Raw genomic sequence first — 48519 nt, forward strand, 5'->3', positions numbered from 1 at the left:
CGAACGCACCGGCCGCTCCCGCCGCCGCGTCCGACGGCATGCCCGCGGCACCACCGGGGCCGCCGAGTCCGCCACCGGCCGAGGTCGTCGCCGCCGCGCTGAGCGTCGGAGCGACGAGGTTCACGACGAGGATGCCGACGAGGCCCACCGCGACACCGACGGCACCGCCGATGAGCGACTGTACGACGGACTCGCCCGCGACCTGGCCGACGATGCGCCGGTTGCTCCACCCGATCGCCTTGAGCGTGCCGAACTCGCGGGTGCGGCGCGTGACACCGGAGATCGTGAACAGGATCGCGATGAGGAACGCGGCGGCGAGCACGATGAGCGACAGCCAGGTGCCGAGGTTGGACACGAGCGTCGACGCCGAGGCGAGCGAGCCGGACACGGTGGACGCGAGGTCCTCCTGGGTGCTCACGGTCGCGTCGGGCAGTGCCGACTCGATGTCCGTCTGCACCTGTGTGATGTCGGTCGACGAGGCGGCCTGCACGTACACGTCGCTGATCTGGCCGTCGAGTCCGGCGAGCGTCTGCGCGACGTCGAGGGGGATGTAGACGTTCGACGCGGTCGTGGCGTCGGCTCCGGAAGCGGTCACCGTGCCGACCACGCTGAACGTGGTGCCCGCGATGTCGATCGTGTCGCCGGTGGCGATCCCCGCCTCGGTCGCGTAGGAGGCGTCGAGGACGGCGACGTCCGTGCCCGCGTCGTCGGCTGCGAGCGAGCGACCGTCGCTGAGGGTGACGGCCGAGAGCGGACCGACGGCGTCGCCCGAGGGGTCGAGACCGAGGACCGTGAAGGAGTCGACACCGAAGGAGCTCCCGCCTGCGCCGTCCGGACCGCCCTGCGGCGGGGTCGCGCCGGTCGTGTCACCGCCGGGCACGCCTGCCGCCCCGTCGGACCCCTGCGCCTGGGAGAAGTCGGGCAGCTCACCGGTGAAGGTCGTGTTCGTGAGCGACAGGGTGGCTGCCGCGGCCTCGACGTTGGCGACGTCGGTGATCGTGCCGAGCGCCGTCGCGTCGAAGGTCGACGTGCCGCGCGCCGCCTCGAGCCGCGACTGGTTGACGGTCGTCGTGCCGTCACTGGTCGACCCGTCGCCCGAGCCGAAGTCGAAGTTCTGGCCGGGGCCGCCGCCCTCCTTCGGCGCCTCGGCGGCCTGACTCACCGTGATGTCCGTTCCGACCCCGTAGACGGATTCCAGCACCGACGCCTGCGCCGTCTTCACGCCGGCTGCGACCGAGTTGACGATGATCACGAGGGCGATGGCGAGCGCCATCCCGATGGCGATGATGATGGTCTGTTTGCGACGACCGACGAGTTCCCGCCGGAGATAGGTTCCGAACATGTCTGCGTTTCCTTCTGTTCTGGTGCACGTGCCGGCGTCCCCGTTGCGCGACGCCGACGATCCGCACGTCGCGGATGACTTGGACCGGACGCTACGGAGGCCCGCTTGGCCCGCGCCTCGGCGACGCTATGAATCGGCCCAGGCCGCTGCGGGCGCTTCGCCGACTCGGGAAGGGCACAGCATCCGTCTGGTCGGTTCATAGACAGCTCATAGGGCGGCGGCGAATACTGAACCCGTGAACATCCCGACCCAGGCGCCCGGTGCCGCGCGAAGCGCACTCAAACGGGCCGACGGCACCGCCGTCCGCGTGCTCGTCGTCGACGACGAGGCCACGCTCACGGACCTCCTGCAGATGGCCCTGCGTTACGAGGGCTGGGAGATCCGGACCGCCGCCGACGGCCGCGAGGCCCTCACGATCGCCCGCGACTTCCGCCCGGACGCCATCGTGCTCGACATCATGCTGCCCGACCTGGACGGCCTGCAGGTGCTGAACCGCCTGCGGACCTCGGGGAGCGACGTCCCCGTGCTGTTCCTCACCGCCAAGGACTCGCTCGACGACCGCATCGCCGGCCTCACCGCCGGCGGCGACGACTACGTGACGAAGCCGTTCAGCCTCGAGGAGGTCGTCGCCCGGCTGCGCGGGCTCATCCGCCGCTCGACCCTCCTGGCCGCCGACGAGTCCGGCCCGGACATCGTGGTCGGCGACCTCGTGCTCAACGAGGACAGCCACGAGGTGACACGCGACGGCGAGCCCATCGAACTCACCGCGACCGAGTTCGAGCTGCTGCGGTTCCTCATGCGGAACCCGCGCCGGGTGCTGAGCAAGGCCCAGATCCTCGACCGGGTGTGGAGCTACGACTTCGGTGGTCGTGCGAGCGTCGTCGAGATCTACATCTCCTACCTGCGGAAGAAGATCGACGCCGGGCGCGAGCCCATGATCCACACCGTGCGCGGTGCCGGGTACATGTTGAAGATCCCGACGGTCGGTTCGTGACCACGAGCGCCCCCGTCACCGACCCGGCAGCGACGACCACCGGCTCCACCCGCCCCAAGCGCGCTCCGTGGACGCTCCGTCGACGCCTCATGGTCGTCGTCGTCGGGCTCCTCGCCCTCGGCAGCGCCATCGTCGGTGTCGCGAGCGCGGTGGCGGTGAGCGGCCTCCTCACCGAGGGCGTCGACAACCAGCTCACGAAGGCCGCCGAGCGGATCGTCGACTACGGCCGGAACGGTCAACTCCCCGCGCCGGACTCCATCCCCGACGCCGCGATCCCGGACGGCTACGGTGGCGGTTCGGGGACGCGCGAGCCACCTGCCTTCATCGGCGCTCCAGGCCTCGGGCCCGGCGCGCTCGGGGCGATCGTCGTCGACGGCACCATCGTCAACGCCGGATACCTCAACGCCGACGGCAGCACGGTCCCGTGCACCGAGAGCCAGGACGCCATGATCCTCACGGTGTCGGCCGGCGACCGACCGTCGACCATCAACCTCGGTGAGCACCTCGGCGACTACCGCGTCGTCGCCGTCACCGACGCGAGCGGCGCGACGAGGATCATCGGGCTCCCGCTCGCCGAGGTCGCGTCGACGGTCATGCAGCTCGTCACCCTCATCGCGATCATGAGCGTCGTGGTCCTGCTGCTCGCCGGGCTGGCCGCGTTCGCGATCGTGCGGTACTCGCTCCGCCCGCTCGACCGGGTCGTCGCGACGGCCGCGGTCGTCGCCGAGCTGCCCCTCGACCGCGGTGAGGTGGCGCTCGCCGTCCGGGTACCGGAGTCGGACACCGACCCGCGCACCGAGGTCGGGCGCGTCGGATCGGCGATCAACCGCATGCTCGGGCACGTCTCGTCCGCGCTGAACGCCCGGCAGGCGAGCGAGAACAAGGTGCGCCGGTTCGTCTCGGACGCGAGCCACGAGCTCCGGACCCCGCTGGCGTCCATCGCCGGATACTCGGAACTCGCCGCCCGGAAGTCGGACGCGCTGCCGGAGGACGTCACGCACTCCCTCGGCCGGATCCGCTCCGAGGCCGGTCGCATGACCACGATCGTCGAGGACCTGCTGCTGCTGGCGCGGTTGGACGAGGGACGCGAACTCGCGAAGCGCCCCGTCGACCTCACCGAACTCGTCATCCACACCGTCGGCGACGCCCATGTCGCCGGGCCGGACCACGTGTTCGAACTGGACTTCCCCGAGGAGCCCGTCCTCGTCACGGGTGATGCGTCCCGACTGCAACAGGTGATCGTCAACCTACTCGCCAACGCGCGGACCCACACGCCCGCCGGGACGACCGTGCGGACGGGGCTGGCGGTCGAGAGCGGTCCTGCGGGCGAGATCGCCGTGCTGACCGTTTCGGACGACGGCCCCGGCATCGACCCCGCGCTGCAGCCCAACCTCTTCGAGCGCTTCGTCCGTGGCGACGACTCCCGCTCACGGGCCACCGGGAGCACCGGCCTCGGGCTCGCGATCGTGCACGCCGTCGTGGCCGCGCACCACGGCACGGTCAGGTGCGAGAGCACACCAGGACGGACGGTGTTCCGCGTCGAGCTACCGGCCGTCGCCACCCCGGACGTCCTCGTCCCGACGGCGGAGTGATCCGTGCGGCCGGGTAGCGTGGTCCCCATGTGGGTCAAGGTGTGCGGTCTGTCCGAGGCGTCCGACGTCGCTGCGGCGGTGGACGCCGGAGTCGACGCGATCGGATTCGTCTTCGCGCCGGGGTCGCCCCGGACCATCGAGCCCGAACGCGTCGCCTCGCTGCGCGCCGACGTCCCCGAGTCGGTGCTGACGGTCGGTGTCTTCCGGCGCCAGTCGGTCGAGGAGGTCTCGCGGATCGCCGGTGCTGCCGGGGTGCAGGCTGTCCAGCTCCACGGTGACGAACCACCCGAGGCGTTCCAGGAGCTGCAGGCGATGGGATGGCGGACGCTCCGGGCGACCTCGGCGGTGCACTACGCCTCCGAGAACGCCGCCGAGCGCGCCGCCTACGCCGAGGAGCTGTTGCTCCTCGATGCACCGGACCCGGGAGCCGGGAAGACCTTCGACACGATCGCTCTGGTGGCGAACCCACCCACCCGCACGTGGATCCTCGCCGGCGGTCTCACGCCGGAGAACGTCCAGGGCCTCATCGCGGAACTCCGGCCCTGGGGGGTCGACGTGTCCAGCGGGGTCGAGTCCTCGCGCGGGGTGAAGTCGCCGGAGCTCATCCGTTCGTTCGTGCACGCCGCCCGCACCGCCCGGGCCGTCTGAGCGTCCGCGGGACACCCGCTGGTCCGGGGTGTGACCCGCACGCTACATTCGTCGGATGAGGCGGTCGGTCGACCGCGATGACGACAAGGAGCGCCACCACCGTGATCGACACCATCCTGCTCGCCGCTGACGACAACGGTCGTGCCGCCATCGAGTTCATGAACGCCCCCGCCAACGTCTTCGGCGGCATCATCGGCTACGCCCTGTTCGTCGCATCCGTCTGGGGCATGTTCGAGAAGTCGGGCCGCTCCGGCTGGACCGCGATCATCCCGATCTACAACTGGTACGTCGTCGTCAAGCTCGCCGGCTTCTCCGGCGCGGCGACCATCCTCTACTTCATCCCGCTCGTGAACATCGTGTTCGGATGGATCGTCGGTTGGCACATCGGCAAGCAGTTCGACAAGAGCACGGTGTTCCGGATCTTCGGACTCGTCCTGTTCCAGCTGATCGGGTTCTTCATCCTCAGCTACGGCTCGGACCGCTACCTGGGCAAGCAGGCCGACCGCGCCTAGACGGCGGTCACCGGAGCCGGACGCTCACCGCGACGGCCAGGCCCACGGCGGCGTCGACAGCAGACCCTGATCCTCGATGGTCGTCTCGCCGAGTCGCTTCACCAGCCGGTGCTCATGCACCTCGCCGGCCTCGAGCATGGCCTCGATGAGCGGACGGGCGTGGGAGACGACCACGAGCTGTGTGTCGGCGCTCGCCGCGGTGATGAGCCGAGCGAGCTGGGGGAGGAGGTCCCCGTGGAGGCTCGTCTCGGGCTCGTTCAGCACCATGAGCTCGGGCGGGCGTGGCGTGAGGAGCGCCGCGACGAGCAGGAGGTAACGGAGCGTGCCGTCGGACAGCTCGCCGGCCGAGAGTGGACGGAGCATCCCCGGCTGTTCGAGCTCCAGCCGGAACACCCCGTCGTCGGCGCGCACGCGCAGCACGCTGCCGGGGAACGCATCGTCGACGGCGGCGTCGAGGCGATTCCGGCCGCCGGACTCGATGATCGTCTGCACCGCGGCGGCGAGGTCCGCGCCGTCGTGCCCGAGCACAGGCGTCCTCGTCCCGACCTGCGGCGCACGCGCCGGGGCCTCGCGGTCGGTCCGGAACTGGTCGTAGAACCGCCAGCCGCGCACCTGGCCGCGCACGCGGAGGACCTCGGGCGTCGCGTCGGCGTCCGAGAACTCGGTGAGGATGCTCTCCGAGGTGCCGAGCGTTCGACCGATCGGACGCCACGACCCGTCGCGGACCCGGACCGCCGGACCATGTCGGTCGACGAGCAGGCTGCTCGGTTTGGCCAGTGCGCCGGCGAAGATCTGCTCCCGCTTGATCTCGGGGTCGCGGCCGAACAGCGTCGTGGACGGTTGCGGGATCCCGAGGTCGACGAGATACCCCAGCGTGTCCGTCGCGAATCCGAGTCGCAGGCTGATCGGACCCGAGCGGCGCGTGCCCTGGACCGGGACGGAGCCGTCGACCATGGCCCGACTCACGTGCTCGGGGCCGGCCCAGAGCGTCGAGGAGAGCCCGCCGTCGCGGGCGAGGGATCCGACGACATCGCCGTCGCCCGCACTCGCGAGGAGTCGGAGTGCCCGGTAGAGGTTGGACTTGCCGGTGCCGTTCGCGCCGGTCACGACGTCGAGGCCGTGCAGCGGCAGCACGGTGTCTCGGATGGACCGGTAGCCGGAGATGGCGAGCGTCTGGATCATGGCTCCATGGTGCCGGGCGCCTCGGACATCCGGACGGGTGGTGGATGCCCGGTGCACGCCTGTCGGGACGGGGCCGGGGGTGTGTTATGGTTGTCGAAACCAAAGACCGCCGGTCACTGTCGCGTGCAAACGAGACAGTCGAAGGTTCTCATGACGAGACGTCCAGCGCAGGTGTATGAAGATCTGATCGAGGCTTGCCTTTCCCCAGCTCCGTGCGCTTGCGCCGGAGCTTTTTTCATGCCCGAACCCTTCACCGGCCCGGCGGTTGGTGTGTGCGGCCTCCGCTGCATGCATTCAAGATTCGAAAAGGAGTGGCCATGGCGAACAAGGAAGCCTCGGTTGCCGAACTCACGGAGAAGTTCCAGAGCTCGACCGCCGTTCTGCTGACCGAGTACCGCGGCCTCACTGTTGCTCAGCTCAAGAACCTGCGCAAGAGCATCAGTGCGGACGCAACCTACGCCGTGGTGAAGAACACGCTGACCAAGATCGCGGCGAACAACGCCGGCATCTCGTCGTTCGACGACGAGCTCGCCGGTCCGTCCGCGATCGCATTCGTGCACGGTGACCCAGTCGCCGTCGCGAAGGCTCTTCGTGACTTCGCCAAGGCAAACCCTCTCCTCGTGGTCAAGGGCGGTTACTTCGACGGTAACCCGCTGACCGCTGACGAGGTGCGCAAGCTCGCCGACCTCGAGTCCCGTGAAGTGCTGCTGGCAAAGCTTGCCGGCGCCGTCAAGGCCTCGCTGTTCGGAGCTGCCTATCTCTTCAACGCACCGCTCTCGAAGGCCGTTCGCACGGTCGAGGCGCTGCGCGAGAAGCAGGAGTCCGCGGCCGAGTAATTCGGTTCCGCGAACAATCAACCCCGTACCTGTCCGCCGCGTGATGCGGTTGCAGGGCATGAAACAAGGAGAACAATCATGGCAAAGCTGTCAAACGAAGAACTGATCAACGCGTTCAAGGAGCTCACGCTCATCGAGCTCAGCGAGTTCGTCAAGCTGTTCGAGGAGACCTTCGAGGTCACCGCTGCTGCTCCCGTCGCCGTCGCCGGCCCGGCTGCTGCTGGCGCTGCTGTTGAAGAGGTCGAAGAGAAGACCGACTTCGACGTCATCCTCGAGGCTGCTGGCGACAAGAAGATCCAGGTCATCAAGACGGTCCGCGAGCTCACCTCGCTCGGCCTCGGCGAGGCCAAGGCTCTCGTCGACGGCGCTCCGGCTGCCGTCCTCGAAGGCGCCAACAAGGAAGCCGCTGACAAGGCGAAGGAAGCCCTCGAGGCTGCCGGCGCCACCGTCACGCTCAAGTAGTCGGTCCCCTGCGGGGGACAACCACTGGGCTGGCGACCGACTCCGGTCGGTCGCCGCTGACGATCGCGGATCTTCCTGACACGAGTGCTGCACGCACTCGGCAGAGACATCCGTGATCGGAGGGCATCGCCCCCGATTCGTTCGGGAGCGGTGCCCTCCGTCAGTTAATCGGAGGGCCTGCGATTCGTCGCGTCGCTCCACACGGACGCGGATGCTCTGCACCCGTCGACGACGTTCGTCGACGGTTCACGCAGGTATCCGCGTCGTCGCCCCGCTCCGTGTGAGCGTGGGCTGTCGGTGCGGTGCCCGAATCGGGAGAACCCACCACCATGAACACCCACGCACGCTGGCGTGCAACCATCACCTGGATCCGAGCCCAGCTCGCATCCGCTTTCACCGAGTCGGAACGGGCGAGCGACGCCCACCCGCCCGATCCGCGGGTCAGCCAGTCCTTCACCACCTGGATGCGCTGACCGGTTCACAATGCAGGTCCGCCTGGGCGAGTCCCGCCCTGCGGGAGGCTCCCGGTGCCGACGCGCCGGGAGCCTCCTGAATGGTGATCACCGGACTGAATGTGCAAGTGCATAGCTTGGCTATGTATACTGGATGGATCATGACCGAGAACCGTACGCATTCACCCCTGCACACCATCCTCGGCGACCTCATCACGGCATCGCACCGGCTCACCCGCCTTGCCGCCCAGGCCACCGGATCCTCCGAATCGCCCGCCGTCTGGCGCACACTCTCCGTGCTCACCACGGTCGGCCCCGTCCGGGTCGGCGAACTGGCCCGCCAGAGCCGGGTGTCCCAACCCACGATGACGAAGCTCGTACAGAGCCTCGACGAGCGCGACTGGATCAAGCGGATCGCCGACGTCGACGACCACCGCGCGTGGCTCATCGCCATCGCCCCCAAGGGGACGGCCGCTCTCCTCGCCTGGCGCGACGAGCTCACCGACGCCCTAGAGCCGGCCTTCACCGACCTCGAGGACGACGACCTCGCCGCGATCGCCAGGACCGTCGAGATCATCCAGGCCCGCGTTGCCGTCGAGGTCGCCTCGGAGCTGACGGCATGAGCGCCGACACCAGCGCACGCACGTCCTCCGTGCCCACGTCCGCAGCGTGGAGCCACGGCCACGGCGCCAGCCACAGTGCCGGCCTCGGCGGCATTCTGCATCAGCCGAAGGCCGTCTGGGCGGTCGCCTTCGCGAGTGTCATCGCCTTCATGGGCATCGGCCTCGTCGACCCGATCCTCCCCGCGATCGCCGAAGACCTCCAGGCGACGCCGACGCAGGCCGAGATGCTCTTCACGAGCTACCTACTCGTCACCGGCGTGGCCATGCTGTTCACGAGCTGGCTGTCGAGCCGGATCGGTGCCAAGCGCACGCTCCTCATCGGACTCGCGCTCGTCGTCCTGTTCGCGCTCCTCGCGGGCCTGTCCGACTCCGTCGGAGCCGTCATCGGCTTCCGGGCCGGCTGGGGCCTCGGCAACGCGCTCTTCATCTCGACGGCACTCGCCACCATCGTCGGAGCCGCAGCGGGCGGCCGCGCCAACGCGATCATCCTGTACGAGGCGGCACTCGGGCTCGGCATCGCGATCGGTCCGCTCCTGGGTGGTCTCCTCGGCGGCATCGGCTGGAAGTGGCCGTTCTTCGGCACGGCGACGCTCATGGCCGTCGGGTTCATCGCGATCGTCACCCTCCTGAAGACCGAGGGGCCGAAGCCCGCGCCGCTCAAGCTGTCCGCGCCGTTCAAGGCGCTGGCGATCCCGTCGCTCGGCATCCTCGCGGCAGCCGCCCTGTTCTACAACATCGGCTTCTTCACCCTGCTCGCCTACTCGCCGTTCCCGCTCGGCCTCGATGCGATGGGTCTCGGGTTCACCTTCTTCGGGTGGGGTGTCGCGCTGGCGATCACGAGCGTGTTCGTCGCACCGCTGCTCACGGCTCGGATGCGTCGCACCTCCGTGATCAAGCTGGTCCTGCCGTTGCTGGCGCTGGACCTCGTCGCGGCCGGACTCCTCGTGCAGTCCACCACCGGCCTCATCGTCTGCATCGTCGTCGGCGGACTCCTGCTCGGCGTCATGAACACGGTGCTGACCGAGTCGGTCATGGAGGCGACGGACCTGCCGAGCAACGTCGCATCCTCGGCCTACTCGTCCGTACGGTTCCTCGGTGGGGCCATCGCGCCGCCGGCCGCCGCGGAGATCGCGAAGCTCCTCTCGCCCGCCGCGCCCTACTACGTGGCCGCAGGCTCGCTCATCGTCGCGGTCCTCATCGTCGTCCTCGGTCGCAAACACCTCGCCCGCGTCGACGGCCCGGTGGAGAGCGAGCTCGACGAGGCCATCGCGATCACCGCAGCCGACGCGAGCTGATCCGACCCGTCACCGCGCCCCACTGACGCGAGCGCTCCCCTCCGGGGGCCTGCGCTCACGTCAGTGGGGCGCGCTCGCGTCAGCGCGCCGCGCTGGGAGTGCAGCCGGGGTGTCTACTCGGCGGACTCGGGGCGCGTCGTGGTCTGTCGGATCACCAGACGGGTCGGCCAGCGCACCTCGGAGACGGTACTGCCCGGCTCCCCGGAGTCCGGGGCCTGCGCGCGTTGCTCGTCCTCCAGGTCTTGGAGGAGGATCTCGACGGCATGCCGCCCCTGCGCGCGTGGCTCCTGCTCGAAGGTGGTGAGCGCGAACATCTCCGCGTAGGAGTGCCCGTCGATCCCGATGACCGACAGCTCCGCCGGAACGGTGATCCCGAGGCGTCGTGCGGCGATGATGATGCCGATCGCCACCTCGTCCGTCGAGGCGAACACCGCCGTCGGGCGGATCCTCGCGTCCCGCAGCAACTGCGCAGCGGCCTCGTACCCGCCCGGCAACGAGTGGACCGCGGGCAGGACGTGCACGGCCGAGGTGAGCCCTGCATCCTCCATCGCCGCGAGGTAGCCGGCCAGGCGCCTGCCGTGCACGGTGTCGGTCTGCAGTTCGGCGTCGTGACCGGTGATGTGGGCGATGCGCGTGTGCCCGAGCGTCATGAGGTGCTCCGTCGCCTCGCGGCCGAGCGCCTGGTCGTCGATGTTGATGGAGTGGGCCCCGCGGATGTTGCCGCCGATCGACACGAGTGGACGGGGGTTGGCGAGCAGGCGCGCGATCTCGTCCTGCGAGGCCTCGATCCCGATCGAGATCATGCCGTCGAAGCGCTTGTTCGTGAGGTAGGCGTCGAAGATCCGATCGCGTTCCGGGGAGTCGGGCGGCAGATGGTGGAGTGTCAGGTCGTATCCCCGCGCACGGAGGGCTCCCTCGGCGCCTTCCAGGACCTCGCCGAAGTACCAGCGGTTGAGAAATGAGGTGAGGACGCCGATGGCCAGCGTGCGTCCGGTGGACAGGCTCGCGGCGATGGGCGAGGCGACATACCCGATCGTGGCCGCGGCCTGCACGACCCGTTCCCGGGTCTCGGCCGACACGTATCCGCGCCCGGTGAGCGCTCGCGAGGCCGTCGCTTTTGAAACGCCGGCGAGGGCCGCGACATCACTGATGGCACCACTCATGCCGACTCCCTCCGTTGGGTAGCACCACCATAGCGAATCTGGAACAGACCTGGAACTGCAGACTGGAACTGATCCATAACATCTGGAACACGAACGGTCCGGCCGACCGCGTGATTTCGGTGGGAGCGCTCTCACTGTCTATTTCGTTATGTTCTCGTGCTTGCATCCTGTCGCCGGGTGAAGTACTTTGACGCATGGAAACGGTTCCGCATCCGGGCCGATTCCGCACCAGTGCATCATCGGAACGGCTCGACCCTGGAGACGTTCGAACCTGCAGCACTCAATGAGGAGGACACAGATGAGTTTCATTCGGACCCGCCGGACGGCCCTGCCGCTGGCCGTCCTGGCCGTCGCGGGCGTCGCGCTCACCGCTTGTTCAGGCGGATCGGGCAGCAGCGGCGGTGGCGACGACGACAAGACCGTCACCATCTACGGGACGATCGCCGACACCGAGGCGAAGCTGCTCGAGGAGAGCTGGGCCGACTTCGAGAAGGACAGCGGCATCACGATCAAGTACGAGTCCTCCAAGGAGTTCGAGTCGCAGATCGGTATCCGCGCCCAGGGCGGTAACCCGCCCGACCTCGCGATCTTCCCGCAGCCCGGCCTCCTGGCCGACCTCGCCAAGCGCGACTACCTGAAGCCCGCGCCCGACAGCGTCAAGGCGAACATCGAGAAGTACTGGTCGAAGGACTGGGCCGCCTACGGCACCGTCAACGACACCGTCTACGGCGCGCCGCTCATGGCGAGCGTCAAGGGCCTCGTCTGGTACCAGCCGGCCAAGTTCAAGGAATGGGGCGTCGAGGTCCCGAAGACCTGGGACGAGCTGCTCACGCTGACCAAGACGATCCAGGAGAAGACGGGTTCCGCACCCTGGTGCGCCGGCTTCGGCTCCGGCGACGCCTCGGGCTGGCCCGGCACCGACTGGATCGAAGACCTCGTCCTGCGCCAGCAGGGCCCGGACGTCTACGACGACTGGGTGGCCAACAAGGTCAAGTTCACCGACCCGAAGATCAAGGAAGCGTTCGACTCGGTCGGCGAGATCCTCAAGAACCCGGAGTACGTGAACGCGAGCTTCGGCGACGTGTCCTCGATCAACTCGACCGAGTTCGGTGACGTCGCTCCGGCGCTCGCCTCCGGCGCCTGCGCACTGCACCACCAGGCATCCTTCTTCTCCGGCTTCCTCGAGGACGCCGGCGCGACCGTCGCCCCCGACGGTGACGTGTGGGCCTTCGTGACCCCCGGCATCAAGGAGGGCGAGACCGCTGTCACCGGTGGTGGCGAGATCGTCGGCGCGTTCAGCGACGACGAGAGCACCGTCAAGGTCCAGGAGTACCTCTCGAGCCCTGAGTGGGCGAACAAGCGGGTCAAGCTCGGCGGCGTCATCTCGGCCAACAACGGCCTCGACCCGGCGAACGCCTCGACCCCGATCCTCAGCCAGGCGATCGAGATCCTGCAGGACGAGAAGACCACGTTCCGCTTCGACGCCTCCGACCTGATGCCCGGTGCCGTCGGCGCCGGAACCTTCTGGAAGGGCCTCGTGAACTGGATCAACGGCGACGAGACCGACCAGGTCCTCAAGGACATCGAAGCCGGCTGGCCCTCCAGCGAGTAATCGATATCCGGAACTGCTGCTCATGAGCGGAAGCGCCGGAGGGTGATCACCCTCCGGCGCTTCCGCCTCGGCAGTGGAACCCCCTAGGGTTCACTCAGGGTCCAACGCCGTACTCGAAAGGCCAGCTATGTCAGGTTTCCTCAACTGGTTGGGCGGACTGCCACCGCTCGCCCAGATCCCGATCGTCGTCATCGCCTTCGGCGCGGTGGTGGCCCTCCTCCTCTTCTTCGTGGACATCGCGCCACGCAAGGGCACCCTCTACACGGTCATCCGTCTGGCGTTCTGCGTCCTGGTGCCCGTCATCGTCGTCCTCTTCTTCGGCTCGTTCCTGTGGGCCGCGGCTGTCGCAGCCGTCCTGGGTGGCGTGCTCTTCCTCCTCGACTACCGCTCCAAGAAGGGCGTCGGGTACCTCGTCCAGCTCGTCGGCTTCCTCGCACCGGCGTTCCTGCTGCTGCTGATCGGCCTGATCCTGCCGTCGATCAACACGACGATCGCCGCATTCATGTCGGCGTCCGGCAAGAACTTCGTCGGGCTGAACAACTTCATCTGGTTGTTCACGCAGCCGAGCGCGATCCGCACCGTGATCAACACGATCATCTGGGTGCTCATCGTCCCGGCGCTGTCGACGGCCTTCGGCCTCGCCTATGCGGTGTTCATCGACAAGTCCCGCGGTGAGAAGTACTTCAAGATCCTCGTCTTCATGCCGATGGCGATCTCCTTCGTCGGCGCATCCATCATCTGGCGCTTCATCTACGCCTACCGTGAGGCCGGCGCGACCCAGATCGGTCTGCTCAACCAGATCGTCGTGTGGTTCGGCGGCACCCCGGTGCAGTGGTTGCAGAACGAGCCGTGGAACACGCTGTTCCTCATCGTCGTGCTCATCTGGGTGCAGACCGGGTTCGCGATGGTCGTGCTGTCCGCCGCGATCAAGGGTGTCCCCACCGAGCAGATCGAGGCCGCCGAGCTCGACGGCACGAACGGCTGGCAGCGCTTCACCAACGTCATCGTCCCCGGCATCCGCTCCTCGCTGGTCGTCGTCGTCACGACGATCTCCATCGCGTCGCTGAAGGTCTTCGACATCGTCCGCACCATGACCGCCGGTAACAACGGCACCTCGGTCATCGCGAACGAGATGTACACCCAGTTCAAGAACTTCGAGAACGGCCGGAGTGCGGCGTTCGCCGTGATCCTGTTCATCCTCGTGCTGCCGATCGTCATCTACAACGCACGGCAGATCAAGAAGCAGAGGGAGATCCGATGAGTGCTGTGCAGCCGATCGAACTACCGATCGACGAGTCCACGAAGGACCAGCTCGCGAAGGGTGAGCGCGGCATCGAGGCTGCGAGCCGACGGACGAAGAAGCGGCTCACGAGCCGTGGCGCGACCATCGCGGCCGTCGTCATCGCTGTGCTGTGGACGATCCCGACCTTCGGTCTCTTCGTCTCCTCGTTCCGGCCTGAGCAGCAGGTGAAGACCACCGGTTGGTGGACGATCTTCTCCGACTTCCAAGTCACCATCGACAACTACGTGCAGGTGCTGCAGGCCGGCAACTCGACGCTGAACCTGGCGGGCTCGTGGGTCAACTCCATCGCCATCGCGGTCCCGGCGACCCTGATCCCGCTGGTGGTGGCGAGCCTCGCGGCGTACGCGTTCGCGTGGATCGACTTCCGGGGCAAGAACTTCCTGTTCATCCTCGTGTTCGCGCTGCAGGTGGTGCCGATCCAGATGGCGCTCGTCCCGCTGCTGTCGACCTTCTCCCGTGGCCTGAACATCTTCGGTCTGCAGGTCGGCGAGGGACTGGACGCGAGCGGCACGTTCGCCCAGGTGTGGATCGCGCACACCATGTTCGCGCTGCCGCTGGCGATCTTCCTGCTGCACAACTTCGTCGCGGAGATCCCCGGCGAGGTCATCGAAGCGGCGCGCGTGGACGGCGCGGGTCACGGTCAGATCTTCTTCCGGATCGTGCTGCCCCTGACCATGCCCGCCATCGCGTCGTTCGCGATCTTCCAGTTCCTGTGGGTGTGGAACGACCTGCTGGTCGCGCTCATCTTCGCGGACGGCGAGGTCGCACCGATCACGAAGCTACTGGCGGAGATCACCGGCACGCGTGGCAACGAGTGGCACCTGCTCACGGCCGGCGCGTTCATCTCGATCCTCGTCCCGCTCGTCGTGTTCTTCGCGCTGCAGCGGTACTTCGTCCGCGGGCTCCTGGCCGGTTCGACGAAGGGCTGACCTGACACGCGGTTCGATCCTCCGATCGACAGCGTCGTCGGTGCGCGAACGCCCCGGGAGCTCACGCTCCCGGGGCGTCCGTGCGTCTGCCGGCCGTCTGGTCTGGCGGTCCACCTGGTCCTTTCTCAGGGGAGCTACGGTGCGTCGTGTCGGCGTGCGCCCGGCGCGCCGGGGGAGTCCTGAGAACGGGACGAAGCTGAATTCTGGCCGATGAGTGACCGGGATGGTCCTTTCTCAGGAGAGTTGCGGTGCGTCGTGTCTGAGCACGCCCGGCGCGCCGGGGGAGTCCTGAGAAAGGGACGGAGTGCAGGCTGGCAGGTGCGAGGGTGATCGGATCCGCTCAGCGGCGCCTTGGACGGCCCTGCGCGAGCGCTGCGTGGACCGCTCCGATGACTGCGTACCAGTCGTCCATCACCATGCGATACGTGAAGCGGAGAGAGCGATAGCCGAGGATCGCCAACTGAGCGTCGCGCCAGCGATCCTGTTCATGGGCGTCCGGGGTGTCGTGGAACGCACGTCCATCCCACTCCACCACTAACCAATCGTCGATCAGCTCGTCGACGCGTCCGACGCCCGGGATCTCGACCTGATGTCGACCGACGATCCCAGCGCGTTCGAGCCGGATGCGACCGATGCTCTCGAGGAAACTCTCGCATCCGGCCTCGAGACGGGGAAGCCTGCGCCTGCGGGCACAAGGCAGCTTGTCGAGCCAAGCCCGGAGATCGCGACGGCGGTGGGGTTCTCGGTGCAGGACGGAGTCCAAGATCGCGCCGGCGACGTCAGGGTTCTGGCAGGTGACGATCTGACGAACGGCCGACTCACGGCTCACCACGAGGAGCGGCGCGATCGAATCGCCCCGAGGGACCACCGGTTGATCGTCGTCCCAGTGCAGGACCGCGTCGTCCCGGTCCTGCGCGGGCGGATGGCACCGGCGGTCGCCCGCATCGCGGAGGCGCCCCGCGTTCGACGGGACAGCGACGTGTACGCGCTGGTCTTCCGGTGTGGCCCAGCCGAACCAAGCGGCCGCCGAGATGCACGCGAGTCTCCCGCCGACCCGAACGGCTTGGACGATCTCCGGGGGTGCACCGGGGTCCGCGTACCAGCCTCGTTTCACCCTGATCAGCTCGGCCATCTCGACCGCGAGTCGGAGCGACCGCTTGGAATGGCCGCGAGCCCGAAGCTGATGGACCGTGGCGATACCGTACGCCGGGCGGTAGGCGTAGGTTCCTCCTGTCATCGGTCGATCGTCCACCCGGTGTCGCCTGACCGCCGAGCCACGCTGCTCATCTGGGGATGATCCGCCCCGTCGTGGATCTGTGGAGCGGACTCGCGGCGGTGGCCCTATCTCAGGACAGTTGCGGCGGGTCGGAGAGCGGGCGAGGCGACGCGCCGGCGGACTCCTGAGAAAGGACACGGAGCGGGAAGCCTACGCGGGACGGGGAGAGGGGCGGGGAGGACGGTGGGCGGGGATAGGGTGGCGGGATGAGCATGCACGGCGGACGGGGTGGGCCACGCGGCGGTGCACCCGGGGGCGGCGGGCCTCGAGCGGGCAGCCGTGTCAGCGGTGGCGACATGGCGGCGCAGAAGGCGCTCAACGCCGAGGCACCGAGGATCCCGAACCTCGGCAAGCGCATCGTCGCGCTGTTCGTACCCTTCCGCGCCAAGATCATCCTCACGATGGTGCTCGTCGTCATCGGTGCCGCCCTCGCGGTGCTCCCTCCGCTGCTGGTCAAGCAGGCGTTCGACGTCGGCCTGTTCCCGACCGACGGCGGCACCCCGAACCTCGTCGCCCTCGCGGAGATCGTCGGCGTGATGGTGGCGCTGTTCATCATCGCCGCCCTGCTCGGCGTCTGGCAGACCTACCTCACGGCGACCGTCGGCAACAGTGTCATGGGTGCCCTGCGCATCAAGCTGTTCTCGCAACTGCAGGCGATGGAACTGAGCTTCTTCACCCGCACGAAGACGGGCATCATCCAGTCGCGCCTCCAGAACGACGTCGGCGGCGTCGCGAACGTCCTCACCAACACCGTGTCGAGTGTGCTCGGCAACACCGTGACGGTCATCTCTGCGCTCGTCGCGATGCTCATCCTCAACTGGCAACTGACGATCGTCGCCCTCATCCTCATGCCGATCCTCGTGATCGCGCAGCGCCGCGTCGGTCAGGTCCGGGCACGGATCGCGACGAAGACGCAGGAGTCGCTGTCGGAGATGACCGCGATCACCCAGGAGGCCCTGAGCGTCTCCGGCGTGCTCCTCGCGAAGAGCTTCAACCGCCAGGACACCGAGGTCGAGCGCTACAGCGCCGAGAACCGCACCCAGATCCGCCTCCAGGTCAGCCAGGCGATGAGTGGTCAGTGGTTCTTCGCGATGGTCAACATCTTCCTCTCGTCCATCCCCGCGATCGTGTACCTGGTGGCCGGCTGGCTCATCACCGGTGGGGCGGTGGACGTCACCGCCGGCTCGATCGTGGCATTCACCACCATCCAGGCCCGCCTGCTGTTCCCGCTCATGGGCGTCATGCGCGTCGCTCTCGACCTGCAGACCTCCGGCGCCCTCTTCGCGCGGATCTTCGAGTACCTCGACCTCAAGCCCGCGATCGCCGACCGCCCCGGCGCCGCACCGCTCCCGAGCGTCGCACCGCAGATCCGCTTCGACGACGTCACCTTCCGCTACGCCGACGCCCAGGACGACTCGACCCCCACGCTCGACGGCGTCTCCTTCACGATCGAACCCGGACAGTTCGCCGCGTTCGTCGGACCGTCGGGAGCAGGCAAGACGACCATCTCCTACCTCATCCCGCGCTTCCAGGAGGTCTCGGGCGGACGGGTCATGGTGGCGGGCGCAGACGTCCGCGATGTCACGCAGGAGTCCTTGGTCTCCCGCATCGGCATCGTCAGTCAAGAGACCTACCTCTTCCACGCGACGATCGCCGAGAACCTCCGCTACGCGAAGCCCGACGCGACCCTCGAGGAGCTCGAGACCGCCTGCCGCGCGGCGAACATCCACGAGACGATCGCTCGCTTCGAGGACGGCTACGACACGCTCGTCGGGGAGCGCGGCTACCGCTTGTCCGGCGGCGAGAAGCAGCGCATCGCCATCGCGCGCGTGCTCTTGAAGGATCCGGAGGTGCTCATCCTCGACGAGGCGACGAGCGCCCTCGACACGATCTCCGAACGGGTCGTCCAGGTCGCCCTCGATGACGCGACCCGCGGACGCACCACGGTGTCGATCGCGCACCGCCTGTCGACCATCGTGCACGCCGACGTCATCTTCGTGCTCGATCGCGGGCGCATCGTGGAGCGCGGCACCCACCAGGAACTGCTCGCCGCCGGCGGCGTGTACGCGACCCTCTACGCCCAGCAGGCCGTCACCGTCTGAGCAGGACGTCGCGTCGCGTCGGGCACGTCGACGACGCGCTGACGTGAGTAGGCCTGGCGGCGCAGTCCGGCCGGCGAAGAATCGCGGCCCAGCCATTGTGGGCGCGCGGCACGGGTGGCTAGAGTGAGCGCCATCGTGACCCCCGAAGGAGGGGGCGCCCGCGCACCGCCGGATCGAGTAGGGGACTCGTCGATGACCGCAGCTGTGGACGCACCATCCGGATCCTCGCCAGACGGCACCGCGCCGACAGGCCGGTCAGACCCGCCGATCCCAGCTGCCCCCTCCTCGGCCGCCAGGTCCCGCGGGTTCGGTCGCGGACGGTTCGGTCGCCCCGGCTTCAGCATCCAGTCGAAGCTGCTCGTCATGCTGCTGCTCGTCAGCGTGGGAGCGTCGATCGTGACCGGGATCGTCGGGTACCTGTCCGGCAGTGACTCGCTGCGCCAGGCTTCGTTCGAGCGGCTGACCGAGGTCCGGGAGTCCCGCGCCCGTGAGATCACGAACTACTACGACCAGACGCGCGACTCGCTCGTCGTCTACACTCGCGGCACCACCGTGGTCGACGCGATGAACGGCTTCCACGACGCCTTCCACGAGTTGGAGGAGCAGCCGGTGGACCCGGCGCGCGCGTCGACGGTGACGTCGTTCTACGAGGACACGTTCGCTCCGGAGCTCGCCGAACGCACCGGAGACGAGGCGGACCCGGCTGCGTTCATCCCGACGAACCCGGCCGAGACCTACCTGCAGTCGGTGTACACGCCGGGCGACCTCGACTACGACACCGCCATCACCGTCGACGACGCCGGTGACGGGAGCGCCTGGTCGTCAGTGCACGCGCAGTACCACGACTACTTCCGCGAGATCATCGACCGTTTCGGGTACGAGGACGCCCTGCTCATCGATGACGAGGGCGACGTCGTCTACAGCGCCTACAAGGGTCCGGACCTCGGTACGAACGTCCTGACCGGCCCCTACAAGGGCGGGGTGCTCGAGGACGGCTTCACCGCGGCGCTCCGGTCGAACGCGATCGACTACGTGGGCATCACCGACTTCGAGCGCTACCAGCCGTCGCTCAACGTCCCGACGCAGTGGATCTTCTCACCGGTCGGCGAGAACGGTCGGGTCGACGGGGTGATGGCGCTGCAGGTCCCGATCGAGGCGATCAACGACATCATGACCGGCTCCGGCCAGTGGGAGCAGGACGGCCTGGGGGAGACCGGTGAGACGTACCTCGCCGGGCCCGATCAACTCATGCGCTCGACCTCCCGTCTGCTGATCGAGGATCCGAAGGCGTACGAGCGGGCCGCGGTCGCCGCCGGCACACCGCCGGAGACCGCCGCGCGTGCCGTTGCCGTCGCGGGGACGATCCAGATCCAACCGACCCGCACCGTCTCGGTCGAGCGTGCGCTCGCGGGCGAGACCGGCACCACCATCGGGCGCGGCTACCTCGGTGAGGAGAACCTCACGGCGTACACCCCGGTCGACATCGACGGGCTCCAGTGGGTGCTCGTCGCCCGGGTCGACGCCGCCGAGGCCTTCGCGCCGGTGACCGACTTCACCCGCAACCTCGTCATCTCGGTGCTCGCCATCGTGGTCGTGGTGTCGTTGCTCTCCCTGCTCCTGGCGCAGGTGTTCGCCCGGCCGGTGCGGGCACTCGTCGGCGCGGTGCGGCGGGTGGCCGGTGGCGACTACAGCGTCGAGGTGCCGAACACCCGACGCGACGAGTTCGGTGACCTGGGCACGGCCTTCAACGACATGAGCCGCAGCCTGAGACTCAAGCAGGAGCTCATCGAGGAGCAGCGAGCGGAGAACGAGAAGCTGCTGCTCACCCTCATGCCGGCGTCGGTCGCCAAGCGCTACAAGGACGGTGAGGAGACGATCTCCGAGGTCCACCAGGACGTGTCCGTCATCTTCGCCGACCTCGTGGGGTTCGATGACCTGACCCGCGGCCTCGATCCGGAGCGGGAGCTGTCGATGCTCAACGCGCTGGTCCGCAGCTTCGACGAGGCGGCCGAACGGCTCGGGATCGAGCAGGTGCGGACGCTGCGGGAGGGGTATCTCGCGAGCTGCGGGCTGATCGTCCCACGTGTCGACAACGTGCGTCGGACCCTCGACTTCGCGCTCGAGATGCGCACGATCGTCGAACGCTTCAATGCGCAGCACCAGGCGAACCTCACCCTGCGGGTCGGCGTGGACGCCGGTGTCGTGACGAGCGGCCTCGTCGGCCGGACGAGCCTCGCCTACGACATGTGGGGTGACGCGGTGAGCCTCGCCAACCAGGTGCAGTCGGTCTCCGGGACGGCCGGCATCTTCGTCAGTCAGCGGGTCCGCGACCGCATGCAGGACACCGTCGCCTTCGAGGCCGCCGGCACCGTGGAGACGCGCGGCGGTCCGCAGGCCGTCTGGCAGGTCGTCTCGGGGCCGAAGTCATGACGCAGGTGTGGCAGGAGGCTTGGTTCCCCTGGGCCGTGGCGCTGGCCGTCGGCGTACCCGTGCTGCTCATCGTCCTGACCGAGGTGCTCGGTGCGCTCAACCGCCGGAAGCACGCTGCGGCGAAACCGATCCGTCTGCTGCGCAACTACGTGGTGCCGGTCGGCGCGGTGTTCGCGCTCCTGGTGTTCGCCACGGCGCGGGCGGACGACAGCACCTGGGTGCGGATCGTCGGCACCCTCCTCGGGTTCCTCGTGATCCTCCTCATCCTCTCCGCCTTCAACGTCGCCCTGTTCGCGAACGCCGAGGAGGGGTCGTGGCGTGACCGGATCCCGTCGATCTTCGTCGATCTCGCGCGGCTGGCCCTCATCCTCATCAGCCTCGCGATCCTGTTCTCCTGGGTGTGGGACGCCGACATCGGCGGGCTGGTCACCGCGCTCGGCGTGACGTCGATCGTGATCGGCCTCGCCCTGCAGAACGCGGTCGGCGGGGTCATCTCGGGACTGCTCCTGCTGTTCGAGCAGCCGTTCCGGCTCGGCGACTGGCTCGACACCGGAAGCGTCCGCGGTCGCGTGGTCGAGGTGAACTGGCGTGCGGTCCACCTCGACACCGGCAACGGCATCCAGATCGTGCCGAACTCCTCGCTCGCGGGGGCGTCGTTCACGAACCTCAGCCAACCGGTCGGTGCGTACACCGCGAGCGTCGAGGTGACCTTCTCGACCGACGATCCGCCGGACGACGTGCTCCGGCTGCTCCGCGAGGTCGGATCGGGCCTGCCGATGCTCGAGCCGGGGGACGTGGTGTCCGCGTCCTACCTCGGCGCAGCGCGGTTCTCCGTCACCCTGCCCGTGTCCGGGCCCTCCACCGCCGACGCCGCCGTCGCCCTGTTCCGCGCCTGGCTCTGGTACGCCTCGCGGCGCCGCGGTCTCGCGCTCGACGGCGACGGCTCCGACCCGGTCGCGACGCCGGAGCGCTTGCGGAGTGCCATCGCCGAATTGGCGCCGACCCTCCACGCGCGGGAGGAGGACTACGACGAGCTCGCCCGGACGTGCACACTCGAGCGGTACGGGCCGGGGGAGACCATCCAGCAGGCGGGCACGATCCCCGGCGCGATGCGGTTCCTCGTCGAGGGTGGCGTCCATCTCGCCGTGCCGACGACGGACGGGCTCATCACCTTCCAACGACTCGGCGTCGGCGACTTCATCGGCCAGACGGCGCTGACGAGGGAGGTCGCCATGGCCGCCGCGATCGCCGACGGCACGACCCTGGTCCTGCGGATGCCGCTGTCCACCATCGACCAGCTCGTTCGCAGTAAGCCCCGCCTGGCCCAGGAGATCGGTGCCTCGATCGACAACAAGCACCGGCAGGCACAGGCGGCGCTCGCCGAGGCGGGGATCGTCCGCGGTACGATCGGCCGGTAGCCAGCAGCCGTCCCCAGCCGAGCGAGGAACCGATGCCGAACCCCGATGGACCGTCCGGGTCGCGGCCGTCGCCTGTCGGCGATTCCGTGACCGAGCGGATCCGCAACGCGATCTACGACGGGACGCTCCCCTCGGGCGAGCTGCTCATCGAGGAGGAGCTCCGGGAGTGGCTCGACGCTCCGAGTGAGGAAGTCGCCGCGGCACTCCGGGAACTCGAACGTGTAGGACTGGTCGAGACGGCACCGCAGCGGCACACCCGGGTCGCGCAGCCACGGGCCGAGGACCGGACAGCCGTGCTGCAGACCCTCGGAGCGCTCGTCAGCGGCGTCGTCCGCGTCACCGTCCCGACCTTGACCGCGGGGCAACGGGCCGAGCTCCTCGCCTTCGTCGAGCACACGATGACCACGGTGACGGCGGAGGACGCGGATGCGCACGGCCGCTGCGTCTGGGGGCTCGTGGACCGGTTCCTGAAGCACTGCGAGAACCCGGTCCTCGTCTCCGCGACGAAGGACGTGATCGGCGCCCTGATCTACCGTGTCGCGGCGACGCGGTCGGCTGAGACGGTGGACTGGTCGGATCTGCGCGTCGGGTACCCGCACCTCCGCTCCGCGATCGCATCAGGTGACGCCGTCGGGGCGGAACTCGCGATCGAGCACGTCTTCCGGCTCCAGGTCCCGCTCCACGACCTGGAGGTGCACTGAGCGACGGCGACATGCTGACCTCGGGGCTGTCGCCCGTGGGACCCGGGGCAATAGTCTGCTGATGGCGCGGTGCTCGCCAGAGCTCAGCGTCCACGTCGTCACCTCGAGCGAGAAGAGTCCAGATGTCCTCTCCGGAAGTCCCACCCTCCGTCGAACCGACGACCGCGTCGCAGCTGCTCGCCGAGGTCGCGGGTACCTTCCTGCTGGTCTTCGGTCTCGTCGGGACGGCGACCTTCTCCGCGTTCTTCGGCGAGGAGACGTCGAACCCCCTCGGCGTCGGTTTCCTCGGGGTGGCGATCGCCCTCGGCCTCTCGGTGACCATCGCCGCCTACGCGTTCGGTCCCATCTCCGGCGGGCACTTCAACCCGGCGGTGACGCTCGGGCTCGCCGCCGCCGGTCGGTTCCCCTGGCGTGCGACGTGGACGTTCATCCTCGCGCAGCTCGTCGGAGCGTTCCTCGGCGCACTCGCGGTGTTCGGCCTCGCGGCCGGCGGCCCGGCAGGCTTCCTCGACAAGGCGGTCGCGGGCGGCTTCGTCTCGAACGGCTTCGGCGAGCTCTCGCCCGGCGGATTCGGACTCGTCTCGGCGATCGTGATCGAGGTCGTCATCACCGCACTCTTCCTCTACGTCATCCTCGGCGTCACGCACACGCGGGCCGCCGCGGGCTTCGCGCCGATCGCCATCGGCGGCACGCTCACGCTGTTCCTGTTGATCGCGATCCCGATCGACAACGGCTCGCTCAACCCGGCGCGCTCCATCGCGACCGCCATCTTCGGCGGGGCCGACTGGCTCGCGCAGGTCTGGGTGTTCATCGTGTTCCCGATCATCGGCGCGCTGATCGCAGGATTCAGCTACCGGATCCTGTTCGAGGGGACCCGCCCGGCGGGGTCCCGACCGGTCGCGAACCGCAGCTGAGTCGTCCGAGCGTCGCCCGCACCCCGTCCGCCCTGGTGGACGGGGTGCGTCGTTTCGGGCCGGCACCCCGCGAACGCGGGCAACCCGCATTGGGGGACGCGCTTTCCACGGGCACCGAGCATGCTTGAGGTTCGAGCGCCGGAACCTTGGAGGGGCGATGACGATGACCGAACGCGACGCCCCCACGACCGCGTGGGTGGGTCCGCTGCAGGACGGCGGCAGCATGCCCGATGCGCCGCTCCCGCCGGACGTCGCCTGGGAGCTCCTCCGGGAGGCGCTCGTCGAGGACTTCATCGACGACCTCCCGCGTCCGGTCCGGACGGCGGAACTCGCCGCGCGGCTCCATGTGAGCCGAGCGTCCCTCATGACCAACATCCGTCGTGGCAATGTCGTCGCGAACCGTCGCGCCGGCCGCTGGGAGATCGACACCGTCGCGAGCCGCACCTATCTGCGGTCGGCCATCCTCAGCCTGGGTGAACGTCGTCGTGCGCTGAGCGGTGTCGATGAAGACCGCTCCGCGACCGTGCAACTGACGCTCAGCGGACGCGCGTCAGAAGTCCTCTCGGACCTCATGCAGGACACGCACCTGTCCGCTCCCGAACTCGTGGCCATCGCGCTCGACCGGTTCCGGAGCAACCCCGTCGACGCCGGCGTCGACGGGCACTGATCGACCCGGAATGACGATCGAGCGCTGACCGGCGCAGACGTGAACGGCCGGGCGCCCATCGGGACCCGGCCGTCTCGCGTTTCGAGCCGGGGACTACTCGTTGCCGACGGCCTTGTCCGCCGCGTCGCGGGCGCCGTCGATCTGCTCGTCGAACTTGCCGCCGGTGACCTTCTTGGCCGCGTCGGCCACGCTGCCGAGGAGCTTGTCGCTGATGTCCTCGGCCTGTTCGCTCTTCAGCGCGTCCTTGACCTTGTTGTCCTTCAGGAATTCCTGAGCCTTCTTGGTGATGTCGTCGAGTGCCATTCGTCGCTCCTGTTCATCGGGCCCGTTCGGGCGTCGGGATCATTCTTCGCCGTCAGCCGGTGTTCTGGCTAGCCCCTTGTCGGAGCCCGCAGCTCGCCCGGGCGGTCGACGGGAGGCGTCAGCCGGCGAGGTCGACCGGTCCGCCCCGGTCGTCGAGCATGCTGGTCATGAGCTCGATCTCCGCCTGCTGGCTCGCGATGACCGCGCGCGTGAAGGCCAGCGCGGTCGCGTTCGTGGTCCGCGGCTGCAGCGCCTCGGCCATCTCGACCGCGCCCTGGTGGTGGGCGATCATCAGGGTGAGGAAGACCCGCTCGGCTTGGAGACCGGACGCTGCCGTCAGCTGGTCGATCTGGGCGGGGGTGGCGAGGCCCGGCATCGGGTCGCCCGGGGTGTGGGTGGACCCCGGGGTCGCCGTGTCACCGCCGTGCGCATGGCCGCTCGCGCCCGTGAGCGTGGGGAGCGTCATCCACGTCATGTCCGGCTGCCGTGAACCCTGCGGCAGGTTCCACTGGACGAGCCAGTCGTACAGCTGGCCCGACTGCTGCGCCTGGGTGGTCGCGATGTCGTACGCGAGGGTGCGAACGTCGACCGCGTCCGTCCGGTCGCGGATGATCATGGCGAGCTCCACGCCCTGGTTGTGGTGCACCTGCATGTCGCGCGAGAAGCCCGCCTCGGCGCTCGTCGTGGTGGGTGTCGGGTCGGCGAGCGTGCTGAGTCGACCGACCGAGAAGCCGATCGCCGCGGCGACCATGATCGCGATGACGGCCATCGCGGCGATGACGATGCGCGTCCGGCTGGAGCCGTCGGGGGAGCCTTGCGCCTCCCAGGCGGCCAGTTCCTCGTCGGTCACGCCGCCGTCGGCCGGTTCACCGGTCGCCGGTGCGTCGGGTGTGCTCGCCGGGGTCAACGGATCAGACCTTGCCGGGACCGTCGATCGCGCCGGTGCAGGCCGCGCCGGGTTCCGGGACGTTGTTGCTCTTCCAGAACTCCTCGAAGAAGTCGGCGATGCGCGCGTCACTCGCGTTGTTGACCTGCAGCTGGGAGTTCCAGCCGCTCAGCACGATCGGCGAGGGGAGGTCGGACTTCGGCGACAGGACGACGTACGTGGTGGGGAGCAGCTCCTTGAGCTTCGTGAGCTCCGCGTCGCTGAGGGACGGGTCGTAGGTGACCCAGATCGCGCCGTGCTCGAGGGAGTGGACCGCGTTCTCGTTGGTCTGCTCCTCGGTGTAGATGCCGCAGTTCAGCCAGTACTGGTTGTGCGGGCCACCGGCCGGCGGGTTCTGCGGGTAGTCGACCGTGCCCTCGACGTGTTCCGAGGTGTTCTGGAACAGCTCCACGCCCGCGATGTCCTGGCCGGTGCCGGTGCCACCGCCGGGGTAGCTGGCGTTCTTCGGCAGGGTGAGGACGACGCTCGTGATGAGGACCGCAATGACGGCCACACCGCCCACGACACCGGCCCAGATCCCGATGCGGCGGTTGCGGTTCTTCCGCTTCTGCGCCTGCTTGAACGCGGCTACCTTGGCCTGACGCTGGGCTTCGCGCTCCTGCTTCACGCTCTGCTGCTTGACGGCGGGCGGGACGGGGGTGTTCTTGGGGCGATCTGCTGCAGGGGTCACGGGGGCCTCTCGAAAAAGTTGTATGCGTAACTATCGAACCAGATCGGCTTCCGCGGGCCGTTCCGGTGCCTGACGATGCGCAGTCGATTCTCAGGCTCATCCAAGCAGACAGCCGGTGAATCCAAGAGTTAGCCTGGTCTAACAAATGTAGCTTGGTCTTGCTAACATGGCCGACGTGACCAGTGACCTCGCCGCTCCGACGACCCGCGCGCCCCGCGGACCCCGACTCCTGTTCCTCCTCGGGCCCGCCTTCGTGGCGGCGATCGCCTACGTCGATCCCGGGAACGTCGCGGCCAACCTCACGGCGGGAGCCCAGTACGGCTACCTGCTCGTCTGGGTGCTCGTCGCCGCGAACGCGATGGCCGTGCTCGTCCAGTACCTCTCCGCCAAGCTCGGCCTCGTCACCGGGCAGAGCCTGCCCGAGCTGCTCGGCTCGCGACTGCGCACCGGGCCGCGTCGGCTCTACTGGGTGCAGGCGGAGCTCGTCGCCGCCGCGACCGACCTCGCCGAAGTGATCGGCGGCGCCGTGGCGCTGTACCTGCTGTTCGGGATCCCGCTCGTGCTCGGCGGCGTCATCGTCGGGGTCTTCTCGATCGTGCTCCTCGCCGTGCAGAACTGGTACGGCCAGCGGCATTTCGAGTTCGCGATCCTGACGCTCCTCGCCGTCATCGCCGTCGGCTTCCTCGCCGGTCTGTTCGTCAGTCCCGTCGACTGGGGTGCCGCGGCCGGTGGCCTGGTGCCGCGGTTCGAGGGCACGGCGACGGTCCTGCTCGCCGCGAGCATGCTCGGCGCGACGGTCATGCCGCACGCGATCTACCTCCACTCCTCGCTGAGTCGGGACCGGCACGGCGTCCAGACGAGCGACGGTGCCATCCGTCGGCTCATCGTGGCGACCCGCTGGGACGTCGCGGCGGCACTCGTCCTCGCCGGAGCGGTGAACATCGCGATGCTGCTGCTCGCGGCCGCGTCGCTCGGCGGCGTTGAGGGGACGGACTCGATCGAGGGCGCGCACGCGGCGATCACCGCTGCGCTCGGGCCGGTCATCGGCGTGATCTTCGCCATCGGCCTGCTCGCATCGGGGCTCGCCTCGACCTCGGTGGGCGCCTACGCGGGAGCGGCGATCATGGGCGGGCTCCTCAAGGTGCGCATCCCGTTGCTCGCCCGACGCGTGATCACCCTGATCCCGGCGCTCGTCATTTTGGCTGCGGGCATCGACCCGACCACCGCGCTCGTGCTCAGCCAGGTGTTCCTCAGCCTCGGCATCCCCTTCGCGCTCATCCCGCTCGTGCGCTACACGGGCGACCGGCGGATCATGGGTGTCCACGTCGACCAGCTCGCCACCCGCGTGTTCGCCTGGATCGTGGTCGCGCTCATCGTCACGCTGAACGTCGCGCTCATCGTGCTGACGTTCTTCGGGTGATCAGCCCGGCGGTTCGCTCGCCGGAACATCGGCGAACGGAGATGCCGGCGATCAGGCGACGACCGTCACCCAGACGGCGTCGGCGGCGAGGCGACCGAGCGTGAGGCGGGTGCCGGTGGCGGTGAGCCGGAGTTCCAGTTCGCCCGCGAACGCCCGGTGGTCGTCCACGCTGAGTTCGGTGTCGAGGACGATGCCGAGGGTGCTCAGATGGCGGAGGGTCTCCGGGTCGGCGTCCGAGATGCGGCACACCGTCAGCGGGCTGTCCGACGGCGCCTCGTTCAACCGGACCGCGTCCGGGCGGTGCGGGGTGCCGTCGGCAGAGGGGATCGGGTCGCCGTGCGGATCGCGGATCGGGTGGCCGAGGGCGGCGTCGATGCGCTCGATCATCGTGTCGCTCGCCGCGTGCTCGAGGATCTCCGCCTCGTCGTGGACCTCGTCCCAGCCGTAGCCGAGCATCTCGACGAGGAAGGTCTCGATGAGCCGGTGTCGCCGGACCATCGCGACCGCGTGCGCCTGCCCGGCGGGGGTGAGCTCGATGCTGCCGTAGGGCTCGTGCACGACGAGTCCCTGGGCCGCGAGTCGCTTCACGGCGTCGGAGGCGGTCGCGGGACGGACACCCATGCGATCCGCGAGCAGCTTGACGGTGGCCGACTCGTCGGCCCACTCGGAGGTCGTCCAGATCGTCTTGAGGTAGTCCTGGGAGACGGCGGAGAGGCCGGAGACGGTCATGCCTCCAGTCTAGGGAGCGCGGTGCGCGTCCATCATGCGTCCGTCGGCAGGCCACCGGGTGTTCACGCCCGCCTGGCAGAATGGGCACCGGCACCCCCGAACAGGGCACCCGACTGCTACGGTCGAGTCCTCGCACCCGCGAACACCGATCCATCCGACGAGAAGGGCCACGCGATGTCCCAGGCGCTGCGCACCTCGACCGCACGGCTCGGATCCGGCGCGAGTGCCACGCTCGAACTCGTCGCCGCGGCCATGGCGGGCGAAGGCCACCTGGACGCACCCGGGGCGGACGGGACACCCCGTCGTCGCCCGGTCGAGCTCGCGTTGCGCCGGCTCCCGGCGCTCGTCGCGGTGCTGCTGCTCGCCGCGGTCGTGCTCGCGGTCATCGGTGTCCTCATGGTGCTGACCCTCGCCGTCCGGCTGGTGTCCTCGGCTGTCTCGGCACTCGGTCCGCGGCAGCGACTCGTCGCGATCCACTGACGTCGGATCGGCCCCGTCATCCGGCTGCGTTCTCTGCACTCGCCGGGTAGGGTGGTCAGCATGCGTCTCCGCCTGTCGTGTTCCTGCTGTCCCCGCTGAGCCGTCCCTGCCCGGGATGCCGCCTCAGCCGCCCCAGCCATCCGGTGACGCACGCGAGAGTCGTGCGGTGACGCACCACAGGAACAGATTGCAGACATGAACTACGCAGACTCCGTCCTCGATCTCATCGGGAACACGCCCCTCGTCAAGCTCAACCGGGTCACCGAGGGCATCGCGGCCACCGTGCTCGTCAAGGTCGAGTACCTCAACCCGGGCGGCTCCTCGAAGGACCGCATCGCGACGCGCATCATCGACGCCGCCGAGGCGTCGGGCGACCTCAAGCCGGGCGGCACGATCGTCGAGCCCACCTCCGGCAACACCGGCGTCGGCCTCGCCCTCGTCGCCCAGCAGCGCGGGTACCGCTGCGTGTTCGTCCTGCCCGACAAGGTCGGCGAGGACAAGCGGAACGTGCTCACCGCCTACGGTGCGGAGATCGTCGTCACGCCCACCTCTGTCGCTCCCGACAGCCCCGACTCGTACTACAGCGTGTCCGACCGCCTCACCGCCGAGATCCCGGGCGCGTTCAAGCCCAACCAGTACGCGAACCCGAACGGGCCGCGCAGCCACTACGAGTCGACCGGTCCCGAGATCTGGCGCGACACCGAGGGCGAGATCACCCACTTCGTCGCGGGCGTCGGCACCGGAGGCACCATCTCCGGGACGGGCAAGTACCTCAAGGAGGTCTCCGAGGGCGGCGTGCGCATCATCGGCGCAGACCCGGAGGGCTCGGTCTACTCGGGCGGCACCGGTCGCCCGTACCTCGTCGAGGGTGTCGGCGAGGACTTCTGGCCGACCGCGTACGACCCCTCCATCCCCGACGAGATCATCGCCGTCACCGACGCCGAGTCGTTCGCGATGACGCGTCGCCTCGCCCGTGAGGAGGGACTGCTCGTGGGCGGCTCCAGCGGCATGGCGGTCCAGGCCGCTCTCGTCGCGGCGCGCGACCTCCCGGCGTCGGCCGTGGTCGTCGTCCTCCTGCCCGACGGCGGGCGCGGCTACCTCGGCAAGATCTTCAACGACTCCTGGCTGCAGTCCTACGGCTTCAGCGAGGTCGCCGACGACCGCACGGTGGGCGACATCCTCCGTGGCAAGGGCTCGGAGATGCCGGACCTCGTGCACGTGCACCCGAGCGACACCGTCCGCGACGTCGTCGACATCATGACCGAGTACGGCGTCTCGCAGCTCCCGGTGCTGAGCGCCGAGCCGCCCGTGGTGATGGGCGAGGTCGTCGGTGCGATCGACGAGGCCAGCCTCATGGACGCCGTCTTCAGCGGCGCGGCCAAGATGAACGACGCCGCGAGCGCGTTCGTCGGCGACCCGCTGCCGCTCATCGGTCTCGGTGAGTCCATCCCGGCGGCGCGCGCGGCACTCGGTTCCGCCCCGGCGTTCCTCGTCACCGACGGTGGCAAGCCGATCGGCGTCATCACGCGGCACGACCTCCTCACCTACCTGGCGGGTTGAGCGTGGGCGGCATGCAGGTCGTGTGGGCGGAGTCCGGGCGATGTCCCGACCACGCCCGACCCCGGTGACCGGGCCAGTCCGACCGGTCGCCCACCCCGACACCTCCCCGAATCCTGAACCGAAAGAGTCACCCATGAGCAAGCACGACCACGGCTTCGCCACCCGCAGCATCCACGCCGGACAGGAGTTCGACCCCACCACCGGGGCGATCATCCCGCCGATCTACCAGACCTCGACCTTCGTCCAGGACGGCGTCGGCGGGCTCCGCGGCGGCTACGAGTACAGCCGCTCCGCCAACCCGACCCGCACGGCGCTCGAGACGCAGCTCGCCGCGCTCGAGGGTGCGAAGCACGGCTTCTCCTTCGCCTCCGGCCTCGCCGCCGAGGACGCGCTCATCCGCACGGCCCTCCGCCCCGGCGACCACATCGTCATCGGCAACGACGTCTACGGCGGTACTTACCGGCTGATCAACCGGGTGCACGGCGCCTGGGGCATCGAGCACACGGTCGTGGACCTCGGCGACCTCGCGGCCGTCGAAGCGGCGATCATCCCGGGCCGCACGAAGCTGCTGTGGGTCGAGACGCCGAGCAACCCGCTCATGAAGATCAGCGACATCGCGGCACTCGCGGCCCTCGCGCACCGCCACGAGGTGCTCTCCGTCGTGGACAACACCTTCGCCTCGCCGGCGCTGCAGCAGCCGCTCTCGCTCGGGGCCGACATCGTCGTGCACTCGACGACCAAGTACCTCGGCGGTCACTCCGACGTCCTCGGTGGCGCCATCATCATGAACGACGACGAGCTCGCCGAGCAGCTCGGCTTCGTGCAGTTCGCCGCCGGCGCGGTCTCGGCCCCGCTCGACGCGTGGCTCACGACCCGCGGCATCAAGACCCTCGCGGTGCGCATGCGCCAGCACAGCGCGAACGCGCAGGCGATCGCGGAGTTCCTCGACGGCCACGCCGCCGTCGAGCGCGTCTACTACCCGGGCCTCGAGAGCCACCCCGGTCACGAGCTCGCCGCCCGCCAGATGTCCGGGTTCGGCGGCATGCTGTCGCTCGCGCTCGTCGGTGGCCCGGCTGCAGCCACGCGCCTCGTCGAGAAGACGAAACTCTTCGCGCTCGCCGAGTCGCTCGGCGGCGTCGAGTCGCTCATCGGCCTGCCGGCGCAGATGACGCACGCCTCGGTGAAGGGCACGGAGCTGGCGGTCCCCGAGAACGTCGTCCGGCTGTCGGTCGGCATCGAGGACGTCGCCGACCTCATCGCCGACCTCGACCGCGCGCTCGCGAAGGTCCTGAAGGCGAGCGCCAAGCACTAGCGGGCGGTCCCGGCTCGTTCGCAATTCAGGAAGGCTGCGGCGCGCCCTGCGCCCGAACCCGTCGATCGGCGACGGCGCGCCGGGCACGTCCTGAATGGTGAACGGGTCGGGGTTCGTCAGCGCTTGACCTCAAGTCACGTTGAGGTTCTAGGCTCGGAATCGTGACCACAGCGACGACCCCCGAGCCCGCGACCGGAGCCGACCCGACGCCCCGCGACCGCGGGATCTTCAGCCGCCGGTTCGTCCTCGTCACCATCGGTGCGTGCGCGCTCGTGTTCCTCGGCGCCTTCGAGTCCCTCGCCGTCACGACGATCATGCCGCTCGTGAGTGGCGAGCTCGGCGGAGAGCAGCTCTACGCGCTCGCCTTCGCCGGCCCGCTCGCCGTCAGTGTCATCGGCATGGTCGCCGCGGGCTCGGTCGCCGACCGGATCGGTCCAGTCCAGCCGCTGCTCGCCTCCGTCGTCCTGTTCCTCGTCGGTCTCCTCCTGGCCGGAACCGCGACCACGATGTGGGCCGTCGTCGCCGGACGCCTCGTCCAGAGCCTCGGTTCGGGAGCGATGACCGTCGCCCTGTACGTCCTCGTCGCCCGCATCTACCCACCGGCCCTGCACCCGCGGATCTTCGCCGGGTTCGCGGCCGCCTGGGTCGTCCCCTCCCTGATCGGGCCGTTCCTCGCCGGGGTGGTCGCCGAGCGGTTCAGCTGGCACTGGGTCTTCCTCGGGGTCGTCGGCCTCGTGGTCGTCGCGACGCTCCTCCTCCTGCCGGCCCTCCGGATGCTGCGGGCCTCCGCAACCGAGCGCGCCGAGCGGCAGGCCGCCGAGCAGGAGTCGGCGAAGGATGGCGGCGAGGCAGCCCCCGTCGCGCGGACGGGCGCGGAGCTGCGTCGACTCGGCTGGGCGGTGCTCGTCGCGGCGGCGGTCCTCGCGGTCAACCTCTCGACGGAGTTCTCGGGATGGACCGCCTGGGCGCTCCCGGTCGTCGGTGCCGTGGTCGCGATCCTCGCCCTCCGACCACTCATCCCGCTCGGCACGCTCACCGCACGCCGCGGGCTCCCGACGGTCATCCTGGTGCGCGGACTGACCTCCGCCGCGTTCTTCGGCGCCGAGGTGTACGTGCCGTACCTGCTGACCCGCGAGCACGGGCTCACGCCGGCGCTCGCCGGACTCGCGCTCACCGGTGGTGCGATCGCGTGGTCGCTGTCGTCCTGGTTGCAGGGGCGCCTCGGGGACCGACTGTCGAATGCGAACGCCGTGCAGATCGGGTCGTCGCTCGTCACGGTCGCCGTCGCGATCGCCCTGTCCGCAGCCCTCGTCGGCCTGCCACCGGCGGTGCCGATCGTCGCCTGGGTGGTGAGCGGTGGCGGCATGGGCCTCATGTTCCCGCGACTCAGCGTCATGACGCTCGCCTACTCCGACGAGCGCTCGCAGGGGTTCAACAGTGCGGCGATGTCCATCGGCGACGCGATCGGCGGTGCCCTCGCGCTCGCGGCGACCGGGCTGGCGTTCACGGCGCTCGACGGCTCCGGGGCATTCGCCGGAGTGGGCTGGATCGCTCCCGGCGGAATCGCGTTCGCCGGGTGCTTCGCGATCGCGCTGGTCGCCGGTGTCGCGGCGGTCGTCGTCGCGCGTCGGGTGAGCCGACCAGCGGAGCCAGGCTCGACCGGGTGAGCCGAGACGCCGTCGCCTGGGTAGTGCTGCGGTGCGTGGGGGGTAGCGTCGCCCACGCATCGCTGCAGTGCCCAGGCGGCGTCGCGGATCTGGAGGACGGGTGCAGCGGGTACCGTTGATGCAGATATTCCGTGTGCCCACGACGAGCGTCGTCCGTTGCGCTCGCGCTGATGAGGAGAGCGATGCAGGACCCGACGACCGCTCGCGCGGAGCACCCCGCTCGCCGTCCTCCGGTGTGGCCGCATCTCGTCGCCCTCGTCATCGTCGCGGCGACGCTGGTCGTCGGCCTGGTGGTGTATCCGTCTGCTCCTGATCCGATGCCGGTGCACTTCGACGCCGCACTCCAGCCGGACGCCTGGGCGGACAAGAGTCTCGGCGGGTTCCTGCTCCCGGTCATCATCGGCGCCGCGGTCATGGCGATCTTCTGGATCGTCGCCGCCTGCCTGCCGCTCGCCGGAACGACCCGATCGGATGGTGACACCCACCCACCGGCCGCTGCATCGACGTGGTCAACGCAACTGTCGCCCCGTCCGGAGGTGACGGCTGCCACGCTGGACGCCACCGGGCGACTGCTGGGGAATCTGACGATCGCGACCGCCGCCCTCATCGCCGTCGTCGCACTCACCACCTGGCTCGGTGTGCCCGCGTGGATGGCACCCTGGCTGCTCCCGGTGCTGATGGCGGCGTTCTTCGGCTCGCTCGCCGTCTCGTGCGTCCGGGTGTTCCGGGCGCAACGCGGGCTCGTGTGATGGCGCCCGCGTCCACGAGGGGTGCCGAAGCCGCGTACCCTTGATGCGTACGTCTCGGCTCGTCCCCCCAGTGACCCGCTCCTCGTGTCTCGGAGCCGGACTGCAGAAGGACTCTCTTGAGCGACGAATGCAAACACGGTTTCGACAACGGCCTCTGCGCGACCTGCTTCCCGCCGCCGCCCCGCGAGGTGCCGGTCGCTGAACCGCCCGCTCCCAAGGTCCGTCGGTCGACGGTCGCTCCCTCGCTCCGCGAGCCGGCGCCGACCCGCGTGCGGACCGCGGCCACCACGAAGACGGTGACGAAGGCGGCGGCCGCCCTGCCCGTCGTGCGCGTCGGCGAGCAGCGGCTGTACCACGTCACCCACATCCGCAACCTCGAGCGCATCCTCGAGACCGGCAGCATCCTGCCGGTGGCGTCACCGGCGCTCCCTGACGGGCCGGTCGTCGACATCGCCGCCGCGAGCCACCGCGAAGCGCGTCGCACGATGGTCCTCGCCGGCACCGACGACCTCACGCCCGCCGACTTCGTCCCGTTCTTCCTGACCCCGGACGCCGACCTCTGGGCGGGCATCCGCGCGGGTGAGCACGACGTCCGTCTGTCCGCCGAGGCGTTCGCGTCGTCGGTCAACGACTACGTCGTGCTCGTCACCACGATCGACGGCGCAGCCGTGCACCCGGGCGAGTTCGACGCCGACACCGGCCGGCCCTCCCGCGCGCGGGTCGTGGTCGCCGACGGTGACGCCTCCCATGTGCTCACGAGCATCGGCGCGAACGCGATGACCGCCGACCGCATGGTGCAGCGCTTCGCGACCGACGAAGATCCCGCGGCCCTCCGACGCGCCGAGGTGCTCGTCGCCGACGCCGTGCCGTTCGACCGCGTCACCGTGATCGGTGTCGCGACGGTCAACGTCCGCGAGCACGTCAAGCGACTCGTCGCCGGCGCCGGCCACCGCACCAAGGTCGCCGCCTACACCCCCTGGTTCCAGGAGCACGTCGCCGAGTAGGCGAAGCGTCACCGCGTTCACAATTCAGGACGCCTCCGGCGAGCCGACCTCACCTCCACACCGGTTGCGGGCGGCTCGCCGTGGCGTTCCTGAATTGCGAACAGGACAGGACAGGCCGGGACCGGACGGGTCAGGCGCGCGGCGGCGTGCTCTCGCGGAGGAGGACCGTCGCGCCGACGGGCTCGGTCGTCGTGCTGTCCGTCGCCGGGTCGAGGGCAAGTCGCACCGCGTGCTCACCGACCGCCTCGAGCGGCACGGCGACCGTGGTGAGCGCCGGGGTGACGTCGCGGGAGGTCGCGATGTCGTCGTAGCCGGCGACCGCGAGGTCCTCGGGAAGGCGGAGTCCGGCCGCGCGGAACGCCGACATCGCCCCGATCGCCATCACGTCGTTGACGGCGAAGACCAGGTCGACGTCGTCGAGTCCCAGCTGCAGGAGCTCGGCGGCACCCTGGCGCCCGCCGTCGCGGGTGAACTCGGCCCGGACGATCCTCGACGGATGGATCGCGATGCCGTGCTCGGCCAAACCCTCCGCGAACCCGCTCACGCGCTCGCGGGAGGTGAGCAGGCGGTCGTCGCCGGCGATGACGGCGAAGCGACGGTACCCGGCACCGACGAGTTCCCGGGCCAGCTCGCGGGCACCGGTCGCGTTGCCGAGCTGCACCGTGGCGAACGGGAGCGTCCGCTGCGAGACGAGGACCACGCGCCCGCCTGTCGACTCGTAGGCCGCGAGCTCATCCGACAGCCGGTGCTCCGACGCGACCCCGTCCCAGCGACTGCCCGTCAGGATGATGGCACGTGGCCGCTGCCCGCGGAGCACCCGCACGAGTTCGAGTTCACGCTCGTGGTCGCGGTGCGTGACGGCCATGGTCGTGGCGATGCGCTGCTCGTCGGCCGCGCGGATGGCCCCGGCTGCGATGGACGAGAAGTAGGGGTCGGCGATGTCGCTGACGAGGAGCGAGATGGTCGACGACAGGCCCTTCGCGACCGCCTGGGCCGACAGGTTCGGCGTGTAGTTCAGCCGGAGCGCGGCGTCGAGGACCCGCCGACGGAACGTCTCGTTGACCGTCCGGGTGCTCCCGTTGAGCGCGCGCGACGCGGTGGCGAGGGAGACCCCCGCCTCACGGGCGACGTCGTGCAGCGTCGGTGGGACCGGCGTCGCCCGGTGCTCGTCGACCGACATGGCGCTCCTTCGTACTGGCGGCTGCTGAGACACACTCTGCCACAGGGCGGCCGCGGCGATCAGGGGTGGTGGATCGCGTCGTCGTCGTGGTCGAGGTGCGGGACGACCGTCGCCTGGAACGCGTCGACGGTGCGATCGACCACCTGCTGGAACGGGCTGTCCCAGATGTCCTGGTTGAAGAGCTCGACCTCGATGTCGCCCGTGTATCCCGCAGCCTCGACGGCACGGGTGAGCGAGCCGAAGTCGACGACGCCGTCGCCCGGATAGTGCCGGGAGAGGAGGACGTCAGCGGCGAGCGGCGTCGCCCAGTCGCACGCCTGGTAGCTGGAGATCCGACCGGTCGCACCCGCGCGGGCGATCTGCTCGAGCACCTGCGGGTCCCACCAGATGTGGAAGGTGTCGACGACCACCCCGACGGCCTCCGGAGCGAACTGCTCCGCGATGTCGAGGGCCTGACCGAGCGTCGAGACGACCGCGCGGTCCGAGGCGTACATCGGATGCAGCGGCTCGATGGCGAGCTGCACGCCGGACTCGAGCGCGTGGTCGGTGAGCTCACCGATCGCGTCGCGGACGAGTTCGCGAGCGCCGAGGAGGTCACGGGACTCGGCCGGGAGGCCGCCGACCACGAGGACGAGGGCCGGGGCGCCCAGGGCGGCGGCCTCGTCGATCGCGGTCCGGTTGTCGTCGATCGACGTCCGGCGAGTCGGACCCTCGGGCATGGTGAAGAAGCCACCACGGCACAGGCTCGAGACGCGCAGACCGCTGTCCGTGAGGAGGCTCGCCGAGGCGGCGATGCCGTACTCCTGCACGGGCTCGCGCCAGGCGCCGAAGCTCGTGACGCCGGCCGCGGTGACGGCCGCGACCGCCTCCGGGAGGGTGGCGTACTTGATCGTGGCCTGGTTGACCGAGAGTCGCGGATGCGGCGTGGTGCTACCGCTCGCCGGTCCCTGGCCTTGTCCCGCCGGTCCCTGAGCCTGTCCCGCCAGTCCCTGAGCCTGTCGAAGGGCGGTGGCGCTCATCGGGCTCCTCCCGCAGTGGTCAGCGCGCCGACGACGCCGGCCGTGCGCAGCAGGCCCGTCCAGCGCTCGGCGGCGAGCTCCGGATGTTCGAGCGCGCCGGCCGCGTCGGCCAGGCGCACGATCTCCGACAGGTGCGGCAGGCTCCGGGCCGCGTGCAAGCCGCCGACCATCGAGAACGCCGGCTGGTGGCCGTTCAACCAACTGAGGAAGGCGATGCCCGTCTTGTAGTAGTAGGTCGGTGCGGCGAAGATCTGCCGCGACAGGGCCTCGGTCGGTCGGAGGATCCGCTCGTAGGCGGCCGGGTCGCCGGCGTCGAGCGCTTGGATCGCGGCGGACGCGGCCGGAGCGATCGCGGTGAACGCTCCGAGCAGGGCGTCGGAGTGTCCGACCGCGTCGCCGGCGATGAGGTCGACGTAGTTGAAGTCGTCCCCGGTGAACATCGTCGTGCCGGCCGGGAGGCGACGTCGGACGGCGATCTCCGCGTCGGCGTCGAGGAGGCTCATCTTGACCCCGGCGACCTGGTCGACGTGGTCGGTCATGATGCGCAGCAGGGTGTCCGAGGCCTCGGCGACGTCGCTGGAGCCGAAGTACCCCTCGAGGCTCGGGTCGAACGCCGTGCCGAGCCAGTGCAGGACCACCGGCGACTGCGCGGCCGACAGGACCCGGTCGTAGACGCGACGGTAGTCGTCGGCGGACTGCGCCGCCCTCGCCAGGTGTCGGCTGGCCATGAGCACGGTCCCGGCGCCCGCGTCCTCGGCGAACGCGAGTTGTTCGAGGTAGGCGTCGGCGACCGCGTCGAGCGAGACGGTCTCGTCGGCGAGATGGTCGGTGTTGACGCCGACGACGAGCGCGCCGCCGACGGAGGCGGCCTCCGCGGCGCTCCGGGTGATCAGCTCGCGCGTGGCGGCGGTGTCGAGCCCCATGTTCCGCTGGGCGGTGTCCATCGCGTCCGCGACGCCGAGGCCGTACGACCACACGTGGTGGCGGTAGGCGAGCGTCGCGTCCCAGTCGAGCTCGGCGGGCGCGCCCGGCACGTTGTCGCCCCAGGCCGTCGGGACGACGTGTGCCGCGGCGTAGGCGGTGCGGCTCGTCAGGGGAGTAGTCGGGCGCTCGGCCACGACGGGCTCGCGGAGCTCCAGCGCGGTGACCGTGCCGTCGGTCGAGAGCAGCGGGATGGACGTCATCGTGCGACCGATGCCTCGAGCGACGCCAGCTCCTCGTCCGCGCCGGCGGTGTCGCCCGTGCTTCCGAGCGTCACCTCGGGCAGGTCGAGGCGGCGGCCGGTGCGCGAGCTCTCGAGGCCGAGCTCCGCGAGCAGGACGCCGCGCGCGCCGGCGAGGAGGTCGTACTCGTAGGGGCCGTCCTCGACGACGTGGCGGAGGAACTCCTCCCACTGCGTCTTGAAGCCGTTCTCGAACACGTCGTTCGTCGGCACGTCCTGCCAGTCGCCCGCGTAGTCGTGGTCGTCGGCGAGGTCGGGGTTCCACACCGGCTTCGGAGTGACGTTCCGCGGCTGCACCTTGCAACCGAAGAGACCGGCGACGGCGGAGCCATGCGTGCCGTCGACCTGGAACTGCACGAGCTCATCGCGGTCGACGCGGACCGTCCAGCTCGAGTTGAGCTGGGCGATCACGCCGCCCTCGAGCTCGAAGACCCCGTAGGCGGCGTCGTCGGCGGTGGCCGCGTAGGCCTCGCCCCGCTCGTCGAAGCGCTCCGGGATGTGCGTCGTCGCCTTCGCGTACACGGACTCGACCCGACCGAAGAGGTTCTCGAGCACGTAGCTCCAGTGCGGGAACATGTCGACGACGATGCCGCCGCCGTCCTCGGCGCGGTAGTTCCAGCTCGGGCGCTGCGCCGGCTGCCAGTCACCCTCGAACACCCAGTAGCCGAACTCGCCACGGACGGACAGGATCCGACCGAAGAAGCCCGAGTCGATCAGGCGCTTGAGCTTGCGCAGCCCCGGCAGGTAGAGCTTGTCGTGCACGACGCCGTTCTTCACACCGGCCTCGGCGGCGAGTCGTGCGAGCTCCAGCGCCTCCTCGAAGGACTCCGCCGTCGGCTTCTCCGTGTAGATGGTCTTGCCGGCGGCAATCGCCTTGCGCAGCGCAGTGGCGCGGGCCTTGGTGACGAGGAAGTCAGCGTAGATGTCCCAGCGAGGGTCGGCGAGGACCGCGTCGAGGTCGGTCGAGGTGTGCTCGATGCCGTGCCGAGCGGCGAGCTCGTCGAGGGTCACCTGGTTGCGGCCGACGAGGATCAACTCGATCTGGCGGCGGGTGCCGTCGGACAGCTGCACGCCGCCCTGCTCCTGGATGGCCAGCAGCGAGCGCACGAGGTGCTGCCGGTAGCCCATGCGCCCGGTGGCGCCGTTGACGATGATCCCGATGGTCTGCTCTGACACGGTGGCTCTTCCTCTGGTTCGTGTTCCGGTCCCGGCGGCCGCGGGCCATCCGGAAAGCGTTTACCGGGTCACTGTAGAACGGCGCGCGCGGTCAAGGCAAGCGTTCGAACCGATTCGGTCGCAGGTGATCACGGATCGGACACGGATGCGGATTGAATCGTTGCATCGTCCGACGGGGCCGTGATAGAACTTGATGCAGCTCAGCCGGGAAACGCTTTCCGGGAAGTCATCAACGACGATCGACAAGGAGGTCCGACGTGGTCCGTGCAACTCCAGGAGCGCCCAGGACGACACTCGCGAGGGGTGTTCGGTGAGCGCGCTCGGCGAGCTCCGCAAGCTCAGCGCCGGCAAACGCCCGCAGACGGCGGCCGAGAAGGCCTTCATCAAGAAGGACAACCGCCGCGACAACAAGGCCGCCTACCTGTTCCTCCTCCCGTGGCTCATCGGACTCGCCGTCATCACCGTCGGCCCGATGGTCGCCTCGCTCGCGCTGTCCTTCACGAAGTACAACCTGCTGCAGGCGCCCAAGTTCATCGGCCTCGACAACTTCATCCGCATGATGGGCGACGAGCGGCTCCACAACTCGCTCGGCGTCACCTTCGTATACGTCTTCGTGTCGGTGCCGCTCCAACTCGCCGCGGCCCTGGCGCTGGCCGCCCTGCTCGACCGCGGTCTCCGCGGCCTCGCGATCTACCGGTCCGTGTACTACCTGCCGTCGCTCCTCGGCTCCTCCGTCGCCATCGCGGTGCTGTGGAAGCAGGTGTTCGGCGGCGAAGGCCTCGTGAACCAGTTCATCGCGATCTTCGGGATCGAGGGCCGCAGCTGGATCGCCGACCCGTCGACCGCCCTCTCGACCCTCATCACGCTCAACGTGTGGACCTTCGGCGCACCGATGGTGATCTTCCTCGCCGGTCTCCGCCAGATCCCCGTCATGTACCACGAGGCGGCGCAGATGGACGGCGCGACGAAGTGGCAGCGCTTCACCAAGATCACCCTGCCGCTGCTCACCCCGATCATCTTCTTCAACCTCGTGCTGCAGATCATCCACGCGTTCCAGGCCTTCACGCAGGCCTTCATCGTGTCGGGCGGAACGGGCGGCCCGGCCGACTCGACGCTGTTCTACACGCTGTACCTCTACAACCGCGGCTTCTCGAACTTCGACATGGGCTACGCCTCGGCCATGGCCTGGTTCCTGCTCCTCATCATCGGAGTCTTCACCGCGATCAACTTCTGGGCCTCGAAATACTGGGTGAACTACGATGACTGACACGCTGACCACACGGTCCATCACGACGGACAGCAAGAACCGCAGTCGCGAGGCCAAGGAGGCCGAACGCCAGTACCGCCGCGCTCGTGGCTGGTCGCCCTGGAAGTCGGTCCTGAAGCACATCGGCCTCATCCTCGTCGGCTTCATCATGCTCTACCCGGTGATCTGGCTCGTCGTCTCCTCGCTCCGCCCGACGGAGGAGATCTTCCGGAACCCCGGCATCGTCCTCGACAGCTTCGAGGTGAGCAACTACAGCGAGGGCTGGAACACCCTTTCCGAGCCGTTCCACGTGTTCCTGCTGAACTCCGTGCTCATCGTCCTCGGGTGCATCGTCGGCAACCTCGTGTCCTGCTCGATGGCCGCCTACGCCTTCGCCCGGCTGAAGTTCAGCGGCAAGCGCTGGTGGTTCGCGGCGATGCTCATGACGCTCATGCTGCCGATCCACGTCATCATCGTGCCGCAGTACATCATGTTCTCCCAGCTCGGCTTCGTGAACACGTACCTGCCGCTGATCCTGCCGAAGATCCTCGCGACCGACGCGTTCTTCGTCTTCCTCATGGTGCAGTTCATCCGCGGCATCCCGAAGGAACTCGACGAGGCGGCACGCATCGACGGTTGCGGTCACGCCCGCATCTTCGGGGTCATCATCCTGCCGCTCATGGTGCCGGCGCTCGCGACGACCGCCATCTTCACCTTCATCTGGACCTGGAACGACTTCTTCAGTCAGCTCCTGTACCTGACGAAACCGGAGATGTACACGGTGCCGCTCGCCCTGCGGGCGTTCATGGACGCGCAATCCTCCACCTCATGGGGGCCGATGTTCGCCATGAGTGTCGTCTCGCTCCTGCCGATCTTCCTCGTCTTCCTGTTCGGTCAGCGGTTCCTGTTGAAGGGCATCGCGACGACCGGCGGCAAGTGAGGCCCGACCCACCGACCAGCACCACCGCAGCACCCGCACCAGACCACCAGCACCAGACCCAGCACCACCGGATCCAGCAGCTCCGGATCCGGATCGATCGATTCGAAAGGGAACAGCATGAGCATCAGCAAGCACGGCAGAGCCGCCGGCTTCATCGCGACGGGAGCCGTCGCAGCCCTCCTCCTCGCCGGCTGCAGCGCCGGGGGCGACGCCGCCACCGAACTGTCCGACGAGCCCGTCACCCTCCGCTTCACCTGGTGGGGCAACGACGCCCGCACGGCGGCCACCCAGGAGGTCATCGCGGCCTTCGAGAAGGAGTATCCGAACATCACCATCGAGCCGCAGTTCACGGACTGGGCCGGCTACTGGGACAAGCTCGCCACCGAGACGGCGGCGAACGACACCCCCGACATCATCCAGATGGACGAGAAGTACATCGCCACCTACGGCGACCGGGGCGCGCTCCTCGACCTCAACACGGTCACCGACCAGCTCGACCTCGGCGACTTCCCCAAGGAGACGCTGACGTCCGGCACGGTCAACGACTCGCTCTACGGCGTCCCCTCGGGCATCACGAGCTACTCCTTCGTCGTGAACCCCGACCTCCTCGCCTCGGCCGGCATCGAGATGCCCGACGACGAGACCTGGACGTGGGACGACTTCACCGAGCTGAGCGAGCAGGTCTCGGCAGCCGGCGGCGGATCGATCTACGGCTTCCAGCCCTTCGGCTTCGAGGACGGCGGCCTCAACAACTGGGCCCGTCAGCACGGCGACGAGCTGTACAACGACAAGGGCGAGGTGTCCATCAAGCCGGAGACCCTGTCCTCCTGGTGGACCTACCTCCTCGACCTCGTGAACGCGGGAGCGACGCCGTCGCCCTCCGCGATCATCGAGAAGCAGGCCGGTGGGCTCGCCGAGTCCTTCACCGCGACCAACTCGGCTGCGTTCGCCCCCTGGTGGAACAGCCAGCTGACGGCCCTGACCGAGGCGAGCGGTTCGCCGCTCGAGCTCCTGCGGGTGCCGACGGTGGACGGCGGCGCCGATGGTTCCGCGTACTACAAGCCGTCGATGTACTGGTCGGCGTCCGCCCGGACCGAGCACCCTGCCGAGGCGGCGCTGTTCATCGACTTCCTCGCCAACAGCGAGACCGCGGCCGACTCGCTCCTCACCGAGCGCGGCGTCCCGGCCAACACGAAGATCCGCGAGTACATCACGCCGAAGCTGGCGGAGACCGACCAGGCGGTCGTCGAGTTCCTCGACGGGCTCGCCGACGACATCGGTGAGCCGCCGACCGTCACGCCCGCCGGTGGCAGTGCGATCGAGGCGCTCGTGAAGCAGTACACCGAGCAGGTCCTCTTCGGGAAGAACACGCCCGACCAGGCCGCCGAAGGGTTCATCAAGGACCTCAAGGCCGCGGTCGCAGCCGGCTGACCCGCCACAGCCCCTCGACCGGCTCGGTGAACGACGTCCGTTCCCCGAGCCGGTCGACCGGCAGCTCCATCACCGCTTCATCCGAGGGGATCCCGTGACGACCGAACACCGCCCCCGTCCGACCGGTCTCGCGCTGACGCACGAGATCGGTTCGGCCATCACCGTCCACCTCGATGGGACCGACATCCTGCGGTACACCTACCGTCCGGACACGGTCCAGCGCGAGTCACCGAAGCCGTATCTCCACCCGGTGCGGACCGCCGGCGGAGCACTCGTCACCCTGGCCAGACCGCACGACCACGTCTGGCACACCGGTATCGCGTGGGCCCTCCCTCACGTCGGCGACGACAACTTCTGGGGCGGCCCGACCTTCACCGGGACCGCCTACGAACAACTCGCGAACAACGGCCGCTCCGAGCACGTCGCGGTCACGGACGTCCGTGCCGACCCGGGCGAGGTGCGGTTCGCGCACACGCTCGCCTGGATCACGGAGGACGGTCGGCACGTCGTCGACGAGGAGCGAGCGCTCACGGTGCGACCGGCCGCCGGCGACTGGACGCTGACCTTCGAGACCCGGATGCGCAACGTCTCCGGCCGGGACCTGTCCATCGGGTCGCCCACGACGAAGGGGCGGGAGAACGCCGGCTACGGCGGGCTCTTCTGGCGCGGCCCACGATCCTTCACCGGAGGCACCGTCCACACCCCTGACGGGAGCGGCGGCGAGGAACTCCGCGGCACCCGCCACGCGTGGATGGGGTTCACCGGCCTCCACGACGGAACGGCCGCGGCGTCGAGCATCGTCATCGTCGACGACGTGCGGAACCCGGCGCACCCGCCGCAATGGTTCGCGCGCACCGAGGAGTTCGCCGGTCTCTGTCCGGCCCCGTTCTTCAGCGAGGAGCTGCCGTTCGGCGCCGACGAGACCCTCGCGTTCCGCTACGCCGTCGTCGTCGCCGACGGTCCAGCCGGGGATGGCCGGGCCGCTGCGCTCGCCGCATCCGGTCGAGACGCGCTCGAACGGTCGCGTTCGGGCCGTGCCGACCACCACGACAGCGCGCCCATCACCACGCCCGCCGCACCGACCCGGAAGGACCCACACGCATGACCACGACCCGCGAACGCTACGCCCTCATCGGCACCGGACACCGCTCGCAGATGTACCTCGACGCCATCGTCGGCCCGCACGCCGACGTCGCCGAGCTCGTCGCCTGGAGCGACAGCAACCCCGGCCGGCTCGACCACTACGAGGCGGTCCTCGCCGAGCAGGGTGTCCCGCTGCCGGCTCGATACGGCCCGGACGACGTCGAGCGGCTCATCGCCGAGCAACGCGTCGACCGGGTGATCGTGACGACCCCGGACTTCACACACGCCGAGATCGTCTCGCGCGCGCTTCTCGCAGGCGCCGACGTCGTCGTCGAGAAGCCGCTCACCATCGACCGTGAGGGCGTCGAGCGCATCGCGGCGGCCGTCGCCGAGAGCGGCCGGAACGTCGTGACGACCTTCAACTACCGCTACAGCCCGCGCAACTCGGAGCTGCGCCGCATCGTGCAGGACGGTGGGATCGGCCGGGTGACGAGCGTGCACTTCGAGTGGGTGCTCGACACCGTGCACGGCGCCGACTACTTCCGTCGCTGGCACCGCGAGAAGGAGCACTCCGGCGGGCTCCTCATCCACAAGGCGTCGCACCACTTCGACCTCGTCAACTGGTGGATCGGGGCTCGGCCGGCCTCCGTCTACGCCACCGGAGGCCTCCGCTTCTACGGTGACGCCAACGCGGCCGAGCGTGGGCTCGCGGCGCGTCCGGGGCGTGGATCGATGCCGGACGACGCCGAGGCGGCGGCTCGTGGTCGCTCGACCGACCCGTTCGCCCTCGACCTGCGTGACGACCCGCGGCTCGAGTCGCTCTACCTGCGGGCCGAGCAGCACGACGGGTACCTGCGCGACCGCGACGTCTTCTCGCCCGGGATCGACATCGAGGACAACCTGTCCGTCCTCGTCGACTACGACGGCGGCGCCTCGCTCAGCTACTCCCTGAACGCCCACGCGCCGTGGGAGGGGTACCGCGTCGCCATCAATGGGACGGAGGGCAGGGTCGAGCTCGAGGTCGTGGAGCGCGCCGCCGTGCTCGTGGGGGCCGACGGGCGCGTCGTCCTCGACCCGAGCCTGAGCGGCGACGGCGAGACCGCGGACGGCGCCGCGTCCGTCGCGCCGGTGCGCTCGCGCGGGGAACGCCTCGTGCTGCAACGCCACTGGGAGGAGGCCCGCGAGATCGAGATCCCCGAGGGCGTCGGCGGACACGGCGGCGGCGACGCGTTCCTGCTGCGGCACCTCTTCGACCGCGTCACCGAGGACGAACTGGGACGGCCCGCCGGCTACGACGACGGCGTCCGGGCGATCTCGGTCGGCATCGCCGGGAACGAGTCGCTGCTGACCGGGCGTCCGGTCGCGACGATCGCGCCGTGAGCCGCGGCTCGGAGGCCGGCGCCGGCGCTGACTCGGACGTCCGGTCGACCCCGGCCACTGAGCCGGTGACCGAGCCCGCCCAGATCACCGAGTCTGTCCCGGCCGGTGAGACTGTTCCGGTCACCGAGACTGTTCCCGTCGCCGAGCTTGTTCCGGTCACCGAGCCTGTCGAGGTGCGGTCCCGGACAGGGTCGGTCCCGGCCCCGGAGGCTGCCTTGCGGGACGGTCCCGTATCGGTCGCCGGCCACGTCCCGGTCGTGGACCAGGTCCCGGTCACCGAGCCCGTCGAGGTGCGGTCCCGACCGGTCACACCTCCACCTGCGCGCGACCCCGATCTGCGGGCGCTCGCCGCTCGCTTCCGCGAGTCGATCCGGGGCGTCAGTAACGCAGACCGGTCGCTCGGCAGGACGCGCACGCGCCTCGCCGAGGTCCTCGGTGTCCTCCCCCGACCGGCGCAGCCCGAGCCGCCCGAGGAGCTCGGCAGCTGGACCCGCGACGGCGTCGACGGGGTCGAACTCCGCTGGTCGACCGGGTTCGGCGCGCCGACGTCGGCGTGGCTCCTGCGGCCGGCCGGCGAGACCGGCGTGCTCCCGGGTGCGCTGGCCCTGCATGACCACGGTGGGTTCACGCGCGTCGGGCGGGAGAAACTCGCGGACGGACCCGATGGTGTCCCTGCCACCTCGGCCGTCACGCGCGAGGAGTTGCAGGCGTTCCGCGACCGCTACTACGGAGGCCGCGCCGTCGCGTCCGACCTCGCGCGCGACGGGTTCGCCGTGCTCGTCCACGATGCGTTCGGGTGGGGCTCCCGTCGGATCCCGGACGAGGCCGTCGCCGAACGCTTCCATCGGACCGTCGACCTGCAGCTCGCCGGTCGTCGGGCCGCGTCGGTGCAGCGCGGGGAGGAGGCTACAGCGGTGTCGCCCGGGCAGCGGTCCGAGCTCCTCGCGGCGGCCAACGAGCCGCAGCTCGCGAAGGAGCTGGGCGTCCTGGGCACCTCGCTCGCCGGTCTCGTCCTCCGCGACGACCTCATCGCGCTCGACCAGCTGGCGGCCGCGCCCGGGGTCCGTTCCGGAGCCGTCGCGTGCTTCGGTCTCTCCGGTGGCGGTGCCCGGGCCGTTCTGCTCGCAGCCATGGACGACCGGATCCGTGCTGCCGGCGTGGTCGCGATGATGTCGACGTTCGACGGTGTGCTCGACGGGCACGCCGATCAGCACTCGTGGTCGTTCCTCTCACCGGGGCTGTCGCGGGTCGGTGACTGGCCGGAGCTCGCATCCCTGCGCCCCCGCTTGCCGCTGCTCGTCCAGTACGCCGAGCGCGACGAGCTCTTCGAGCCGGCGGGCATGCGTGAAGCGCACGCGATCCTCACGGAGCGGTACCGGGTCGGCGCCGAGCACTCGGCCTACACGGGCACCTTCCACGACGAACCGCACAGTTGGTCGGCACCGATGCAGGCCGGGCTGCGCGCTTGGCTCGCCGCCGCCCTCGCCTGACTCGCCCTGGTGCCGTCCCCAACTCAGGAGATGTCCGGTGTGTCGGGGCTGGGCTGGGGCGGCACGCCGGGGAAGTCCTGAGTTGGGGACGGCGGTCACGGTGTTCGCAATTCAGGATGGTTGCGGTGTGTTGGGGTCTGGAACGTGGCTGGGGTGGGTGGCGCGCCGGGTGCGTCCTGAGTTGTGAACGTGGGCGGTGGAGTGTCCCCAACTCAGGAGACGTTTGGTGTGTCGTACCCGGGCTGGAGCGGCGCGCCGGGGGAGTCCTGAGTTGGGGACGGTGGTCGCGGTGTTCGCAGTTCAGGACGGTTGCCGTGTGTCAGGCCCGGGGCGGGCGCTGGGGTGGGTGGCGCGCCGGGTGGGTCCTGAGTTGTGAACAGGGGTGGGTGTGGGCGGTGGGGTGTCCCCAACTCAGGAGACGTCCGGTGTGACGGGGTTGGGTTGGGGCGGCGCGCCGGAGGAGTCCTGAGTTGGGGACGGACCGGACGGCGGTCAGGCGCGGGCTGCGTCGGGGAGCTCGAGGACGCCGTCGACGCGGCGGGGGAGACGGAGCGGGTTCGCCTCGTGCAGAGCCTCGGGGAGCACACGCTCGGGTGCGTCCTGGTAGACGATCGGACGTTGGAAGCGGCGCACCGCCGACGCACCCACCGAGGTGTGGAGCGAGGTCGTCGCCGGCCACGGTCCGCCGTGGTGCTGCGCCCAGCCGACCGCGACACCCGTCGGCCAGCCACCGAAGAGCACCCGGCCGGCGATCGGCTCGAGCCGTGACACGAGACCGGTGACGTCCTCACCGGGCGCCGCGTGCACGGTCGCCGTGAGCGCGCCACCGACCTCGGCCAGGACCGCGTGCAGCTCGGCATCGTCGGCGACCTCGATGACGAGCGTCGCCGGCCCGAAGATCTCCTCGAGCAGGACGTCGGGCGCGTCGAGCACCGTCGCGGCGGTGGTCGCGAGGACGGTCGGAACGCCGGAATCCGCAGCCGCCGTCTCGCCGCCGAGGAGCGTCCGCACCCCGGGATGGCCGGCGGCGCGAGCGGTGCCCGCGGCATACGCCTCGGC

43 protein-coding genes and 1 pseudogene are annotated in these 48519 nt (G+C 69.5%); 31 read left to right on the plus strand and 13 right to left on the minus strand.

Annotated elements, in window-relative coordinates; all coding sequences use genetic code 11:
• Nucleotides 1-1342 (minus strand): ABC transporter permease (locus tag IFT89_RS10930; RefSeq protein ID WP_202938946.1); only part of this gene is annotated, 1342 nt, incomplete at its 3' end.
• Between the two features lie 235 nt (nucleotides 1343-1577).
• Between IFT89_RS10930 and IFT89_RS10935 the strand changes: the two genes are divergently transcribed.
• The 4 genes from IFT89_RS10935 (at nucleotide 1578) to IFT89_RS10950 (ending at nucleotide 5088) form a co-directional block, all read left to right on the plus strand.
• Nucleotides 1578-2336: a response regulator transcription factor gene (locus IFT89_RS10935; RefSeq protein ID WP_079003251.1), complete on the plus strand. Its 759-nt coding sequence runs from the start codon at nucleotides 1578-1580 to the stop codon at nucleotides 2334-2336.
• Nucleotides 2333-3928, plus strand: coding sequence for a sensor histidine kinase (locus tag IFT89_RS10940; protein WP_202938947.1), 1596 nt, complete (start codon nucleotides 2333-2335; stop codon nucleotides 3926-3928). Before IFT89_RS10935 ends, IFT89_RS10940 begins: the two co-directional genes overlap by 4 nt.
• 27 nt (nucleotides 3929-3955) lie before the next feature.
• On the plus strand, nucleotides 3956-4576 hold the full coding sequence (locus IFT89_RS10945) for a phosphoribosylanthranilate isomerase (protein WP_202938948.1): 621 nt from the start codon (nucleotides 3956-3958) through the stop codon (nucleotides 4574-4576).
• Between the two features lie 101 nt (nucleotides 4577-4677).
• Complete coding sequence (locus IFT89_RS10950) at nucleotides 4678-5088, plus strand: DUF5684 domain-containing protein (protein WP_202938949.1); 411 nt, start codon at nucleotides 4678-4680, stop codon at nucleotides 5086-5088.
• A gap of 24 nt (nucleotides 5089-5112) precedes the next feature.
• Here the strand turns inward: IFT89_RS10950 and IFT89_RS10955 are convergent, their stop codons facing one another.
• Nucleotides 5113-6270: an AAA family ATPase gene (locus IFT89_RS10955; protein ID WP_194645148.1), complete on the minus strand. Its 1158-nt coding sequence runs from the start codon at nucleotides 6268-6270 to the stop codon at nucleotides 5113-5115.
• 317 nt (nucleotides 6271-6587) lie between these two features.
• On the opposite strand from IFT89_RS10955, the gene rplJ reads away from it, so the two are divergent.
• The 5 genes from rplJ to IFT89_RS10980 all read left to right on the plus strand — a co-directional run bounded on the left by rplJ (nucleotide 6588) and on the right by IFT89_RS10980 (nucleotide 9938).
• Entirely contained in the window at nucleotides 6588-7106 is a 519-nt protein-coding gene (rplJ, locus tag IFT89_RS10960) for a 50S ribosomal protein L10 (RefSeq protein WP_137243886.1), read from the plus strand.
• 78 nt (nucleotides 7107-7184) lie between these two features.
• Nucleotides 7185-7568, plus strand: a complete 384-nt coding sequence (rplL, locus tag IFT89_RS10965) for a 50S ribosomal protein L7/L12 (RefSeq protein ID WP_056014124.1) — start codon at nucleotides 7185-7187, stop codon at nucleotides 7566-7568.
• Between the two features lie 329 nt (nucleotides 7569-7897).
• Nucleotides 7898-8041: a hypothetical protein gene (locus IFT89_RS10970; protein WP_153303516.1), complete on the plus strand. Its 144-nt coding sequence runs from the start codon at nucleotides 7898-7900 to the stop codon at nucleotides 8039-8041.
• 140 nt (nucleotides 8042-8181) lie between these two features.
• Complete coding sequence (locus IFT89_RS10975) at nucleotides 8182-8643, plus strand: MarR family winged helix-turn-helix transcriptional regulator (protein WP_064294532.1); 462 nt, start codon at nucleotides 8182-8184, stop codon at nucleotides 8641-8643.
• Nucleotides 8640-9938 carry an MFS transporter gene (locus IFT89_RS10980; protein WP_202938950.1) on the plus strand — a complete coding sequence of 433 codons (1299 nt, stop codon included), beginning with the start codon at nucleotides 8640-8642 and terminating at the stop codon, nucleotides 9936-9938. Before IFT89_RS10975 ends, IFT89_RS10980 begins: the two co-directional genes overlap by 4 nt.
• A gap of 113 nt (nucleotides 9939-10051) precedes the next feature.
• Here IFT89_RS10980 and IFT89_RS10985 read toward each other — a convergent pair whose 3' ends face one another.
• The gene (locus tag IFT89_RS10985; RefSeq protein WP_192005842.1) at nucleotides 10052-11101 is read right to left on the minus strand and encodes a LacI family DNA-binding transcriptional regulator; all 1050 of its coding nucleotides are present in this window, start codon (nucleotides 11099-11101) and stop codon (nucleotides 10052-10054) included.
• A gap of 298 nt (nucleotides 11102-11399) precedes the next feature.
• Here IFT89_RS10985 and IFT89_RS10990 point away from each other — a divergent pair, with 298 nt between their 5' ends.
• The 3 genes from IFT89_RS10990 to IFT89_RS11000 all read left to right on the plus strand — a co-directional run bounded on the left by IFT89_RS10990 (nucleotide 11400) and on the right by IFT89_RS11000 (nucleotide 14945).
• The gene (locus IFT89_RS10990; RefSeq protein ID WP_159879891.1) at nucleotides 11400-12713 is read left to right on the plus strand and encodes an ABC transporter substrate-binding protein; all 1314 of its coding nucleotides are present in this window, start codon (nucleotides 11400-11402) and stop codon (nucleotides 12711-12713) included.
• Nucleotides 12714-12840: 127 nt separating this feature from the next.
• Nucleotides 12841-13974: a carbohydrate ABC transporter permease gene (locus IFT89_RS10995; protein ID WP_202938951.1), complete on the plus strand. Its 1134-nt coding sequence runs from the start codon at nucleotides 12841-12843 to the stop codon at nucleotides 13972-13974.
• Complete coding sequence (locus IFT89_RS11000) at nucleotides 13971-14945, plus strand: carbohydrate ABC transporter permease (RefSeq protein ID WP_079706730.1); 975 nt, start codon at nucleotides 13971-13973, stop codon at nucleotides 14943-14945. The genes IFT89_RS10995 and IFT89_RS11000 overlap by 4 nt, the downstream gene beginning before the upstream one ends.
• A gap of 340 nt (nucleotides 14946-15285) precedes the next feature.
• Here IFT89_RS11000 and IFT89_RS11005 read toward each other — a convergent pair whose 3' ends face one another.
• Nucleotides 15286-16182: a DUF559 domain-containing protein gene (locus tag IFT89_RS11005; RefSeq protein ID WP_192019068.1), complete on the minus strand. Its 897-nt coding sequence runs from the start codon at nucleotides 16180-16182 to the stop codon at nucleotides 15286-15288.
• Nucleotides 16183-16433: 251 nt separating this feature from the next.
• Here IFT89_RS11005 and IFT89_RS11010 point away from each other — a divergent pair, with 251 nt between their 5' ends.
• The 6 genes from IFT89_RS11010 (at nucleotide 16434) to IFT89_RS11035 (ending at nucleotide 24453) form a co-directional block, all read left to right on the plus strand.
• Nucleotides 16434-18323 carry an ABC transporter ATP-binding protein gene (locus IFT89_RS11010; RefSeq protein WP_202938964.1) on the plus strand — a complete coding sequence of 630 codons (1890 nt, stop codon included), beginning with the start codon at nucleotides 16434-16436 and terminating at the stop codon, nucleotides 18321-18323.
• Between the two features lie 192 nt (nucleotides 18324-18515).
• Nucleotides 18516-20753 carry an adenylate/guanylate cyclase domain-containing protein gene (locus tag IFT89_RS11015; RefSeq protein WP_202938952.1) on the plus strand — a complete coding sequence of 746 codons (2238 nt, stop codon included), beginning with the start codon at nucleotides 18516-18518 and terminating at the stop codon, nucleotides 20751-20753.
• The gene (locus tag IFT89_RS11020) at nucleotides 20750-22171 is read left to right on the plus strand and encodes a mechanosensitive ion channel domain-containing protein (RefSeq protein WP_202938953.1); all 1422 of its coding nucleotides are present in this window, start codon (nucleotides 20750-20752) and stop codon (nucleotides 22169-22171) included. Before IFT89_RS11015 ends, IFT89_RS11020 begins: the two co-directional genes overlap by 4 nt.
• A gap of 86 nt (nucleotides 22172-22257) precedes the next feature.
• On the plus strand, nucleotides 22258-22872 hold the full coding sequence (locus IFT89_RS11025; RefSeq protein WP_202938954.1) for a GntR family transcriptional regulator: 615 nt from the start codon (nucleotides 22258-22260) through the stop codon (nucleotides 22870-22872).
• Nucleotides 22873-22994: 122 nt separating this feature from the next.
• The gene (locus tag IFT89_RS11030) at nucleotides 22995-23786 is read left to right on the plus strand and encodes an aquaporin (RefSeq protein ID WP_202938955.1); all 792 of its coding nucleotides are present in this window, start codon (nucleotides 22995-22997) and stop codon (nucleotides 23784-23786) included.
• A gap of 157 nt (nucleotides 23787-23943) precedes the next feature.
• Complete coding sequence (locus IFT89_RS11035; RefSeq protein WP_079706735.1) at nucleotides 23944-24453, plus strand: hypothetical protein; 510 nt, start codon at nucleotides 23944-23946, stop codon at nucleotides 24451-24453.
• Nucleotides 24454-24546: 93 nt separating this feature from the next.
• Here the strand turns inward: IFT89_RS11035 and IFT89_RS11040 are convergent, their stop codons facing one another.
• From IFT89_RS11040 to IFT89_RS20790, 3 genes are all read right to left on the minus strand, one after another.
• Nucleotides 24547-24756, minus strand: a complete 210-nt coding sequence (locus IFT89_RS11040; RefSeq protein ID WP_079706736.1) for an antitoxin — start codon at nucleotides 24754-24756, stop codon at nucleotides 24547-24549.
• A gap of 118 nt (nucleotides 24757-24874) precedes the next feature.
• Nucleotides 24875-25663 carry a DUF305 domain-containing protein gene (locus IFT89_RS11045; protein WP_244650691.1) on the minus strand — a complete coding sequence of 263 codons (789 nt, stop codon included), beginning with the start codon at nucleotides 25661-25663 and terminating at the stop codon, nucleotides 24875-24877.
• Nucleotides 25664-25667: 4 nt separating this feature from the next.
• On the minus strand, nucleotides 25668-26372 hold the full coding sequence (locus tag IFT89_RS20790; RefSeq protein ID WP_124767330.1) for a DUF3105 domain-containing protein: 705 nt from the start codon (nucleotides 26370-26372) through the stop codon (nucleotides 25668-25670).
• Between the two features lie 166 nt (nucleotides 26373-26538).
• Here IFT89_RS20790 and IFT89_RS11055 point away from each other — a divergent pair, with 166 nt between their 5' ends.
• Nucleotides 26539-27792 carry an Nramp family divalent metal transporter gene (locus tag IFT89_RS11055; RefSeq protein WP_137243876.1) on the plus strand — a complete coding sequence of 418 codons (1254 nt, stop codon included), beginning with the start codon at nucleotides 26539-26541 and terminating at the stop codon, nucleotides 27790-27792.
• Between the two features lie 51 nt (nucleotides 27793-27843).
• Here IFT89_RS11055 and IFT89_RS11060 read toward each other — a convergent pair whose 3' ends face one another.
• Nucleotides 27844-28521 (minus strand): metal-dependent transcriptional regulator, encoded by a 678-nt coding sequence (locus IFT89_RS11060; protein ID WP_079706739.1) that lies wholly within the window; start codon nucleotides 28519-28521, stop codon nucleotides 27844-27846.
• Nucleotides 28522-28695: 174 nt separating this feature from the next.
• Here IFT89_RS11060 and IFT89_RS11065 point away from each other — a divergent pair, with 174 nt between their 5' ends.
• The 6 genes from IFT89_RS11065 (at nucleotide 28696) to IFT89_RS11090 (ending at nucleotide 35293) form a co-directional block, all read left to right on the plus strand.
• Nucleotides 28696-29001 (plus strand): hypothetical protein, encoded by a 306-nt coding sequence (locus IFT89_RS11065; protein ID WP_202938956.1) that lies wholly within the window; start codon nucleotides 28696-28698, stop codon nucleotides 28999-29001.
• Nucleotides 29002-29196: 195 nt separating this feature from the next.
• The gene (locus IFT89_RS11070) at nucleotides 29197-30561 is read left to right on the plus strand and encodes a cystathionine beta-synthase (RefSeq protein ID WP_064295706.1); all 1365 of its coding nucleotides are present in this window, start codon (nucleotides 29197-29199) and stop codon (nucleotides 30559-30561) included.
• Nucleotides 30562-30694: 133 nt separating this feature from the next.
• Nucleotides 30695-31873 (plus strand): cystathionine gamma-synthase, encoded by a 1179-nt coding sequence (locus IFT89_RS11075; RefSeq protein ID WP_071258797.1) that lies wholly within the window; start codon nucleotides 30695-30697, stop codon nucleotides 31871-31873.
• A 161-nt stretch (nucleotides 31874-32034) separates the two neighbouring features.
• Nucleotides 32035-33540: an MFS transporter gene (locus IFT89_RS11080; RefSeq protein ID WP_202938957.1), complete on the plus strand. Its 1506-nt coding sequence runs from the start codon at nucleotides 32035-32037 to the stop codon at nucleotides 33538-33540.
• Between the two features lie 182 nt (nucleotides 33541-33722).
• Nucleotides 33723-34289 carry a DUF1648 domain-containing protein gene (locus IFT89_RS11085; protein ID WP_202938958.1) on the plus strand — a complete coding sequence of 189 codons (567 nt, stop codon included), beginning with the start codon at nucleotides 33723-33725 and terminating at the stop codon, nucleotides 34287-34289.
• 116 nt (nucleotides 34290-34405) lie between these two features.
• Complete coding sequence (locus IFT89_RS11090; RefSeq protein WP_085512710.1) at nucleotides 34406-35293, plus strand: DarT ssDNA thymidine ADP-ribosyltransferase family protein; 888 nt, start codon at nucleotides 34406-34408, stop codon at nucleotides 35291-35293.
• A gap of 130 nt (nucleotides 35294-35423) precedes the next feature.
• Here the strand turns inward: IFT89_RS11090 and IFT89_RS11095 are convergent, their stop codons facing one another.
• Genes IFT89_RS11095 through IFT89_RS11110 form a run of 4 tightly spaced genes read right to left on the minus strand, consistent with a single transcriptional unit; the run spans nucleotide 35424 to nucleotide 39842 of the window.
• A complete protein-coding gene (locus IFT89_RS11095; protein ID WP_085512707.1) occupies nucleotides 35424-36473 on the minus strand; it encodes a LacI family DNA-binding transcriptional regulator in 1050 nt (349 codons plus the stop codon).
• 59 nt (nucleotides 36474-36532) lie between these two features.
• Nucleotides 36533-37492 carry a sugar phosphate isomerase/epimerase family protein gene (locus tag IFT89_RS11100; RefSeq protein WP_202938959.1) on the minus strand — a complete coding sequence of 320 codons (960 nt, stop codon included), beginning with the start codon at nucleotides 37490-37492 and terminating at the stop codon, nucleotides 36533-36535.
• On the minus strand, nucleotides 37489-38676 hold the full coding sequence (locus tag IFT89_RS11105) for a dihydrodipicolinate synthase family protein (protein WP_202938960.1): 1188 nt from the start codon (nucleotides 38674-38676) through the stop codon (nucleotides 37489-37491). Before IFT89_RS11105 ends, IFT89_RS11100 begins: the two co-directional genes overlap by 4 nt.
• Nucleotides 38673-39842 (minus strand): Gfo/Idh/MocA family protein, encoded by a 1170-nt coding sequence (locus IFT89_RS11110; RefSeq protein ID WP_138947197.1) that lies wholly within the window; start codon nucleotides 39840-39842, stop codon nucleotides 38673-38675. Before IFT89_RS11110 ends, IFT89_RS11105 begins: the two co-directional genes overlap by 4 nt.
• A 358-nt stretch (nucleotides 39843-40200) precedes the next feature.
• On the opposite strand from IFT89_RS11110, the gene IFT89_RS11115 reads away from it, so the two are divergent.
• The 6 genes from IFT89_RS11115 to IFT89_RS11140 all read left to right on the plus strand — a co-directional run bounded on the left by IFT89_RS11115 (nucleotide 40201) and on the right by IFT89_RS11140 (nucleotide 47460).
• Nucleotides 40201-41157, plus strand: a complete 957-nt coding sequence (locus tag IFT89_RS11115) for a carbohydrate ABC transporter permease (RefSeq protein ID WP_079706748.1) — start codon at nucleotides 40201-40203, stop codon at nucleotides 41155-41157.
• The gene (locus IFT89_RS11120) at nucleotides 41150-42076 is read left to right on the plus strand and encodes a carbohydrate ABC transporter permease (RefSeq protein ID WP_079706749.1); all 927 of its coding nucleotides are present in this window, start codon (nucleotides 41150-41152) and stop codon (nucleotides 42074-42076) included. Before IFT89_RS11115 ends, IFT89_RS11120 begins: the two co-directional genes overlap by 8 nt.
• A 117-nt stretch (nucleotides 42077-42193) precedes the next feature.
• Nucleotides 42194-43507, plus strand: a complete 1314-nt coding sequence (locus IFT89_RS11125) for an ABC transporter substrate-binding protein (RefSeq protein ID WP_124767322.1) — start codon at nucleotides 42194-42196, stop codon at nucleotides 43505-43507.
• Between the two features lie 94 nt (nucleotides 43508-43601).
• Nucleotides 43602-44612 carry a PmoA family protein gene (locus IFT89_RS11130; RefSeq protein ID WP_137243867.1) on the plus strand — a complete coding sequence of 337 codons (1011 nt, stop codon included), beginning with the start codon at nucleotides 43602-43604 and terminating at the stop codon, nucleotides 44610-44612.
• A complete protein-coding gene (locus IFT89_RS11135; protein ID WP_202938961.1) occupies nucleotides 44609-45970 on the plus strand; it encodes a Gfo/Idh/MocA family protein in 1362 nt (453 codons plus the stop codon). Before IFT89_RS11130 ends, IFT89_RS11135 begins: the two co-directional genes overlap by 4 nt.
• A 215-nt stretch (nucleotides 45971-46185) precedes the next feature.
• Nucleotides 46186-47460, plus strand: a complete 1275-nt coding sequence (locus tag IFT89_RS11140) for an acetylesterase (RefSeq protein WP_202938962.1) — start codon at nucleotides 46186-46188, stop codon at nucleotides 47458-47460.
• Nucleotides 47461-47952: 492 nt separating this feature from the next.
• On the opposite strand, the pseudogene IFT89_RS11145 reads toward IFT89_RS11140, so the two are convergent.
• Nucleotides 47953-48519: pseudogene (locus IFT89_RS11145) on the minus strand (aldehyde dehydrogenase family protein); the annotation flags it as partial.

Source organism: Plantibacter sp. CFBP 13570, assembly GCF_014841395.1.
Classification (GTDB): Bacteria; Actinomycetota; Actinomycetes; order Actinomycetales; family Microbacteriaceae; genus Plantibacter; species Plantibacter auratus.

Bases quoted from the DNA above. Each gene is read 5' to 3' on its own strand.
- IFT89_RS11125 (WP_124767322.1), top strand. From the start codon at position 42,194: ATGAGCATCAGCAAGCACGGCAGAGCCGCCGGCTTCATCGCGACGGGA.
- IFT89_RS11120 (WP_079706749.1), top strand. From the start codon at position 41,150: ATGACTGACACGCTGACCACACGGTCCATCACGACGGACAGCAAGAAC.
- IFT89_RS11075 (WP_071258797.1), top strand. From the start codon at position 30,695: ATGAGCAAGCACGACCACGGCTTCGCCACCCGCAGCATCCACGCCGGA.
- rplJ (WP_137243886.1), top strand. From the start codon at position 6,588: ATGGCGAACAAGGAAGCCTCGGTTGCCGAACTCACGGAGAAGTTCCAG.
- IFT89_RS11065 (WP_202938956.1), top strand. From the start codon at position 28,696: ATGTCCCAGGCGCTGCGCACCTCGACCGCACGGCTCGGATCCGGCGCG.
- IFT89_RS11010 (WP_202938964.1), top strand. From the start codon at position 16,434: ATGCACGGCGGACGGGGTGGGCCACGCGGCGGTGCACCCGGGGGCGGC.
- IFT89_RS11095 (WP_085512707.1), bottom strand. From the start codon at position 36,473: ATGTCGGTCGACGAGCACCGGGCGACGCCGGTCCCACCGACGCTGCAC.
- IFT89_RS10990 (WP_159879891.1), top strand. From the start codon at position 11,400: ATGAGTTTCATTCGGACCCGCCGGACGGCCCTGCCGCTGGCCGTCCTG.
- IFT89_RS11100 (WP_202938959.1), bottom strand. From the start codon at position 37,492: ATGAGCGCCACCGCCCTTCGACAGGCTCAGGGACTGGCGGGACAGGCT.
- IFT89_RS10975 (WP_064294532.1), top strand. From the start codon at position 8,182: ATGACCGAGAACCGTACGCATTCACCCCTGCACACCATCCTCGGCGAC.
- IFT89_RS10955 (WP_194645148.1), bottom strand. From the start codon at position 6,270: ATGATCCAGACGCTCGCCATCTCCGGCTACCGGTCCATCCGAGACACC.
- IFT89_RS11135 (WP_202938961.1), top strand. From the start codon at position 44,609: ATGACCACGACCCGCGAACGCTACGCCCTCATCGGCACCGGACACCGC.
- IFT89_RS10995 (WP_202938951.1), top strand. From the start codon at position 12,841: ATGTCAGGTTTCCTCAACTGGTTGGGCGGACTGCCACCGCTCGCCCAG.
- IFT89_RS10945 (WP_202938948.1), top strand. From the start codon at position 3,956: ATGTGGGTCAAGGTGTGCGGTCTGTCCGAGGCGTCCGACGTCGCTGCG.
- IFT89_RS11020 (WP_202938953.1), top strand. From the start codon at position 20,750: ATGACGCAGGTGTGGCAGGAGGCTTGGTTCCCCTGGGCCGTGGCGCTG.
- rplL (WP_056014124.1), top strand. From the start codon at position 7,185: ATGGCAAAGCTGTCAAACGAAGAACTGATCAACGCGTTCAAGGAGCTC.
- IFT89_RS11070 (WP_064295706.1), top strand. From the start codon at position 29,197: ATGAACTACGCAGACTCCGTCCTCGATCTCATCGGGAACACGCCCCTC.
- IFT89_RS11105 (WP_202938960.1), bottom strand. From the start codon at position 38,676: ATGACGTCCATCCCGCTGCTCTCGACCGACGGCACGGTCACCGCGCTG.
- IFT89_RS10980 (WP_202938950.1), top strand. From the start codon at position 8,640: ATGAGCGCCGACACCAGCGCACGCACGTCCTCCGTGCCCACGTCCGCA.
- IFT89_RS10970 (WP_153303516.1), top strand. From the start codon at position 7,898: ATGAACACCCACGCACGCTGGCGTGCAACCATCACCTGGATCCGAGCC.
- IFT89_RS10985 (WP_192005842.1), bottom strand. From the start codon at position 11,101: ATGAGTGGTGCCATCAGTGATGTCGCGGCCCTCGCCGGCGTTTCAAAA.
- IFT89_RS11055 (WP_137243876.1), top strand. From the start codon at position 26,539: ATGGCCGACGTGACCAGTGACCTCGCCGCTCCGACGACCCGCGCGCCC.
- IFT89_RS11085 (WP_202938958.1), top strand. From the start codon at position 33,723: ATGCAGGACCCGACGACCGCTCGCGCGGAGCACCCCGCTCGCCGTCCT.
- IFT89_RS11110 (WP_138947197.1), bottom strand. From the start codon at position 39,842: ATGGGCTACCGGCAGCACCTCGTGCGCTCGCTGCTGGCCATCCAGGAG.
- IFT89_RS11035 (WP_079706735.1), top strand. From the start codon at position 23,944: ATGACGATGACCGAACGCGACGCCCCCACGACCGCGTGGGTGGGTCCG.
- IFT89_RS11000 (WP_079706730.1), top strand. From the start codon at position 13,971: ATGAGTGCTGTGCAGCCGATCGAACTACCGATCGACGAGTCCACGAAG.
- IFT89_RS11030 (WP_202938955.1), top strand. From the start codon at position 22,995: ATGTCCTCTCCGGAAGTCCCACCCTCCGTCGAACCGACGACCGCGTCG.
- IFT89_RS11040 (WP_079706736.1), bottom strand. From the start codon at position 24,756: ATGGCACTCGACGACATCACCAAGAAGGCTCAGGAATTCCTGAAGGAC.
- IFT89_RS11005 (WP_192019068.1), bottom strand. From the start codon at position 16,182: ATGACAGGAGGAACCTACGCCTACCGCCCGGCGTACGGTATCGCCACG.
- IFT89_RS11060 (WP_079706739.1), bottom strand. From the start codon at position 28,521: ATGACCGTCTCCGGCCTCTCCGCCGTCTCCCAGGACTACCTCAAGACG.
- IFT89_RS11015 (WP_202938952.1), top strand. From the start codon at position 18,516: ATGACCGCAGCTGTGGACGCACCATCCGGATCCTCGCCAGACGGCACC.